The sequence below is a fragment of the Psychrobacter sp. GP33 genome (genome assembly GCF_014119005.1).
In the GTDB taxonomy this organism is placed as follows: Bacteria; Pseudomonadota; Gammaproteobacteria; order Pseudomonadales; family Moraxellaceae; genus Psychrobacter.
In genome coordinates, this window is record NZ_JACGYX010000007.1 from 57672 (window position 1) to 106082 (window position 48411).

Genomic DNA, 48411 nt, shown 5'->3' on the forward strand with positions numbered 1-48411 from the left:
AAGTATGAACCGCCCCGGGATTGTCGGAGACTTAACATTCTGAGAGAATATGACAATGAAAAGACAAACCTACACTCCCGAAATTAAAGAACGCGCCGTTCGCATGCTGATAGTAGCGTCGAGCGACTATCCCTCCACATGGTCAGCTATCCAAGCCATTGCACCTAAGATTGGCTGCACGCCTGAAACCCTGCGATCATGGCATAAGAAGCACATACAACAAACCATTCCTGCCTCAGTACAAGCTCAAAGCCAAGAGCAACGTATTAAAGAGCTTGAACGCGAAAACAGAGAGCTCAAGCAAGCCAACGAGATAATACGCAAGGCTGCTGCTTTTTTCGCCTAGACGGAGCTCGACCGTCCACTCAGATAATGGTTCAGTCTATTGATGACTATAGAGGTAGTTATGGGGTCGAGCTGATTTGTAGAGTCCTCCGGATTGCCGCATCAACCTATCATCGTGAAAAATATTTAGCTAATAATCCTGAAAAGAGCTCACAGCGGCAGCAACATGACGACTTTTACATCGGTGAGATTAAACGTATTTGGCAGGTCAGTAAGTGCCGTTAAGGTGTTCGTAAAGTCTGGCAACAGATGAAAGCTGATGGGTTAAAGGCTTCTCGTTGCACCATAGAGTGTTTAATGAAGCAGTATGGTCTACAAGGCGTCTGGCGTGGCAAAAGCAAGATTACCACCAACAGCCGTGATGATCAAAAACGCGCTGATGACCTAGTCGAACGCAACTTTAATGCCCATCGTCCTAATCAGCTTTGGGTGGCGGATTTCACCTATATCAAGACGACAAGCGGCTGGGTCTATACCTCCTTTATCATTGATGTGTTTGCTCGCGCTATTGTGGGCTGGAAAGTATCGAATCGGATGAATACCGATATGGTGATGGCTGCGCTAAATCAGGCGATAGTAGATAGAAACCATCCCAAAGATGTCATTCATCACAGTGATCGAGGGGTTCAGTACTTATCCATTAGCTACACGGATAAGATGGCTGACTGTGGTGTGATTGCGTCTGTTGGCACTACGGGTGACTCTTATGACAATGCACTGGCTGAAACGGTCAATGGGCTTTACAAGTCTGAGGTGATTCATTATTTAAAAGAGAGCTGGACTGGCGTTAAGTATATTGAATTAGCCACGCTTGAGTGGGTGGACTGGTTTAATAAAACCCGTTTGCACAGCACGATTGGATATGTGTCACCCTTTGAGTTTGAAAAGCGGTATTATGATAATTTAATCCTGTCAGGCATCGCTGCCTGACTCAAGTAAAATACTCTCCGATATAGTCGGGGCGGTTCAGTATATTTCCAAAATTTTTTATAAATAATAAATATTTATATCGTATTTAATGTTTATAAGTTTAGCCATAGGTTAATTGATTGTGTGCTGATATATACAGATTAAAAGCCAGAAATTACGCTACTGTAAAGATTGAAGGGTTTAATAGCCATCTATTTTGTGTTACTTAGTTACATCAATAATAAAATATATCAACAGCAAAATAATGTTGTTGTTGAGATTAGAAAGACATTAAAGTGCAAAGAAAATAGCGAGAGTTCTGGAATGAAAGTTCAAATAGTAAATCCTAATATTGCAAACTTTGTAGCTTCTATACGTGATGTAGGCTATACATTTGAAATTGCTGTTGCTGACGTTATTGATAACAGTCTGAGCGCGGGTGCCATACATATAGAAATTTATTCAGTACCTACAGATGACGGCTTAATACTGACTTTATATGATGATGGATACGGTATGGATGATGCTGAGCTTAAAGAAGCAATGCGATTAGCTACCAAAAATCCAAACGAAGAACGCATTAAAAATGATTTGGGACGATTCGGGCTAGGGTTAAAAACAGCCTCATTCTCTCAGTGTAAAAAGCTAACTGTTGCTTCAAAAAAAAATGATTCTATTTCCGTAAGATGCTGGGACTTAGATTTTATTGCTAAACGCAATAGTTGGGATTTACAAGTTTTAGAAGTTAAAGATATTAAAGACATTCCTTTATTCAATAAATTATCAGAAAATGAGTCTGGCACGCTTGTTATTTGGGAAAATATAGATAGATATCAAGCTGAAGAAATCTCAACAAAGATAAATGACTTGTCAAACCACCTATCTTTGGTTTTTCACCGATTTTTAGAAGGTGAACTCAGAAACCAAAAAGTAAGAATTATCTTAAATAATCAAAAAATAGAACCTCACAATCCTTTTAATATTAATCACCCAGCAACATTAAAGATGCCGTCAGATAAATTAAGTATATACGGTAAGGCCTATTTAGTTACACCATTTATCCTTCCACATCATACTAAGGTTTCAAGTGAAGAATGGCAAAAATATGAGACTAAAGAAGGTTACATTAAGTCCCAAGGTTTTTATTTATATAGAGAGAAACGATTATTAACATATGGAACATGGTGGGGACTTCATAAAGCAAAAGATGCTCATAAACTTGCTAGAATAAAAATAGATATAACAAACGATCAGGATCAATACTGGGGAATAGATGTAAAAAAATCTAGAGCAGACCCAGTACCTGCTATTAAAAGAGAGTTAAGACGCATTGTATCCAATGTAACAAAAACTTCATTTAAACCGTTCAAGGAACGTGGAAGAAGAATTAATAAAAGAGGTGTCGAGCCTTTTTGGGAACTTTATATGGATGGAGAACAGGCTAGCTTTAGGACAAATCAGACGCATCCGGTCATGAAGCAGCTACTTAATATTCTTAACGAAGAACAGTTGCAGTTATTTAATTTATTTTATAAGGGATTAGAAACCTATTTACCACTTCAATCAATTCAAGCTCAAATGCAGTCTAAACCACATTTAATAAACCAGAATACATTAAATTCAGATGAAGTTAAAAATATTATTGAGTTGTTAAGAAAGAAAGGGTTTGATGAAGAGTGGATTGAACGTCTTGAACGTACTGAGCTTTTGAAATAAGGATAATAAAATGAAAGAGTACGAAGTTATTAAAAACTATATCTTAGCAATGCTTATAAGTAAGAAAAAAAATAATGAACAAGGTTTAGTATCTAGTGATATTGAAAACGAGATTTCTAATGTTAAAGATCTTTGGGAAAAGTTAGATCATGAGCTTTTTTATAGGATAGTAGGCAGCTCTGAAAAAGACTTTGTTGATTTTCCTCTTGATGATTACTTTGAAAAAATGAAAAGAGAGTTTGAAGAGCAGTTTAACGTTAGACTTGAAAAAGGTGTATTGATACAAGGCGAAAACTCTCAAAAAAGAGATACTTCTTGGTGGACAAATAGAGTTAAGCAAGAAGGAGATAATTACTATTCTGGACGTAACTTAAAATATTTGAAAGAACAAGGAAGTTTGTCTATACCAGTAATTCAAACTATAAATATAGATACAGATAATATTTTAGATAATATTGAAAATCCTAAAACTGAATCTTTCGACATTCATGGAATGGTTGTTGGTCATGTACAATCAGGTAAAACAGGCAACTACTCAAACTTAATTTGTAAAGCGGCAGATGCTGGTTATAAATTTATTGTTGTAGTTGCCGGTGGCACTAATATTCTAAGAAGTCAAACACAAGAACGTATAAATAATGACTTCATTGGATTTTCTGGAGGTTCAAAAGTTGGGGTTGGACTATTAGCAGGTTATGAGAATACTCGAAAACCAGTAAGCCTAACTACCCTTGATGCTGATTTTAATAAAGCAGATGCAATAAAAGCATCTCAAGGCTTAAGTTTTGATACTATCTCAACCCCAGTAGTTCTAGTTATTAAAAAAAATACAACAACACTAACTAATGTAATTAATTGGCTTGCAAGTCAATATAGAGGTGAGATTACGGAGCATGCAATACTGATGATAGACGATGAATCAGACTATGCCTCTATAGATACATCTAAAGAAGAGGACGACCCAAGCACAATTAATCGAAAACTAAGAAAACTCTTAAGTATATTCACGCGCAAGAGTTACATTGCATACACAGCTACACCTTATGCCAATGTTTTTATTGATGACGAAGCTAAACATGAAGAAGAAAAGGATCTTTTTCCTGAAGATTTTATTTACGCATTAGATGTTCCAAGTAATTATTTTGGTGCAGAAAAAATTTTCTTAGGAGAAGATCGATATTTAATTAGCGTTAATGACTATAAGGACTTATTACCATCTAAACACAACAAGCATTCTATAGTAATCGGTCTTTCTAAAAGTCTAAAAGAGGCAATCCATACATATTTAATAAACATTGCTATAAGGCATTTAAGAGGACAGGTTTCCAATCATAATAGTATGCTCATACATATTTCAAGGTTTACAAACATTCATAAACAGATATCAATTTTGGTAGATGAGTATTTAGAGCTAATACAAAATGACTTGTATTCGTACGGTAGAGTTGAAAATGCTTTAGAAAAAAGCAGTTTAATTGCAGATATATTTTTGACATATAGTAGTCACAATGTAAACGATAAACCATCATGGATAAGTTTACTTAATGAATTATCAGGCTTTATAAAAAGAGTTGTTGTTCGTGAAGTTCATGGAGAAGTTAAAGAAAACAAGCTAGAGTACATCAAATCTAAACCTACATATGCGATTGTAGTTGGAGGTCAAAGTTTATCTCGTGGTTTCACATTGGAAGGTTTGACAGTAAGCTACTTTTTGAGAAATACAAAATTCTACGACACTCTAATGCAAATGGGGCGCTGGTTTGGTTATCGAGTAGGATATGAGGACTTATGTAGAATTTACACGACTCCAAAAATTATTAATAATTTTTCAGAGATTATCTCTGCAACTAATGAATTATTCATAGACTTTGGGCGCATGTCAAATTTAAATAAGACTCCTAAAGAGTTTGGGTTATGTGTAAAAGAGTCGCCAGGCAGCGCTCTTCAAATAACAGCTAAAAATAAACAGAAGAATGCCGATTCCGTTATCCTTGACCTAAATTTAGATGGCAGAATAGTTGAGACGAGCTGGATTAAAAACAGTATAGATTCTAACAACAATAATATTATTACATTTCAAGAACTAATAAAAAGTATTGGTATTCCTGAAAACGTAGGAAAACAGTATCTATGGAGAGATGTAAGCAGATCAAAAATACAGAAATTTTTAAACAAATTTGAGATTTTTAATGCAGGAAGCTCTGAAGATGATAATCCTCTAAGCATAATTTCAAAAATGCCAACTTGGTTTGTTAAAAAATATGCTGAAGAAAAAGATACTCTTTGGGATATAGCACTCTACAGTGGTAACGGTGAAGAGTTTATTTTAAATGATTATAAAATAAAGCTTCAGGAACGTAAGTTTGACCTTTATGAGAATTATTTTGAAGTAAGAAGTAGGCAAGTATCAAGTGGTAACGCCGAATCACTTCCTTTGTATAACTTAAGCTTACAAAAAAGTATTTATAAAAGGAAAGAAGCCAGACTTTTAAGGAAAAAGCCCTTATTAATGTTGCATTTAATAGAACCAAATTTTGAAAGTAGAGAAAAATCAGTAGTCTCTCTAAAATTTACACCGCTAGCAGCTTTTGGAATTAGTTTTCATGGAGAGCCTTCTAGCGGAACAGGGACTATGTCTATTAAAGTTAATACAGTATGGTTAAGGAATTACTATCAAGGTCTTAATGATGACTACGAGGATCTAGAGCAATGAGCATTAAGTATATTGATCATCCATGGAAAGAAATGAGTAGTTTGCAGCAAAGAAGAGTGGATTCAAAACTCAACTATAATATTTTCTGGATAACAGATATTAATTGTAATTTTGGTATTTCGATTGAGTCTTCACATTTAGGCCAAAGTCAAACTCAAAATATTCAACTTAAAGGTTTTGATATCTATCTTGAAAGTATAGCAGGTACATCTAAGTTATATTTAGTTTTAACAGATAAATCTGAATGGCAAATTTTTCATAGCTTATGCTTAGATCTAATTAATACAGCCAAATCTATTTCAGATGATTATGATAAGGAACGTAAGCTCATTCCCTTACTCAGCAATAGGTTATTGCGTTGGCAGCAAATCTTACAAAAAGATAATATAAAAAAAATGTCTATAGAGCAGCAAATGGGACTATTTGGTGAACTGAGTTGCTTATATGATTTTTCTAAGAAAAGGAATTTAAGGGATTCAGTTATCGCTTGGGTAGGTTGCCAGTCAGGTAAACAAGATTTTCTGTTTGATAACCTTGCTGTTGAAGTTAAATCTAAAAAAAGCTCGTCTGGTAATAAGGTATATATATCTTCTTTAGACCAACTTCACTGCGATAAAGACCCCCTCTATCTATTAGTTTATAGCTTAACTAGTACTGAAAATGGTGAGTCGATTCAGGATATGGTGGAAAAAATAAAACTATCTATTGAAGAAGTTAATGTACAATCAAGTACAAATTTCGAGAAGAAGCTTATGGATTATGGCTATATTCATGAAATCGAAGGTGAAAACTTACTTAAATTTATAATAGATAAAAAGCAAGTATATATTGTTGATAATACCTTTCCTAAAATTAATCCTCATTCTTTAGATTCTCAAATAAGAGATGTTCGTTATTCAATTGATTTATCTCAATGCGAGAAATATAAGCGTTCATTTGAAAAACTTTTTAACTAAGGAATACGTGATGATCCAGCAGCATAGTCTAGAAAGTTTTCATAGCGAGTTTTTACAAGAAATATATTCAGAAGCTGAAAGCCGTGACATGATGCGATCAGCTGTATTTCTTGAAAAGGTATGTGAGATTCTTGAGGCTACAGGAGATGTAGGTAGTAATTATGCTGTTGCAGAGTATCAAAAAGTTGGTATGGAAGTTCATGGTTATGATTATGATAGCGAACGGAAATGTCTTTACTTAATTGTTAACCAGTTTTTTCAAAACGAAGAAATTAGAACTCTCACAAAAGATGATATTCAAACCAAGTTTAAAAGGCTAAAAAGTTTTTTAGAGAAATCTGTTAACGGTATATATAAGGATATGGAGCCAGCTTACGAAAGCTATGCGATGGCATATGAGATTTATAATTGGTATGAAAATAGAGCAATTGACAAAATAATTATGTTGGTTCTTTCTGATGGTAAAGCTACAAGAAGCTTAATAAATCTTGAATCTGAAGATGTAGACGGTATTAATATAGAATATAGGGTAATTGATATTGAATATCTCTATAAGGTATATCTTTCAGAAGATGAGTCAAGTGGATTTAATATTGAAACGTCATTACCATTTCTTAAAATTAAAGGTGCAACTGAATCATATGAATCATATTTAACTGCTTTAAATGGTGAACAAATAGTCGATATATACGAAAAACACGGAAAAAAGCTGTTTGAAAAAAATGTTAGAACTTTTCTACAGTTCAGAGGAAATGTCAACAAAGGATTAAGAAATACTATTAAGCAAAGCCCAGAAATGTTTTTTGCTTATAATAATGGTTTAACAGCAACAGCTAGCAACGTAGTTATCTCAAATGACAAGATAGTTGAGATAGAAAATCTACAAATTGTCAATGGTGCACAAACGACCTCTGCTATATATGCAGCTTATAAAAATGCAAATAAAAATGAACATATAGAACTATCCAATATCAGTGTGCAAATGAAACTATCTGTAGTTAGAGATACTGAGTTTCAAAATGAATTTGTTAAAAACGTTTCTGAATATGCCAATACCCAAAATAAGGTTAATAAGTCTGATTTCTTTTCGAATAGTCATTTTCACCAAGAGTTTAAGAAACGCTCTTTAAGAATTTATGCTCCAGCAATAGATGGTGCTCAAAAAAGGACTCTTTGGTTTTATGAACGTGTAAGAGGTGAATATTTAAATGAGCAGGCTTATAAGAGCATTTCTGAAAAAAAGCAGTTTAAAATTGATAATCCTCCAAAACAATCTATAGACAAAACTTTCTTATCAAAATCTGAAAATAGTTGGTTTATGAAGCCTTATATTGTAGCTAAAGGTGCTCAGTATAGCTTTGTTGAATTTGCTGAACACATGACTAAAAAAATGGAAGAAAATGAAGGTGTTGTTTCGGATGAATATTTTAAGCGAGCTATTGCTAGAATCATACTTTTCAAGGCGATAGAAAAAATGATATCAAGCTCTGATTGGTACGGTGGTGGCTATAGAGCTCAAACGGTTACTTATACTATCGCTTACTTAGCTTTTTATGTTGAGAATGTTAAAGATAAGTACTTAGATTTCAATCTTATTTGGAAACAACAGAAGCTACCAGAAACCCTTGAAAAAGCTATTAGTATAATATCTGAAGTAGTATATAGTCGTATCACATCACCGCCTCATGGGTCTGCAAACATAGCCCAGTGGTGTAAAAAAGAAGCATGTTGGCATGATGTGCAAAAATTAAACTTAAGTTTGGATTTAAAAGGTGTTCTGATAAGTAAAGCTGAGAATAAAATTAGATCTATCGATGAAGAAAAGGATCGGGTTTTAACTCAGGGTATAGAAATACAATCATTTGTAATTAAAACTCCTATAGCTTCATGGAAAAATATATATAACTACTTATCTGAAGATGAATTTGATGGGTTAAGACTTACAGAGATTTCTATTTTAGAAAAACAAGCAAATAGCGAGTTAGGCTTGCCATCTGAAAAACAAAGTAAAATATTATATAAAATATATAATAAAGCAATGGATGAGGGATTTATTATATAGGTATTCCTTAGGGTTTAAGTTATTGCACAAGATTTCTAACTTTCAATTTAATAACTTATTTTTTAAGACTATCGTAGAAAACTAGTCCAACTCTTACTTACCGCATTATTATATTTGATTTAAATGGCGTTTTTAATCGCTTTTATTAAAATGCTATTCATATTATTTTAAAAATAGATGGAAATGCTCTTAATGTAATTTCTGTCTTCTATAAACTCTTCTAAATGGTTGATACGGTAATAAATAAACTGTCTCACATCAAGCCTGTTATAAAATCTGACTGAGTCAGTCTAAATAATATTATAAGGCTTTAATTTCTCTATTATGATAGAAATTAAATTACGGTCTCTGATGTCGGGCATAATACAAGCATATGTTTTACCACTATGCTTGAGTCGTTCAGAAACACGAAATTTATTATCAGCAAACCAAACACGTTTACCTTTGCATCTGCCTCCAAAATAGCTCTCATCCACTTCTATTCTTCATTCAAACAGTCCAAGATCATAAGTCAGAAGTATAAGCCAGTGACGGTAATAGCTAACTGTCATTTTATTAACACCCATTAATTTTGCTACTGTTCTTGCTGTAAAACTGACAACAAATAATTAAATAATCTTTTTTACCAACGTAATTTAATCTTTTTCATAAACCTATGCTAGATTATTTTACTTAATTATGAGAGCCGATAAAAAATATTAAAGCGTCAGTTAGTGTCGCCCAAAAAGGGATAGACAGTGCAATGTAGCTGGTGTTAATAGTATAATGACAGCTTTTATCATGTACGTTTACAAGTGGTGTCTAAATGAATAAGCTCGATAACAGTCCTAAAATTATTTCTTTGTTTTCTGGTTGCGGTGGACTCGATTTAGGCTTTCATCAAGAAGGGTATGAAACTGTCTGGGCTAATGACTTCGATCATTGGGCTTGTGAGACATTTAAGAAAAACATAGGGGATGTAATCGTTGAGGGCGATATAGAGCAGATAGATCCTTATGATAATAACTCTATTCCAGATTGTGACATTGTACTTGGAGGCTTCCCTTGTCAAGATTTTTCCATGATATGGAAACGACCAGGATTAGATGGTGAGAGAGGGAACTTATATAAGAGCTTTCTGCGCGTAGTAGATGCAAAGAAACCAAAGGTGTTTGTGGCTGAAAATGTTAAAGGTCTCTTAACAGCTAACAATAAAAAAGCTATTCAACAAATTGTTAGTGATTTTGAGAATATAGCTCCAGGCTATAAGGTTAAAGTCAAATTATATAACTTTGCAGATTATGGGGTTCCGCAGCTAAGAGAGCGTATTTTAATAGTTGGCATACGCTCTGATATTGACTTTGATTTTGAACATCCTGCTCCTACTCACTCCGCAAAAGATAGTGAGTTATTACCTCATGTCACTGCCGGTGAGGCATTAGCGAACATTCCTAACGATGCTAAAAATATAGAACAGCAAAACTTAAGTCCCAAAACAGTCGAGAAACTAAAGCTGATATCAGCTGGTGGTAATTTTACTGATATACCAAAAGATCATCCTTTATATGTAAAAGGTATGATTAGCCATGTGTATAGAAGAATACATCCGGATCAGCCTTCAAAAACAATTATAGCGGCTGGTGGTGGTGGAACTTGGGGTTACCATTACCCTGAGCCTAGGTCACTTAACAATAGGGAACGTGCAAGACTTCAGTCTTTCCCAGATGACTTTGAATTTGTTGGTACTATGACTCAGGTACGAAAGCAGATTGGAAATGCCGTTCCCCCACAAGGTGTACGTGAGCTGGCTAAAACACTAAAGAAAATTTTTGAATGAGAGTTTTATAAACTAGAGGTCTCTATGAGTAGTTTAGTTTTCTCCAATTTCTATCCAGCTAAGATTACTGAAAGTAATATCAATAAGGTATTACTAGATCTCATAGAGTACTCATCGAGAATTATCATAGCGTCTGGATATATATCTAATGATGCTATGGTTGAGATCAATAGGATCGTAGAGACTGATATTGATAGAATTAAAGAGCTATCGATATTTATTGGTATGCACTATATAGAAGGATTCACTAAGCAGCAGTATTATTCTTGCGTTAAGCTCAATGAATTGCTTGTAAGCAAGGAGATTGGTGGGATATACGTTTCACCAACTATGAAGTTTCATGGGAAAATATACAGCTTTGTTTCTAAAGAAGGAATTCATACAAGCCTAATAGGCTCGGCCAATCTAAGTTCTTTCATTAAAAACTTAGAGCGTACTTATGAAACGATGCTTATAGCAAAAGATGACGAGATAGCAAAGGATATATACGACAAAAATCTAAAAATATTCGAAAAATTGGGCATTAGAATTGATATAGCTAAAACTATCCAAGAAGAAGACTTTATAAAATCGAGGATAGACCTGTCAAGCTTCGATAATGTAAGTAAGATCGACCAAATAGAGATGTCGGAAATCTTAAGCCAAGATTCAGATTACTGTTTTGAAGTTGAGGTAAAGACAGAAGAAAAAAGCAATTTGAATGCTTTTTTTGGGAAAGGTAGAGTGAATACAAGAGGTTTTGAGGTTCCAAGACCATGGTATGAGGTAGAAGTTGTAGTTTCAAATAGAGTGACTACTCTTGCAGGTTATCCAAAAGATAAGACTTTTAAAGTAGTTACTATGGACGGATGGGTTTTTGAGTGTAAAACACAGGGAGACTACTCTAAAAATCTAAGGTCAACTGTAAGCCTTTCTATATTGGGTAAATGGCTCAAGGGGCATCTAGAAATGAGTGGGTGTCTTAAGACTGGCGAAATGGTTACAGATCAGGTTTTGAGCGATTACGGTAGGAATCACTTGACGCTAAGATCAACCAGTCAGCCTGATCTATGGATAATGGAATTTTAATGAATTACTTTAATAAATATATGCTTCAGTTTGAACAAGATAAAGATTTTCAAGATTCAATCTTAAAAACTAGGGATGACTTCCTAGAAAAATCTAATAACATTCACAAAGATTACATTAATTATTTGCTTTTAGGTAACGTCCAAAGCGGAAAAACGGCGCATGTTTTAGGGATTATATCTGAGCTTGCAGACCAAGATATCAAGCTATTCTTCTATCTAACAACAGATAGTGTGGATCTACAGACTCAGACAAAATCTAGGATAGAAGAAAACCTATTAAGCTTTATGGTTTTAGACGAGAACGATCACCATTTGTTTGATACTTCTATGAGAGGGAATAAGCCTCTAATAATCGTTTTAAAGAAAAATAGTAGGGTCTTAAAAAAATGGCGAGATAGCTTACTTAATAAAGATTACCTGAAAAGCTATCAAAGCTATATCATCGACGATGAAGCCGATGCAGCTAGTTTAGACACAAATCAATCAAAGAAAACCGCTAAAAAAAGTAAGATTAATGAGCTTTTAAGTGACATAAAAAGCTCGACTATTCAGTGTTTCTTTATACAGCTAACAGCCACACCACAGTCAATTTTATTGCAGTATAATTCTTCAAGCTGGAAGCCAGATGAAGTACAGTATTTTAAGCCAGGAGAAAAATATATAGGTGGAAACTTTATCTATACAGACCCTCCTAGCAATGTTGTAAAATTTATAGACTTCGATATTTCCGAAATTTATGATGAAACTGCTGCAGTAGATAATGATTTAACTAATGCACTTCTAACATTCCTTATTACTTGTGCGGAATTTGAGATGAATGGGAAGGGCAACTGTAATTTTATGATTCACCCCAGTCATAAAACAGAGATTCACTCTCTTTTCGAAAGCAAAATCAGAGAAGCCTTGAACCAAATTATACATAGCATCAATTACCCTGAAGATCAGTCTTTGAAAGACCTAGTCAAAGAAGTGTGGCTAGATTTAAAAGCGACAAAACCAGATATAAACCATATAGACGACTTGTACTCAAAGTTTATAGAGATAGTACAAAGAGAAGAAGTTAAAGTATTAACCATTAACTCAAAGTCGGATGATGAGCTGAAATTAGATTCGGGCTTCAATATCTTAGTAGGTGGCAACGTCATAAGTAGAGGGTTAACTATCCCTAAATTACAGACGGTCTACTACTGTAGAAGCTCTAAAAAACCTAATGCGGATAATTTTTGGCAACATTCACGTATTTTTGGTTATGATCGAGACAAATCCTTAATCCGACTTTTCATGCCTCAATATGTATACAAGTTTTTTACTCATTTGAATGATGCAAATAATGCTCTGATCGAGCAAGCGTTAGATAGAGATAATAATAACTATCAGTTTTTCTATCCAGACAATATATCTCCAACTAGAAAAAATGTTTTAAATAAAGATTTTTATGTCGTTAAGGGTGGGAAAAATTACTTTCCTTTATACCCAAATGAAAATAACTTAGTAACCACTAACGATGTTCTGTCGCAGATTAATGAGCTTTACAATACAACAAATGAAGGGATTTTAGAGCTGTCCACAGACGATTTGATAAATGTATTGGAGTCATTAGGAAGTTTTGATGTTATCGATTGGGACTTAAGCACCTTTATCCAAAGTATAAGAGTGCTGTCCACTAAAAGACCTACAATGAATAATATTCTAATATTAAGGCATGATCGAAATCTATCAAAGGGCACAGGTACAATGCTTTCACCAGATGACAGGAAGCTAGGTAAAAGATATAGCAATGATATAGTAGTGACTTTATATCTTATTAAAGGAAATAGGGACAAAGGTTGGAGCGGCACAGACTTTTGGATGCCTAATATTAAGCTACCTGAAAACTTAGATTTTTGGAATGCAAGGTAATATATGAAATGGTTTCTTTTAAAGAAGTGTTTTATTGTCTGCATAGTTAAGAGCTATGCTGTCAAATCCTTACAACTAAACTTGGGAGATTTTAGTTACGCAGCTTGACGATAAAAGTCAAACCACACCTGTCTTGGCGATTTATAGCCCAAGCTCTTTTGAATCTTATTCTGATTATAATGCAACTCAATATATCCAATGATATCGCTTATGGCTGTAAATCTTGTTTTATAGTCTTGATGATACACTAGCTCGTTCTTTAATATGCCTCAGAAGCTTTCTATGGGTGCGTTGTCAAAGCAGCTACCTTTACCTTTAGCATTCATTGAGCCTTTAAACTGATGCTGCTTGATGATTTTGTGATATGCGTCTCTACAGTAGTGACTGCTTCTATCAGAATGCACAATTAGCCCTTGGCTTGGCCCTTTATTTTTGATTGCCATATTGAGTGCACGGCATACTAAATCTGCTGTCATGCGCTTATTAATAGCATAGCCGACCAGCGGTAATCATCCCATAAGACACTTATTAAATAGAATTAAGCTACCTAACTCAAGTAAATATGTTTCCGATATACTTGGGATGGTTACCGTTCAATTTAATTTTGAGTAAGATGAATAGCTTTACAAGATTCTATAAAGTGCCAGTCACCATGCCTATAAAGGCTTTAAAGAATTAGATTATGCTGATATATTTTAAAGGATTCTCATAGTGCCAACAGCAGATTTTCAGCTTAACTTTCTAAAACGCATTCAATGGCTTCTTGAGTCTAGCTCTTACACCTCTACCTATAAATTTGCCTTATTAATGGCAACGGCCAACCTGGCTATAGAGTCTGGAGTTAATGACGACAGAGAATGCAGTATTTCTTATCAGCAGTTAGCAGAGCAGTTTATACAGCTTTATTGGATACAAGCGTTACCATTCTCGGATCAAAGTAGTGACTCTGTACTCAGACAAAGCAGTACAACAGGTCAGGCTAGTGTTATTAATAGCATTCTAAATTTGCAGCATAAAGCTAAGACCAACAATCTAAGCATAGCTCGTACACAAAATGCTAAACTCTGGCAATCAACTATCAAAGATATTGCTTCAACCATCAAAAGGTATCCTGCAAGATATCTACAAAGTGCAGAAGACAAAGTTTGCCGTGAGTTCTTATATACTTATAACGCCAAAGAGAAAGTGATAACTTTAAAGCCTGGCATTGCATACTGTTTTACACGTTTTAGTAAGATAATTAACAAGCTCTGCCAACAATATTGGACAGAGTTCGTGCGTAAAAACCGTCATAACCAAATATACTTTAGTGATGATGTTGACCTGCAACAATTTTTATTTCATCAATCAAGACAAAGTTTAAAGGTCTTGGAGTCCATATTAATTGACGCTCAACAAGGGCAGTGCTTCTATTGTCATAAAGTTTTAAAAAATAATATTGAAGTGGACCATTTTATTCCTTGGTCAAAATATCCCGTTGATACTACTCATAACTTTATACTCACTGACCATAAGTGTAATAACAGCAAGCGTGACTATCTTGCTGAAGAATTGTTTTATGAAAAATGGTTAAAACGTAACCAACAATACGGACATACTATTGAGCAAGAAGCAAAAACCATAGGCTTTATAACCAACCAGCAACGCTCAGAGACGATTAGCCAGTGGGCTTATCAAATAGCGGTGGAACATGAGGATTTGGTCTGGTCGCCAAAACTAAGTATAAAGTTGCGGCCAATTAATCCTGGTTTACTCCCAAAGCTTCGAGCCTGATAAATAGATATGTTACCTTATGACCAATCAAATCTCCAAAAGCACCTTTCATTATTATGATAAAAATGCCGTTGAATTTGCTTGTCAAACGGTAAGCATAGATATGCATGATTTATACGAGCTATTTCTTAATCAATTACCTCAAAGAAACACGCAGTCTATTTTAGATGTGGGCTGTGGCTCAGGCAGAGATGCAAATTACTTTTCTAAACGAGGTTATGACGTAACAGCGATGGATGCCAGCGCCGAGTTAATTCAGTGGGCTCAGCAACATCATATGTCGAGCAGAATTAATTGGTACCACTTAGATTTTAGCAGTATTGACAAGCAGGGTTGGGATATTAAGTTTACTGGTGTTTGGGCTTGCGCCTCATTGCTACACGTACCTTTTCTCGAGCTACCTTGCATTATAGTATCATTATTAATAACCTTGACTGATGAAGGCGTAATGTACTTATCATTTAAATATGGTGAAGGGGAGCGAGTAGATAATGAGCGCTTCTTTTGTGATATGGATGAAGCACGCTGGAAAACCATTGTTACTAAAATAACGCAAGTGATTGAATACGATGTCTGGTTGTCGGCCGATAAAAGAGCCAACTGTAAAGATGCGTGGTTTAATGTGATAATCAAACGAAAGAATAATCATATTATAAGTTCTACAAGACGATGAGTAACAACTGACAATAACTGATATAAAACTTGGTAGGTAGATATGAGTGAGTCAATGGAGCTTTTAAGGTTGTTTGAATTAGATAGCCGAATGAGTAAATTCCAAAACTTATTTAAACAGCTCATTTATGTTTTGTCAGAAGAAAACATTGAGTATGTCATTGTTGGCACAGTTGCATACTCAGAGTATGCAACTCCTCGTGCGACCACCAATATTAATTTCATGATCTCTGAAAGTGACTGCTATAAACTTGAAAGCGTTCTTAAAGAACATGGGGTTGACTTTATATGGAATGCCTACCAACAGCTCATCATTGCTGTCAAAGATGATAGTGATGAGACTAAAAAATATCCTCTCGCACTTTCATTCCAAAGCGCCCCTAAAGGTCTTGCATTTAACCACTCGATATCTAAAGAGATATTTGGTGTGGCTGATGTACCTGTCGCTAGCCCTGAAATATTAGTGGCGTTATGGTGTCTGGCGGTGAGTAATGGTAATTCTAAATCTTATTACGATGCCCAAATGATGATTAAGCTACAGTTGGCAGACGTTGATAAGTGTGTAGCTGTGATTGAAAGTCTTCATGAAAGTAATGCCAATAAAGTATTGCGCTCAATTCTCACAGGGAATGCTATATATGTCGATACGATCAATATGGATGAAGCGCTTATTATGCCATCTGATCTGTTCCAAACTCATGAAGATATTGAGCTGGCTAAAGCTCATCGCTACCAAGCGGCGCAAGAGCGTCGGCGTAAATTGTATGAGGGGATACAACAGGTAAAATAATACAATGGTTTTCGCTTTTATTATACTGAGCTTATAAGCCGGTGAAATGGGCGAATAATAAAAGCGCTAGCTTGATGGTACGCATATTTAAGCGGAATGCTCTAAAGCATTCTTACAAGCTTCAGCCAAATAAGGATCTACCGTATCTTGTTTTAGTAGCCACTTAAGATATCCAGCCCCATCAGAATTGGTCGCTAAATCTGCAATATTCTCTCCTTTATGTTTGCCAAAACTTAAGTGCGTAGGTATACGCGCCATTTCGCTAAACTCATATAAGCTCTTCACATCACTGATTTCATGACCTTGACTATTCGCCAAATCAATCAGACTACCAAGCACCAGCTCAGTGAAGTAAATATCAGCAATAGCAGCATGTGCATCTCTTGCTTGAGCACGTGCCACATCTCGGTGGAAATGATAGAGGAGGGACACTAGTTTATGGCTTTCCAGTGTAGGAAGAAGGAAGTTTGCCATGGCATTGGTACATATTAAATTAGGCGTATAGGTCACGCCAGCATTTTTAAGAACTGATATATCAAAATCAATATTGTGACCAATCAAGTACTCAACACTGCTAGGCAGTCTAAAATCTGTGTGAGGCGGCTCATCTGCCACATCTTCATCACAGATATGTGATATCGCCATTGACCCTAAACTGATTTCTTTAAGCGGGTTAAAACGCTTAGCTCTCGGCGCCTGCAACACAGTCACCTTGCCGTTAATGATATCAACAATAGAGTAGGCGGCCTCAGTCATGTGCGGTTCAATAAGCCCTGTGGTTTCGGTATCGAGTATGTATGTGGTCATAATAAGCCTTGATAAATATGAGGAGCTTAGTAGTCTGCTATAGGTGTTTCTATTATATCGGTCTATCCATTGATTAAAAGCTCCATGAAAAATGAGCCCGACTCGCAAATAGTAGGTAGTAATCTCGTAAATTTTCGGTATATTTCAAGAGAAGGTAAATAACTTTACTGTTACCATGGCTATACGCATCTGTTTACTTCCATATTATTTTGCCAAACCGTTTTTATCTTCGATGTATAGAATAACAGCTAAGCCACCTTCATACCCTCCATTACCAGCTTTATCAGGGAAAGGTACATGACCCTTGGTTTCAATGTATTTATCAAGACTACCTGATAATTTTCTCGACTGTTCGTTGTAGAGAGTAAAATTTTCCAATCCTATACTACGACCTTGTTCATCATAACTAACTCCGTTTTTAGCATAAGTTTTAATATCATACTCACCTTTATAACGATAAGAATTAGGAATATCTTTCCATTTTTTAGATAAGGATATAAAACCATGGCAATAGATATCACCATTACAAGCTGCAACTTTAGGAGCTAGTTTAGGATTCTTATATATCTTAGTCATTTCGGGTAAACCAGCAAAGCTAGAAACACTGACAATTGTTAATGCCAACGCAATAATTATTTTGTTCATTATTAATTCTCATAAAGTGGTCAGATATTGATATTAGCAGTAACTTGTTTCAATTACGACGACTTCATATAACAATCAGTATTTTCTGAGTGGACTATTCTAAAAAGAGAGTAGCAAGCCAAGGCCGTTCACATTCACAGGTAATAGCCTCGAAATACCTAATCCGAGAAAAATCACTATGAATTAGCCAATGCCTTTTTAGCAAAACCTTAAGAACATTTTACCTAGAAAATACGTTTATAGGTTGCCAGCTATACTGGTTTTTATAATAAACGTATGTGCGTATCATTATCACTGTCTTACTGAATAAGCATCCTTTAGGAGATGATATTTTTAAAGCACAAGCCTTTATCATTGCCTTTCAATGTAATGTCAAGAATAACGTGCAAAAAATAGTCGTATTTATTGGCTGCCCAAAGGCGCGTCACAATGGCAGTGCCTGACTCGCGACCATAATCTATTAAATAAGCTTATTGATCAGCAAGCACAACAGCAAGGCCGCCAAGCAGAGTTTGCAGACTATAACCGAGAGGGAGTGGCAGGGAGTCTATATAGCATTACCGAATGCTTTGTATTGACGGCTAATGACAGTTACTTAAGCGATGAAGCGCCAGAGAGCAACTCTTGCACTATCGCAGTTAATAGCGGCGACTGTATTATGGTTTGTACGGATGGTATTCATGACTTATTGCCAAGTCATAATTGGCAATCTGTCAGTGCGGAGGCAGATTTAAAGGAATGGCTAATCACTCTTAAAAATCAGGTCTATGATTAAGATGGCAGTGCATATGATAATGGCAAAACCATTTTGCTTAGTTTTGATTGAACCATTGTTTTAGTAATGAAGCTATAAACTTAACATTGAACGATTTAAGTGAGAAAACCATATGCCCACGCACCCAATCGCAAGCTATACAAAGTCGACACGTCTATTCATTTTATATCAATGTTTGCCTCGGAGTGAAGCTGATGCTATGTCATTAACAGAGCTTATGGTTGGTTATGGTGATGATTCAAATAATTTCGCTAATGAACGTAAAAACTTAGAGAACGATCTGATTGGCTTAAATCAAATATTTAACGATATTTTTTTATAGTGACGCCTTGGTTAGAATACCAGCGTGGGGGCAAAACATCAGTGGACAAACAGCACGATTTTTTATTGAGCCGAGCTTCAATATCGATATCATCAATGAGCAAACGGTGTTCTTTTGGGAGATGCTTGATAAATACACTACAAACTATTTGCCAGTATCTTTTAAGCAAAGTATTACAGATAAGCTCACCCAATTAGGTCGGCACAATAAGGATAGTTTCCATCAAACTAAGCTAGGGCAATGGCAAGATCATCTCATTACCTTACCGAGCATAGTACAAGCACCGACGCTTAATAATGATGTTATGGCAAGTATTCACCAAGCTTTGCTAAATAGACTGCAACTTAAAATTAGTTATCAAAATAAATGGCATGGCAGTTCTGCTGAGAGAGTCATCTATCCCAAAGGACTTATCTTTATTGACAATATGATCTATCTCACAGGGTTTAATCCTACTGATGATCATATCGATGATGAGGTACTGTTAAAAGCGCATCGTAATTTTGCCGTCAATCGTATCACTGAGGCAGTAGTCATAGATAAGCAAGTACCTGACTGGGTAGGGCGAGATATTTTTTCATTAGATAATTTGAATAAATTAGGTAAGTTAGAACCTACTGATAATGTTCAGATCAAACTGATTTTAAGGGTGCAAAAATATGCTTGTCAGCATCTTTATGAGCGTCCATTATCACAAGATCAGCAGATTGAGGTTGTCGATGATACTTGGAATCAAGTCAGCGCTACTGTGGCTAATACTAAGCGTCTGCAAGATTGGCTGGTGAGTATGTCGCAGCTGGCCGTGGTAGTAGAGCCACTAGCACTGAAAGCAGTTATTCTGGAGCGTTTGCATAGTGCATTAGAGTTGTATGGAGATTAAGATTTAGTTGTTAATGATGTGATCTTAAATTATTTAACGAAAAGGTTGCTTTTTAGCTTTAAAAGGAAGTTTAAAATGATAACAAAAAATACGATTACTATAGAGCCATGGATTACAGAGCTGTGGGCTTGGGCTGATAAGTTTGAGATATCTGAAGAGGATTTACCACGCAATAGAGAAGGTTTGTTGAACATAATAGATTTAGATATTCGTTCCAATCAACTTACTGAACTGCCTGAAAGTATCGGTAAATTAACTAGACTAAGACGATTAATCGTTAGTAAGAATCAACTAGATAGATTGCCAGACAGCATCGGTCAACTTATTAATTTAGAGTGTCTAGATATTAGTGACAATCCGCTCACTACGCTACCAGAGAGTATTGTTCAGCTTAAGGAGCTGGAGTTTATTACTATTGCTGAAGATGGTGCTACTAATAAGCTAGTTGATTTGTCTGCAGAGGTTACTGGTTTTTTACGGGGGTTAGGTCACGGTTGCAAAGGATGGAGCGATACTATTAAGCCCATTCGTAGCACTAGTATTCAGGAGTATCTACTAAGAAAGCAGCGTCTTAATCGGAATACTGTAGTAGATGAAGATACTGACCACATACCCCTTGAAAGTATCGATCGAGAAGCCCTACAGGAAGTAATCAAATGGGCAGAATTGTGCGATCTACCTAGCCATACTATTTCAAGAGATACTGATGAGCTGGTTAAACAGACTTCTTTATCAATTGATTCGTATACGCAGCCTATACCAAAAGCTATTGGTTGTTTGACTCAATTAAGAATCTTAATCTTTAATAGTTGCATGTCATCGGGTAGTGATGCCTGTCAAGCTGATGATATTCTACCAAATACTATTGCCAATCTAATCAATCTTGAAACGCTAAGATTAGTATGTAATGGCTTATCCTTTCTTCCGACTAATTTGCATGAACTAAAAAATCTAAAGACTTTAGAAATTACTTTTCATGATGTGACTACCATTCCTAAAGTACTGGCAGATATGAGCTGTAATATCAAGTTGCACCTGCATGGTAATCAAGACAAATTACCAGTTAACTTGTTAGATGATTTAGCAGATATCCGCTGCTTAACCGAACTGTCAACTAACGATGAACATTTAACGATATTACCCGATAATATTAGCCAACTTACAAACCTAAGAGTATTGAATATTACCAGTGGTTCCTTAAAACAAATCCCGCAAACCATTGGTGCTCTAACCTATTTAACTCACCTGACGCTACACTGCGAAGTGCTTGAGCATTTACCAGAGTCAGTAGGGCAGTTCAGCCAGTTAGAGGAGCTCATTGTCATTAGTGAAAAAATAGGACAGCTTCCTGATAGCTTAGCTAATCTAACTCGGCTACGCGGGTTAGATATCCCTGCTCATTTAGTTGATCAGTTACCGATAGGCATTATTGAAAGGTATCGCAATAATGAGTTGTGGATTAAAAATATTGCTTTTACAAAGTTGTACACGCCACAAATGAGCGAATATGACTTATCCCGTTATGGGTTTTTTCTTATTAGTGATAATTGGGATGAAAAATCACTAATTGATCTGAGGTTCAAAACAGCGCCAGAGTTCTTACTCGGTTTGCAGACGACTAAAAAAACTATTAAGCAATTTGATGTGGTGGATGGCATTATTATTTGCCAGCCTGATGAAGTGCAAAAAGTTATGAATATGTTTGAAACTACTTTCAATGAATTTAAGGGTAACGACCCTACAGATATTGAAAAGGCGCTAAGTTTTGCGAAACCTGCTAAGTTTATACAAGCTAGTGCATTAGAAATGTCTAAATCAGACCAAGTGCTCAGTCAGATTATTGATCAGATTCCTAAAGATATTACTATAAAAGATATGATGTTTAAAACTGAAAGTAACCGCCATTTTACGTTTGATGAGTTCGAAGTTATATCAGATACTATTGATAATATGGGTGTAGAGGATGAACATATTTTCTATAGTACAGAAGTTGTCGATAAGCCTAAGTACTGTTGGATGGGTATGATATATATGGTTTCGTAGTTATATTAAGTATAAATATAGCTGAAATAAAATTGTAGGCATCGTTGGCAAACGATTATCGCTTAAGAAGCAAAGAATATAGAAGGTGAGAGATATGAGTACAGCTTTGTTGAATGATTTTATCCAAGCTCAAAATACTGTTTATCCATCGGTTATTAACGAGTTAACTGAAGGGCAGAAGCGTACGCATTGGATGTGGTTTATTTTTCCACAGGTGAAAGGGTTGGGACACAGCACAATGGCTCGGCGCTTTGCAATAGGAAGTCTAGAGCAAGCAAAAGAGTATTTGCAGCACGACGTACTTGGAGCACGGTTGAGAGAGTGTGCTGAATTACTATTGTTGCATCCTGATAAAAGTGCTTTAGAAATTTTCGGATCAATCGATACGCTGAAACTACACTCTTCGCTTACACTGTTTACTTTAGCATCCTCTAATAAAAAATGTGTTTTTAACGAGCTTTTAGATCAGTATTTTGAAGGCAGTTACGATATAAACTCTATCAGAATGTTAAAGCAAATCAATGATCAGCAATCTAAGTGAATAAAACCGAACGAGAGTCTAAAAGGGGATGTAATCCTTAGTGAAGATTAAACTTCAATAAACGAATTTATGCCAGATGATAAATGTCTTAGAGACTGTGCAAGCGCTCTACGGTCGTAAAATGTCGTCAAAGTTTGATACTTTTGACTACATTAAAACCCCTTAATGATCAGTGAGCATGACCATGAAATATCAGATTGATGACTCGTATATAGATGATATACCTAGTGCTGTTCTATATCGACAAACCATGGATCATTACCCTAAGTCTGCTATTGGTTGTTTTATCATCAGTGATGATTGGAGTGAGCAGGCGCTACTAGATCTAAAAAAGAAGTCGGAGTCTTGGTTCTTAGTAGGCTTGCAAACAGATGGTAGTGAATTTGAACGCTTAGATATTATAGACGGCATTGTTAGATGTCAGCCAAATGAAGTAAATAATGTCATTAGAATGCTTGATGTAAAATCTGCAAGTACTCTTATCGGTATAGATGTGGTAGATATCAAAAGTCTGTTCGAGTGTGGCAGTTTATTTCAATTCATCCAAGAAAGCACCGTAGACGAATTTGAATCAGATTTAATAAAAGTGACGACACATAAGCTTGTTAGTCTACTTGCAAAATCCCGTGATACTAGACGGTTGTTGATTGGAATGGAGAGCTTTCAAAGTTTACCACTAGAAGTATTTGCTTATATATCAGATGCTGTTGAAGTATTATTGTCTAATGATGATGCTTCTATTTATTACTATTCAAGTATGACTGATGAGATCAATACTTTTCATTTATAAGCGATATATGTTGAGGGGTAGGTATAAGTTTAAAACAGCCGCATTAAATTTTGAGATTTTTCAACAAACGATAAGAGCTTTAGTTATATTTCATTTAATGGCTAATAACAACTAAAATCACATAGGTATAAATTCATGGCAGAAGAAAACAGTATTAATGAAGGTTACAATGTTATAAAGATTTCAAGTTTTCTATCTACAAAAGAGTATTCAAATAAAAAACTCGTTATACCTAACTATCAGCGACCTTACCGGTGAACAGAAAAAAATATTATCGACTTGCTAACAGACTTGTACTATCAGTGCAAAAGGCTTGGTCATAACTTAGGTGATGTTTATAACCCAGATAATGCGTATCGCTTAGGTACTGTGGTTTTACATCAACATACTAAAAAAGGTGAGACGCAGGTTGATTTAGTTGATGGCCAGCAGCGTACTTTGACACTGTTGCTGCTTATGAAGGCTGCTGCAGATTCTAAAAGATTTAAAGAGCAATTTAATGGTTTTACTCCAGTAGAAATAAACCTCCCTGATTGTAGTGAAACTCAAAAAAACCTAAGTAAGAACCTTGCATTTATAGAACGTCATGTCAGTAGCCCAGAATTTACGCCAGATGTATTAAATTTTTTACTGCATCATTGCGAAGTGGTTCAAGTAACCTTGCATGAGCTATCTGAAGCTTTCCAGTTTTTTGATTCACAAAATTCACGTGGTCTTGATTTAAGTCCTCATGATTTGCTAAAAGCATTTCATTTACGCGAGTTTGCTACTTCAGAGGATAGTTCAAAAGAATCTATTGTGAATAAGTGGGAGCAGAAAAATACAAAGGATCTGAAATTGCTGTTCTCCAATTATTTATACCCTATTCGTCAGTGGAGTCTTGGTAGGCCTAGTCTATACTCTAAGGAACTATGCTTTAGTTATAAAGAGTTTGAGCTGCCTTTTTACTTTTTAGAACTTACACATCTTTTCCATTCCTTCATGGGGATATAGTATTCATCAAGCTCAGTCTGATCTAAGTCGCTAACTGACCTCATATATAAACTAGGCCAACTATCTTCTTCAGAAATATAAGCGAAATCAATTTTAAAATTACCATCTTCTGTTAAGGTTATTAACAAATGCGTCCATGGGTTTTCGGAAAATATTGAGCATTTTTGTAAATCTACTGCTAGATTAAGTATTTCTTGCTCAATTTCTTGTACAGGATTACTGAACCCTTCATAGAAACTATGTGTAGTATCTAACTTATCAACCCAACTTGAGCCAGCTTGACTACTGTTCTGATAAAACATACCAACATATTTTATCTCTTTAGCTTCATCTGGCATTACTGACCATAACAACTCCCCTAGTTTTTGATAGATAATCTGATCATCTGTTTTCATGCCATTTTCCTATATCAGTATTTTTTTAATGCCTTAGCAATTGATAAATCATTTATTATTAAGACTGGCGCTGATTATTTCATAATTATTAAAATTGCATCTAATACTAGAAACTCAATGCCTGTATAGCGCACCGAACAGGTATTAGAACACAATAATAAATACTTTTTTCAAAGCATCATTCCATTTTTTTCCATTAATATTATATTATTTGTGCTAATTGATCTTGCTAAGCTTGAACACCGCAATCTACCGTAGGATAGGAGGTATATTATAAATATTTATAGAGATAATGGAAAAGTAGATATTGATATAATATTCAAAGCAGAAGAAATTATTAGTCATGTTTTCCCAAGTAATTATACTGACCTAGTAACTAAATATGATGCTCTGAGATTGGAAAACAATATTTTTGATTTTACGAATGTTTATGGAGAAAAGGATGAAAGAGATGTTAATTTTTTAAGCTTTAAAACTGATCATATCGATGGTGATATTATCAGTAATCAAGAAAATGTATCAGATATCAGTAATTTCGGTTATAAAAATATAGTTTTATTTGCAATTTGTGCGAACGGGGACTACATCTGTTTTGATTATCGACATGATGCTATGACTAAGAAGCCTAAAATCGTTTTAGTCTGTCATGATGAATTTGTAGATCATGATGACGGTACAAGCTCTATGGTTATTAATCATGTAGCTGACTCATTCGAAGATTTTATTGATATGTTGCATACCTAAGATATCTCGTAAATTTGATCAAGATAGCGTTATTAGCTCGAAAAACTAACGTTCTGTACACCATGAAGTACACTGTAACTATTTCAGCTAGTTAAAACGTTGATACCATTAGCCCACAGCCTAAGTTTCGAGTCCTCACTAGGGTACTGAACCATTGAAAGAACCTGATTATTCCGCCATATGTATACTAGCAATAATCTAACAAACAGCTTCTCCTATAACAGATTCTATTGGTGCGCTGGTAATGGTACGCTCGATACGGAAAACAGGAAATTATGCTTATGGAAATAAATGAATGCGAAGAAAAGTTTTGGAATAGTGACTCTTTTCATTATTATTTAGAGAATGAAGACACATGGGATGTTGATAAATATTGGGATCTTGAATATTCACTAATAAAGTTAAGTAAGCACCTTAATGACAAGAATATGGTAGAAAAAAATCTTGCAAGAAATATCTATTACTTAGGAAATAGTATAAATAAGCTAGTCTGTGCTCATAGGAGCTCTACACGTGCATGGACATTTGATACATATAGATATAGCGAAGATGACATTGATTATTGTATTGATAGGTTTAATCACCTCATGCGAGTTTTATGGCAAGCTGGTAGCTACAATCATGAAGAATCAATAAATTTTTTTAGAGAAAATCCGTTGTTTAAAGATATTTAACTATAATACTTTATTAAAAATCCTCACTAGGGTACCGAACTTGTTCCCATAACGGTGATTATGGTAAATAGTTTTAGAGCGATAAAAGTAGGATTCAGAAGTATTTGGGCTATAAATCGCTAAGATATATGAAGTTTTTTTATTACCGTCAAGCTGTGTAACTAAAAGCTCCTCAGTTAGTATCTACAGATTTGATAGCAGGGATCAGCGTGGGGCATGCTGTTAAATCCCTAAAACCAAACTTGGGAGATTTTAATCAAGCAGCGTTGCAATAAACCTTATCAGGTTGTTATTTTAATAAGTAATTTTAGAAAAACTTATTTAATATAATTGATGTAGAATTAAACAAATGTACTTACCGTATATAATTTCCGTTTTCTGTACTGACCCCTATTAAAAAAGGAATGCTTATGAAAAAGCTTGCGGCTTGTCTTGGTCTTGCCTTGGCTTGTATATCTACCTCTCATGCCCAAACCATCGCTGGTTACAGCTTTGAAAAATACCCTGCTAAGATTTATAACGGTAAACAAGCGCCCTTAAAATTAGGTGACTGGAGATCTTTTCGCACTCGTCTGATAGAAGCTCATAAAGATGGTGACATTAACTTCGCCGGTAACTATATCGTAACAACCTGGGGCTGTGGTACAAGCTGTGTTTCAGGGGCTATGATTGATAAACGTACTGGCAAAGTATACGATATTCCACTGGGTGAAACTGAGGATAGTATCACCCCTTATGAAAGTGGCGCAGAATGCTTCGCAGACGGAGCAGAACTCGATGATGACGAGCGTTTGGCTTTCTATTCCAATAGCCGCTTATTTATCAGCCGCAATTGTGAAGGCGAGAAAGTCAACGAAACCACTGGTAAACAACTTATCACTTATTATGTCAATATTTGGGATGAAAAGACCAAAACATTCAAGCTAAAAAAGGTTCAGCAATCTAAACTCGTTACAGTGGACTACAGTGAATTTTAAACCAAATTTTTTCTGTATTTACCTTTTAAAGCCAAGTTTTTAGCCTAAACTTGGCTCATACTACTCCCTATCTTTTTTAGATGCCTTAGCTTGGGCTATCTTGACGGAAAAAATCAACCACTTCAACATTGTAGTAGCACACTAAATTTGGACTGTATTTAAGAAAGTGTATGCTGCGCACGAAAAAAGCCAGACAACCTAAGCTGTCTGGCTTTGAAATCTTGAACGACTTATCTATGATTATGTTCCCGCCATACAGCATGCTCACATACCTCACAGCACCAACTCTCTTTTGCCCGCATATACGGAATGTCTGCTGGTATCTGCAGAGGACACACATAACCACAATACTCGCACCGCACATCATCTAAATAAGCAAAACACTCACCGATTGTCTCGAACAGAACTTGTGCGCTAATCTCATACTTCTCACAGAGGGTTTCTACATGTGCGATATAATCACTTTCATTATCATATGCCCAATAATCCTCACAGATTCTTAAATCTCGTGCGTTCTGCGTCATATTCGGCTGAAGTTTTACACTCATCATGTTCTCCTTAGTAGCCGACATAGTCAGAGTGCGGTAATAGCTCATAAAGCTCGCTCTGAAGCTGACAACGCATATCCTCTATCACATAGCCAAGACTGGCATCCAAACGCTTCTGTACCCATATACGCATCGCCATATCGTTATTAAAACAGCGCTTCACTCCCAAGAAGCGAGCGAGGTTATGACCCGATGAAATATACAACTCACGCATTAATGCATTAGCAATCTCATTCGCATCTGCACTGATTGCACCGTCAGGTTTAAGTTCAGCAAACAGCTCTTCATAATTGATAATTGTCATAGTGACGTCTCCTTGTCAGTTTGTGCATTAGAGCTATTCAATGCGCTGGTTAACTTCTCCTTGCTCGCGAGTAGCAAATTATCCATTGCAGAGCCATCCTGACGGGTGATATCAGGCACATAACGGCTATACACCCGAAACAGCATCTCCGTGCTACTGTGACCCATCTGCCGTGCTATCCACTCAGGATTTTCACCAGCAGCCAGCCAAAGCGTCGCTGCCGTGTGTCGAGTCTGATAAGCACGCCTATGTTTCAGACCGAGTAGGGCAAGCGTGGGTTTCCACACCCGTCTGTTCACATTGCGATACTCCATCGGATTGCCTTGTGAGTTGCAGAATACAAACTCTGACTTACCAAAGGTGCGCGTCTTCTGTTCTAATAAGGCGTCATACACTAACTGCGACATCGCAATATCACGCTGTGAGCCCAAGGTCTTCGTTGGACCCATCTCGCCATTGACTAATGCCCCTCTGATACTGATCTCACGCCGATCAAAGTTAATACAGTCCCATTTAAGCCCATCGATCTCACTGGTACGCATACCGGTAAAGAAGCGAATGGTGTAGTAGGGCCTATAATCAGCACGGACATGCTTTAAAATCAGCCATACCTCACTCAATGTAAACGGGTTTACATCCGGACGAGCTTGTTTGAGATTCTTAATATTTTTATAAGGCATCTCAAACTCATGGCGATCTGAGGCTTCTTCTAGTATCATACGAAGAAGTATCATGATCTGATTGATTCGTGCTACTGACAGACTTGACTGACCCTCTTTACCGTAACGAACTTTGGCGAGAGAGCTACGGAAGGTCAGCAAGTCTGGTTTTTTTATCGCATGTACTGCTTTACCACCAAACTCAGGTAACAAGTACTTATTTAAAATAATCTGCGTCTTTTGCCGATAGCTCGGCCGCCATTCAATCTTCTTCTCCTCATACCAAATATCGACAAACTGCCTAAAGGTTGGGTTACGACTGATACAAGCTTCCGCTCTATCAGCCAGTGCCGTCATCTCTTTTAAACGTGTACTCTTCGGAAAGTAAGCGCCATAGTCAAAGATGCCTAGGGTTATTTCTGCTTCCATTTTTTTCAAAACAGTCGCTAATTTTTTTCTGTTAGCTGGGTTATCTTCCAAGCTAGTCTTTTCTCGACAACGTATACCTAGGTAGTAGAAGTCGGCGATTAGTTTGCCAAACCGTCCTTGTATAGTAGCCATGATAAACCTCCTTCTATTATTGAAGTGCCATACCGTTAATAGCACTCATCGCCGGCTTACACATATCTTCTTCAATACGCTCCCAGACATATAAAATCTTGCGACCGCCGAAAGGACGGATGTAATGAATATTCTCAATCAAAACAGTGTCTTTCATTTGATTGCGGATAGTACGTGGATCGTATTTAATACGTTCGGCCAGTTCATCAGTCGTTAAATAAGTATTGCTCATAATATTTACCTCTTTTCAGTTATTAAGTCATCGTATTAAGTGATAGAATAAAAATTATTTTATCAACCTGTAAAAATGCATTTTGAAGAAACCAGTTAATATTTACCCGCTTAAAGGTAATTAATAACCGATTTGTGTACTATATTATCTTTTTACCTCAATGTAAAGCATTTTTACCCGAAAAGAGGTATTAATTATGATTGTGTCTAAACTTTCTGTGATTCTGGCAGAGAAAAAGTTGCGTGTAGCAGATGTCGTAAGAGCAACAGGCATGAGTAAATCAACACTTCATAAGCTATACAATGAAGAGTCATCAAGAATAGACTTCAATACTATCGATCAGTTATGTGAGTTTTTGGATGTGCAGGTAGGTGACTTATTTATTTATAAGCCAAACACTAAGGATGATGAAGAATCTTGAAAATCTATAAAACTGAAAAATATGCGCAGAGAAATAAGTGGCAGAGCCCTATAAACAAGGCGTTTCAAAGTATAAAATTAAGGTTGGGGTTATTATTAATAATTGATTTTTCATGGTTTGGTCACGTTTTAGTCACGCTATGAGCTTAATTTACAAAAGCAGTGGAAAAGTAAAAAGCATGCTAAGAAAATATCTCTTAGCATGCTTTTTTATAAAGATAAGAATAATAAGTTGGGGTCAATTATAGAATTAGTATTTATAGCGTGGGCACGAAATGGTCACGTTTTGGTCACGGTGCTGTTTTTTGGTCTTTTAATATATTAGATAAAGTTAATAGTTGGGTAGACTAGCTAGTACTGAAAATCGCTACAACCTTTGAAAATTGGACAAAAAAAATCCTCACTGTTAAGTGAGGATTTTTAAGTATTTGGAGCGGGAAAAGAGATTCGAACTCTCGACCCCAACCTTGGCAAGGTTATGCTCTACCACTGAGCTATTCCCGCTTAAATCATAAGAAGATAAATAATATATCGTCTAGTTGATGACGATGCATTATACGTTAATTTATTTCAATGTCAACTTTTTTTAATAAAAAGCAGAATATTTTGGCTATTTTATCTAATGTCGTAAACATCTTTAAAATGAGAAATATTTATGCTACTTGATTTGATATAAAGTAAAAACCCCCGTTTCTATCAAATAGGAGCGGGGGCTTATTATGCGCGTATAGATAATATTAAGGTTTAGAAGTGGTATTTAATGAGCGCGCTTGGAGCATGCTGGTCTACACCATCAACACCATACTTATTCTTCCAATAGCTATATTCCATACCTACTTCTAAACGAGTATCAAGACCGAGTACTTTTTGTAGATTATATTTAATTTGTGGATTGACATGAATGTTGTCTTTAACATTCTCATCTTCACTATTAAAAGCATAGTCAATATAACCATCAATAACGAAGTTATTCTTTTCCCAACCATAGGTTAAGGTAATTTGTTGATCATCCGCATTATCTTTATCATTGAAAGCATGGTACAAAGATGCAGATGCATATTTCATACCTGGAATCGGCAAGTTCAAATCTGCACCAAGACCGACCAAGTAATTGTCTTGGCTAAAGCCACTACTGTTTGAGCCGAATTCATACTGCCCAGCTAAGTTTACTTGTTTGATAATACTGTTATCAAAAGTTGCAAGTTTCAACTTAGGTGCAAGCTCACCATAAGTTTCTTTAAATTTCTTACCGCTATCATTTTCTCTACCTTGATGACGGTCAACGAAGAAGAATATGCCGCCCCAATCATGAGTAGAGGCGTGCTCTAGGGTCATAGTTTTGAGCTTGCCGTCAGGTACGAGTTCATAGTCGCTACCATATAGACCGGTAATACTGGTATCAGTAAATAGCATTTTAGCGTTAGCGCCAGTTGTAGCTCCTAACGCGATAATAGCAATAGCGGCTGCAGCCAAAGGCTTGATAAAAGTTGATTGCGATAATTTGGTAGTTGAATCAAAACGCACAGTATTACTCCCTAATGTACAGTCGAGATGTCCTCATAGGCAGGGGTAGGTTGTTGATACCGAAACTGGTCTTAACATCCTGTTAAAGCGCACCAGCACTACCTGAGGAGAGATAAAAATGATTAAGATAGAATGAATATTAAATAACAATTATATTTATGTACAACACCTAACGAAATATAACAGTAGTAATATTACTTACAATAAACAATCTAAAGCAATGTTTTAGAACGTTTGTTTAATATTTCGAACAGTTAATCATATTTTGTAACATCTGACAACACTAATTTTTCTTCTAATAATGCAATTTTCATAGATTCAAGCCAGAAAGTGAAGCTAAGTATATGATATTGCTTATTATCCTGACTAAATGGTCAGGTTATACTATTTTTGTTACAAAAAGGAATGATTCTGAATTGATAAGGATAGAAATAGTAATCATTTGTAATACATATAAACATAAAGAAAAACGACTTCAAATATAGGATTTATAGTTTATAGAGACTGAATAGTGAGATACGGTACGATTAAAAAGGGTATCTGAATAGCAGGAAAATTATTCGATAAAAAAGTGTAATGTGATTTGCTATATTTTGTATGAAGTAAGTGTTGTTCTTTGCATTAAACAAAGAGTTTGAGTAAAACAATCTACTAATAGCTTTAATGAATTCTGTTATTGGTTATAAGCAATCTTATCGGGTCTTCAACGGAATGAATTATTGTAATAAATAGATGTGCCAAGAACAAAGAAAACAATTCGGCTTGTCAGAAGATAAAATTTATAAGTGGCATTAGCATCGAAAAACCCTGTAGTAGTAAGTGTGTTTTAGTGTGTTTTAGTGTGTTTTAGTGTGTTGTCATGCTTGATTGGGATGCTTGATGTACATAATAGCAATGGCTTGGAGGAAATATTCTAGAATTATCCATCCGTTTTCTATGTCGATTTATTAGTACTATAGCTTCTTTGAGAAAGATATCGAAACTAGTGTATGCTGTGGATAGTGGAAAAAATTAGGAAAAAGCTACGATATTAATATTCCACCAGCAGATAGTGAAGGTAATATTATCTACAAATCTATTCTCAACAAAGCGATGCTTCTAGCACTTGAGGCATTAACAGACGTTACTTTAAATTTAGAAAATATATTTTAAGCGTTTGGCGCTTCTCTTGATTATATGAAAGAAGTCTACTGCATAAAGTAGCAACGATTTTAAAAGTTAACGAACAAGTTAAAAATATTCGTGTTTAACATAATTTACTGAGTAGATTAATCATATCTTGCTTATCGCCCATAAAAAAGACTACCTATTGGCAGTCCTTTTTATGGTTATTTACTATAAGTATTAAGATTAGAGTTATATTTATTTATAAAGATGTCACTACAGTTTTATTATGATCAGGTAGGGTAAAGACATTATCGAAAATTAGTGTAAAGACGAAGGTATATATTAAAAAGAACAGTAATAAAGTAGCCTCCATTGTAAAGGCTTTGGTTAAGCTTACACCGTACCACAACATATATAGTGGCAGACAGATAAGAAGTAATCCGCCCTCAAAACCAACTGCATGTACAATACGTATTACAAAAGTACGCTGCGCCACATGGCGACGACGCTCCCACGCTTCAAACCCAGTATTATAAATAAAGTTCCAGATAACCGCAGCAACAGATACCATAATAGCGACTGGTAAGGATTCCGCCGCATTGCCCCCACTAAGTAGCATAAGGATGAAGGTGGAAGATATGATAGCAATAATTTCAAAAATAGTGACGTATACTAAACGACGTTTAAGCGGAGATAAAGTAATCAACCAAAACTCCAAAGCACAGTAACGCGCAATAGTTATGAAGTATCGGCCCGTCCCGAGATGAAAAAACGCAGATTAAGAACAGAGCCACGGTTTCCGCCTGTTCATACATTACATATAAAATGGTCTGACTTAATATTGTACAAGAAGGTTTACCAAATAAGCTGTTGTTTTATACGGTGCTATGATTGATATGAATTGATTAGCTTAGCTAGTAGGGGAGAAGAAGGTCTAAGTTGAGAGGTCGTTTAGAATAAGCTGAGAAATACTTTATTATAAACGACCTCTCAGCTTATGAATTATCATAACCATTATTTAAATGGTTTTAGCTTTAACTGCATCGCCGCCGCCACTGCCTAATGCTGTCTTTATGATATAAGAAAAGTAATTTTTCAGGCTCATAGTGTCAATCATTTCTTTATCAGTTCGAGCCAGTAGCTTAGGTGTAGACATATCTATATTATTGATTTGAGCCAATCCGGTTATCCCAGGTAAGACGTCGTATACGCCTAAAGACTCTCTCTCATTAATAAGTTCTTGCTGGTTAGGCAAATTAGGTCTAGGACCCGTAATGCTCATTTCACCTTTTAATACATTCAATAGTTGTGGTAATTCATCAATTTTAGTTTTACGTAAAAATGCACCCAGTTTAGTTATCGAGGTACTGTCAACCAAGTGACTCGCTACTGAAACTGTATTCACTTTCATTGTACGGAATTTTACAAGCTTAAAGGGCTTTTGATTTTTGCCTATTCGCTCTTGAATCAGCAACGGAGAGCCGGTATCAAAATAACCCATACCTGAAATAATAACTAACAGCGGAAAAGTAAGCACCAACCCTATAAACGAGAATACGATATCCAAAAGTCTCTGCATACCTCTTAAGCTCATATTAGAATGCTCTAGGTTTTGGATATAGCTCTGGGCTGTCTTTTGAATAGAGTCACTTGTAGAAAATTTAGGTTGCCAATCCAATAAGGTCTTTGCCTTACTAATATCTACTTGCAGCGAGCCACAAAGCCTTTGAGCAATGCCAGGTTTACCTAATAAAGCCGTTACTGCTTTAATCGAAATAGGCGGTATATGGACAGCTTTATTATTAACTCCTAAACCATTGGCGATCTCTTGCAACATGCTTGCGCTCGAGATATCGTTATCATCAGACACTAAGAATATCTGATTTTTAGCATTTTTATGGTCGATACAAGTAATAATGAAGTCCGTTAAATTATCTATAGACACTAAGCTGCGCAAGTTTTGTTTGATACCGCCTAGAGGTAAAGGAATACCTTTATAAGTCCACTTCATTAAAGAATGGAAATTACCTTTAACGTTTTCACCATACACGAGAGTAGGGCGGATAATCACTACTTCTAGTGGTGTCGTTTTAGCAAGCTCTAATAGTTCTTGTTCTGCTTCGTATTTAGAGATGCCATAAGGATCAGTGGGATTTGGCTGATCGTCAGCCGTAAAAGGTCTACCAGGCTCTGTGCTCTCGCCATTCACCTTAATCGAGCTAATAAATATAAAACGTTTTGCACCTGCTGCTACTGCCTGACGGGCTAAATTTAGCGTGCCCTCTACATTAACTTTTCGATACTCGGTTAAAGGATCAGTAGATTTATCTTTCATTACATGTACACGGGCAGCACAATGAATAACGACATCAACGTTCTGTAGCGCATCAGTCCAATCGGTTGTAGCTGTCAAGTCTTCGACTTGTACAACCCTTGCTGTACTAGGCGTATCAACAATACTTCGCGTTGCAATAGTCAAATCATAGTTGCCATCTGCAAGTATGCGTTGCTGTAAAGCACTACCAATAAAGCCAGTAGCGCCAGTGAGCAAAATGTTTTCTTTTTTCATAATCATATATAAAACTCTAGCCTTTTAAATACGTTACTTCAAAAACAATAAGTCGATATTAATGAGAAAACATAATTTAACCTATTGTAATGAACCCTTACTGGATAAAGCCAATATTAGATAATAAAGATCAGTTAATGATATCTTTGTATAGATCCACATTTCTTCCCAAGACTATCTCTCTGTCAAAGTTAGTTAACACCCATTGCCTACCTTGATATGAGATCCTATCTAATAGTTCTTTATCATTTGATAGGTCAAACATAGCATTAGACAATGATTTATAATCCAGACTATCTAATAAAATACCAGAAACTCCATGTTTGACAGACTCCCTACATCCGATAACATTAAAAGCAATTACCGGCAATTCCATAGATGAGGCTTCAATTGCTACGTTACCAAAACCTTCCCTATAACTAGGAAAAACAAAGACATTTGATATTGCCATATAACTTGGTATAGAGTCGCTCCACTCTATATACTTTATTGCTGGATTGTTGAAAATTTCCTTCAAAACTTCGTTTTCTATAGGGTCCCAATCTTCATAAGGACCAACTAGAATTAATTTATGTTTCGTATTTTTTTCACGCAGTTCTAGGAAAGCTTTGACAAGTTCGTTAATTCCTTTATCCTTCCGGACTCTTCCGCAATATAACCAAACGAAATCATCTGGTTCTATCTCTAATAAATTTTTTAAATCATTATTTTCTTTTTGTGAAAAATTAGATTTTGAAAAAAAACTGGTATCTACACCCTTACTGCTACCGCTACCTAAAACAATCGCTTTATCATTAATGCATACTTTTTCAGAAATATAACTTTCCATCATTTCATTTGAAATGAATTGAACATTAGATGCAATAGAACATATTACTTTATCCAGAAATTTATAAGCAGTATACTTTTTTCCTGTGAAGTTCTCGTATGCTCTACCACGAACAACGAATAAAACATTTTTATGTAATGAAAAGTATGCAGCTAAACCTCCAATTAAAGATGCCTTGGGGGTTGAGATAATAATTAAATCATATCTATTAGATAAAAAATGCAACCAAACTTTAATTAAAGAAAAAAAGTCTTTTACTACATCAGGGTTACGTTCTATAGGTATAGGTACGGAACGTCCTCCTTCCTGAAGAATAATTTCGTGCTCATTTCCAGGGCTAGCTATTACCGACACATCGAAACCATGACTAACTAAATAATCAACTTGCCCGACATATAATGTTTTTATGGAAAGAGATGTTGAAAAAATAACACAGATTTTATCTTTTTTCATTAAAATCTTATAACCTCAAAGTAAGAATTTATTAAAATACTATTGGTTTTCTGTGCGAAAATCAGATAGTTATTTTATAATATTTAATGGATCAAATTTACTGTAAATATAAGATTTTTATAGATCAATATAACAACATTTCATATGGATGTTGGTATTACTGTCTAAATAAAAAGAATATAACTTAATAAAGTATCTCAATTCAATTCTATAATAAACTCATTCATTTTTTTGTAAAAGGTAGTACGCCTTTCAGTAAGAACAGAAATATGATAATTTTCTGCCTTAAATAAACTATTGGTTGCCTCTTTATGTAAAAAGTCCCTGTCTCTTAATAAGTATAAAATATCTTTTCTCAACTTTTTAAAATCACCTTTTTCGTGTAATAAGTCTGAATTAACTATATCTGGTATACCGCCTGCTTTACTACCGATAACAGGACAGCCCATAGACATAGCTTCTATTGTAGCGCGTGGCATACCTTCAGTCAGGGAAGGCTGAACATAAAGCGACATATTTGAAAGAAAATTATTAATTTCATCACCAGCTTTAACGGGCCCTATGAATTTAATATTATCTCTAATTCCGAGTTTCTTTGCTTTATTCAGAACCCAATTAAAATCGCCTTTACCTATAAAGTTTAGCTCAATTTTACTTGTAATATCTTTTGGTAAACCTGCTATGGCTTTTAATAAAACATCTTGTCCTTTATAACGAACATCAAAACCACCAATCAAACAAATACTAATTATGTCGCCATAAAAGCGTTTATTATCTAATTCATTATCAGTTAAAATATTATTTATTATTACGTTAGATAAAGAAACAGAAATTACATTTTTTTCTATCGGATAGTCTTGCTGTAGTTTATTATCAGTTACATAACTGACAAAACTAGCTTTTCTTATCAAATATTTATTAATAGACTCAAATAACTCAGCACTTATCCTACCTGACAATGAACCATGAGTATTAAATGTTTCTTTTGAATTGCCTACTTGCTCTACCCATATAGGCTTATTAAGTTTGGTAGCTTCAGATATTGCAATGAAACCTAAAATACTAGGCAATCTAGCTAATACAATATCTGAATCATTGATTAATGCTTTCAATTCAGCTCTTAACTTAACATTATTTCTAAATAAACTAATAATGGAATCGTAGTTTTTAGTTAAGGAAAAAGAAACATTAGAAAGACCAGATGTCATACTATTTTTAGATTTTTCAGAAGTAGATTTTCTACCAAAAACAGTTACATTTGTAAAGTTTAAAAGATAGTTATTCCATATATTTTGTGGGAAGCTGCCCCCTGTATAGACATTACCATCTGAATCCTGATAAAAAGGATGATCATGCACAAAAAGTAATTTCATTCAGATAACCTTGTATAAAAATGATTAAAACACTTATTAAAATCAAATTTCTCAATAGCTTTTCTTTGGATCTCTAATTGCTTCTGAGGTTTTTTATGATACATAGCTTTCAAAGATTCATAAAAGGAATCTATATCGTTTGGATCGTGCAGATTTTCTAAGTCGAACACTGTTTCTTTAATAGGATCGATATTTGAGGCAACATAGGGCAGTCCTACAATCATTGCTTCTATCAGAGCGTTAGGCTGTCCTTCTGTTAATGAGGGAAAAAAGTAACAGTCCATAGTATTTAAAAACTCCGAGATATCTGTACGGTTTTCAAATAGCAGAATCTTGTCAGTTAAACCTTTAATGTCTAATTCATACGATAAATTATCTTTTACTCCATTACCGCATAAAATGAAATAAATATCATCATAATCACTGACTAGTTTTTCTGCGACAGAAATAATAACTGTATGGTTTTTAGCTTCATTATAACGTCCAGTATGACCTACGACAAACGCTGAGTCAGGAATACCAAACTCTTTTCTTAAGTTCTTATTTTCCGATAGAAATGTCGCTGCATTAATTCCATTGCTAACAACATCAAATTTAATGTTATCTTCCCAGTATTTAGGAAAAAAATAATTTAAAGCAGCTTTGGAGTTGGATAAGATATCTGTCGAATATCTTTTTACTAAGTATTTCGATAAATTATTATAAGAATTACGTAAAATTCCTTTTTTAAAACGATCAGTTGATCCTCTGTAGAACGCAACTCTCTTATTTACTTTAGCTTTATAAGCAGTTCTTAAAGAAAGACCAGAAAAGTTACCCATGAAGTCACAAATGACTGATATATTATTTAATATAAGGAATTCTTTTAATTCTCTATAACCGTTAAAATCAAAATAGCCAAGCTTTTTCTTTATTATAGTTATATTACTAAACTTCAGATATTCCTCTTCAAGCTGCCCACCTTTTCCACTTTTGCAATATATATATATACTCCCAAAGAATTTGTGTTTTTCTTTAAGGAAACGTAATAAATAGTTCTCAATACCACCGCTATCTAAGTTATTTACAAAAAAAACTATATTTAAAGGATTCATCGCTTTCTCATACTAAAAATAAAATGAAATAGTAGTATATAAAACATGTTTTTATATAAAACAAATAAACTCGCTCGATTCAATCCTAACGCTGATATTAGTAATATCGAGTATAATAATACATATTTGGTATCTAAAATTTTAGCTCTTGAATAAAATTTACTTGAAACCATACCGAAGCCAAACATAATAATAAATACACCGTATATACTAAAGTTAATATAAATATCACCTAGGATTTCTGAACCTTCACCATAGCTAGGATTAATACCTTGTCCTAAATAAGTGAAGTAATTCGATGACCCTATATATTGTTTATCTACATCAAAAGTTTTTGAGACCAAACCACTAGCGAAAGGAATCACTGCGAACAATCCTATCACGTAAGTCTTTCCGTACAAATAGTCTTGCTTCTCTGGCATAGTATCAAGCGCACGATATTGAATTCGTACAGAACTAGCAAGCTCATTAGTAAAGTTAGCTTGTTCTTCATCATCTTTTTCAACTAAAGCTGAATAACCTCTTGTGAAAATCCCTTCATTATCTTGCTTACTAATGTCGTTTACTCTTCCCATTCCTATTAATGTAAAGACTAACGATCCAATTAAAATGCCTAAGACAATATATTTAAGAGATAATTTTTTGATATAAAGTGAATAACAGAAAGTAGTTAGCAAAATAATACGTAATATTTCTCCTCTTGATCCTGAAAGAAAAAATAAAATAAAGTATAAGATAAGGACAGTAGCGAAAATTTTATTATTTATTAGTTTCTTAACTATTCTCTTAACAGTAACGCTTTGAGGCATATCTTCAAAAAAATATACTATTCTTATATAAATTAAGGTTTCTAATAATAATAAGAAATAAACTGCACTTTGTCCCCAAGACTCTACATCATATACTCCCCTTAAAAATACAGCTCCTACAGTAGCTAGAAACCCTAAAAACATTATCAATAGCAATGTATCAATTAAAGGTATATTTTTCTTAGATTTTTTTATAACAGTTGTTTTTTTTAAACTGTTATTCAATGCTAGAGAATAACCAAGCATCCATAAATCTATTGCTACAACACTCATCCATGTAGCATAATTTACTACATCTTTATTAATCCAGATAAAATAAGGCCTGAATGGCTCAGTACCAATAGATGCCAAAAATGGTATTTGCAAATGAACTATTGAATATCCTACTAGAAATATTACGTCAAACCGCATCCAGTTTTTATCTATTTTTCGATGATGTAGTAGAAATACGATTAAAAGAATTAAATATATTATAGAGTAGGTAAAGTTTAAAGATTGGCTAAAATCTTCTAATCTGTTAGGCTTTAAAGCTACTAGAATAATAAAAAATAATATATATAAGAATTTATCTATCATAACTTTCTACTCTAGAATAGTTTTAGCTGTTTTTTAATTTGTAATTTCTATAATTATATCTTCAATTATCCATTCTTGAGGATTGAATTTACATTTATACCATTTTAATTTATTATCCCAATAACCTGAAACATTACTAATACCTTGTGTCCCAAAACCGTAGCTCAATTCGATAATCAAAGGCTTATTATTCTTATCTATAACGAAATCAAAAGCCACTGATTGAAGATCAAGTTGATTTGCTATTTTAAAACTTTCTTTTATTACTTCGGTATCAATATTTTCATAACTGAATTTGCCGCTACCAGAGGCACGGAAATCGTTTTCTCTTATAAATCTTTTCTCGGCTGCTGCTTTTTTTCCATTAATTACTACGACACGGATATCGAACCCATCATTTGGTATAAAATCTTGAAAATAGATGTATCCTTTTTCTGGGGGTTGTTGCTTAGCAAAATTTGTTGGTATTGCTAAACGTCCAGCACCTTTGGCTACACCTAACAAGGTATCTTGACCTATCTTATATTTGTTATAGCGTTCTTTCAAATGATTCAAGCGGTCGAACTGTGCAAAACCTTTGTTGAAAGCCTTGTCAATCAACTTTAATGCTTCTTTCTGAGTTTTTATAAGCTTAACATTTGTAGCTCCAGCACCTCCTTTAAGTTTGAAAACTTTGGGGTATGTAGTTTTCTTAGCCCATCTTATAGCGTCTTTTTTGTCGTAGAACACATAGCTTGGAACAAGAGATGCATCAATAGCTTCAAGTAGGTATTTTTGTGCAACTTTATCATCAAAATGCCAAGCGGTATTAAAGTTAGGAAAAACTTTAATACCAGCATGCTCTAGTGCAAAGAGAACTTTTTTAGCAACTAAGACATCTTTGAAATGTCCGTGATGATGATGCCAGATAAATGCATCACAATCTTTTAATTGAGTAATGATATCGCTATCAAAAGCATTTACAACTTTATAATCAATATTATTTTTCTCACAATAATCAATCCAGTGGTCAGAAAAACTATTTATTCGATGATGGATAGCTATTTTCATACTGTGTTTTTAACCTTATTTATCATTTCATCAGTGTATTTTCCAAAAAAACTTTTTCCTGCATATTGTGCGAAACGTATTGTTTGTCCTGTTATGTTAATTTCAATACAGCGCCATTCATTGTTACTATCTAAGCACATATCTAAACTTACTAGATTGCACAGTGGTATTTCGTTAGCGATAGACTCTGCTACTTCAGCTAACTCCTTATAAAAAGGAATAAATATTTCAGAAAAGACTATTTTACTATTTGGGTGCTCTATATGTTTTTCACAGTACTTCGTTACGGCGTAGTCATTTAATTTTCCATCTTTATTAATATTACATACAATACCACCTGCCGTCTCATTATCTAAACTTCCGTTTACACCGAAACGAATACTACTATTTAATACTTTAAATTTACCGCTTTTGTCCCTATATAAGCATGTTCTAATAGAACTCATACCAGGGTTTATTATCTCAATCAAACCATTTTGTATAATTTTTTCCTGATATACTAGATTCTCATAACTATTCAAGCTTTTTTTCAATTCTTCAAAACTTATTATTGTTCTTACACCTACTCCGCCAGAAGTCCCCATACTAGGTTTGCAAATCATAGGATAAGAAAAATATTGATCTTTTATGAACGAGTATATATCTTGTATTATATTAAATTCATTGTCATAATAAATACCGTCTATTTTATGAAAATAACTTTTGGGAAATATACTACCCTTATTAAACCATTTCTCATAAATATTTTTGACAGAAAAAAACGAAAGTTCTTTGTTTTTATTAAGACGTGGCTCTATAATAGCAGCAAAAATATTTTCAGGAACGATATTGTAATCAATTTTCCCAGAAAGATTATAACAAAGTATAAAAGTGTCAGTCTCAACATCCACATTGAATACCTCCCATTTAGCCTTATATTTATAAACAACTTCTTTATTTAAGCGGTTTATAAATAGTCTTTGATCTATGTTTTTGTAGCGATTTTTAAAAGCAATAGTTCTTGAACGGAGTTTATATTTATTAAATAATTTAACTTTTACTTTTTTTAAAAATGAACTGTTAACTATAAGCATTTTTGATTTCCTAACTATGTAATAATTTATCTTTTCTTTCTACGGATAAAGCTTTAAACATAGTAGTAAAGCCTAAAATAGCCTGAGTGGCTACTAACGTTAAAGCTGCACCTATATAGCTATAATAATATACTAATGGTATAGATATAATAAAACCTAATATTGAGCATGCAAAGGTTATATTACGTAGCTCTTTTTCAAAACCTTTAATAATTAAATAGTTAGTTCCATATACTCTATTCAAGGAAACAAAGAAAATTGAAAAAGAAAGAATTTTTAATACTGTTTCTGCGTCATAAAACTCTTTGGTAAAAAATAGCTTTATTATTATCGGTGATATGAAGAATAAAACTACTGTTCCAATAACAGATAATAATAGGTAAATTTTGGTAAATAGTTTATGTTTATCTAAACTTCTCGATAAAAAAGGAAACACTACTCTAATTATTATTGCCATAAATGAATGAGCTAATGTTATGAATTTACGACCTGCATCGTAAATACCATTTGCTACACTTCCTCCCCAAAATCCTAGTAATACAATTGCAAGGCTATTATAAAGATTTGGTGTGATGTTAGTTATAAATACATTTGAACTATTTTTTATAGTCTTATAGATACTCTGCCAATGTGGTTTAAAGATTTTTACTTTCCATTTTACTACTATTAAATATATTGAAAAAATACCACTTAGGATATAGCCTAAGCTTATAAATAGAGGTTGTAAAATGAAGTCAGATTTCTCTTTAATAAAAACAAATACTAATATCGTAAATATTGCTTTGGATATTAAGCTAAAAAGAGTAATAAACTTCATTCTTTCCATAGCCTGGAAAAACCATTCTGGGAATAGTATATGTCCTGGAACTAAAAGAAAGGTAACTAATAGTATGGTCTGGTTTTCTTTAAAATAAGGTATGGTATTTACTGCTACCATAAGTATCACAAATGATAGCAACATTAGTAATATCCTAGCCCAAAGTACATTTGAAAATATCTCTGATACCTTCTCAGGATTATCTCTGTTTCGGGCTATATCACGCGTAGCAGTATAATTAAATCCCCAATCAGACACTGTCTGAAACCATACTACTACGGCAGCAGCAAATGCTATTTTCCCAAAACCTTCAACCCCAATAACACGAGCAAGATAGGGGATAGTAATTAGGGGGAAAACATAGCCTGCAATTTGTAAAAGCATTAGATAGCCAAAATTACTCGCTAATACTTTCCCGTCTTTACTTTTATTAACACGGCTGATAAGTGCTTTGACTTTATTTATCATTTTATGCTAAAAACTGTACATACCAAGGCATTGCTTTCTCAATACCTTGAATAATATTAAACTGTGGCTCATAGCCTAATCGTGTCTGAATCTTACTGATATCTGCTTGACTATGACGCACATCTCCAACACGGAAATCTCGGTATACAGGATCTTGACTATAACTTACACCGTTTTTACTTAAACTTTCTTGTAATGCCGTAAATAAAGTATTTAACGTAGTACGACCACCGACTGCCACGTTGTATACTTGATTCTTAGCGTCACTATTTGCAGTCGCCGCTAAAATGTTAGCCTGTACCGCATTTTCAATGAAATTGAAGTCACGACTGGTATCACCATCACCATTGATAAGTACGTCATCGCCTTGAATCATAGCAGCCGTCCATTTAGGAATCACTGCCGCATACGCACCATCTGGAGTCTGGCGTTTGCCAAAGATGTTAAAATAGCGTAGACCAATCGTATTAAATCCATAGGTACGCGAAAAGACATCTGCATATAGCTCATTGACGTACTTGGTGACGGCATATGGCGATAATGGGTTGCCAATAGTATCTTCTACTTTAGGTAGAGCAGGATGGTCACCATAAGTTGAACTACTAGCTGCATAAGTGAAGCTTGCTACTTGTGCATCACGTGCTGCCACTAACATGTTTAAGAAACCTGAAATATTGGTATCATTAGTAGCGATAGGATCTGCAATAGAGCGTGGTACTGAACCTAGTGCTGCTTGATGCAATACATAATCCACATTAGCACATGCCGTTTGACAATCTTCTAGGTTGCGGATATCACCTTCTATAAAGGTAAAGCCTTTCCATTGTTCAGTGCTCACTAGACTTTGTACTTCGTCTAAATTATGCTGAAACCCAGTTGCAAAGTTATCTAAACCTATTACTTTTTGATTAAGTAATAACAAGGTCTCAAGTAAATTAGACCCGATAAATCCTGCTACACCAGTGACAAGCCAAGTCTTTGGTTCGCTTACGATCATTTGCTTAACTTTTTCATATTGCATCATTGCTGTATCTCTTATTGTTTTATATGTTCCAAGTTATATATTATAAGCGAATATCTGAGTCATCTTTTGCGAACACGTATTTGAGATCATAGAGGACATGATCGTCTTTGCCGAGAGCGCGAATACTATCTATACCCATTTCGATGAACTGATGATGGGCAACTGCTAGAATGATGCCATCATATTGACCAGCAACTGGTACATCAATAGGAGTAACATCATATTCACGCTGAGCAGCAGCAGACTCGACCCAAGGATCATAGATATCAACGTCAATATTGTACTCTTGGAGCTCATGGACGATATCGATGATTTTAGTATTACGTACATCTGGGCAATTTTCTTTAAAGCTGAGACCTAGAATGAGTACCTTTGCACCTTCGACTTGAATGCGTTTTTTAATCATGGTTTTAATTAACTGTGTGACTACATACTTACCCATGCTATCGTTTAGGCGACGGCCTGCTAAGATAATTTCAGGATTGTAGCCAATGGCTTGGGCTTTATGGGTCAAGTAGTAAGGGTCAACACCGATGCAGTGACCACCGACTAAACCCGGACGGAACGGTAAAAAGTTCCACTTCGTACCAGCAGCAGTTAATACTGCCTCGGTATCGATACCCATTTTATTAAAAATGACTGCTAGCTCGTTGATGAGCGCAATATTGACATCTCGCTGAGTATTTTCGATGACCTTTGCAGCCTCTGCGACTTTAATACTTGAAGCTTTGTGTGTGCCAGCAGTAATGATTAAGTTATATACATCATCGACCAAGTCTGCCACTTCAGGAGTAGAGCCAGCAGTTACTTTTAGGATATTAGTAACACGATGTTCCTTGTCACCTGGGTTAATACGCTCAGGGCTATAACCAGCATAAAAATCTTGATTAAATACTAATCCTGATATTTTCTCTAATACTGGAATACAAACTTCTTCAGTCGCACCGGGATATACAGTAGACTCATAGACTACAATGTCATCTTTCTTAAGCAAACTACCAATAGCCGTAGATGCTTTTATTAATGGGGTGAGGTCGGGCTGCTTATATTCATCAATAGGCGTCGGTACGGTCACAATAAAGAAATTACAGTCTTTAAGTTCTGCCATATCTGAGCTATAGCGCAGATGAGTAGCTTGTAACAGCTCCTCATTACTCACCTCTAAGGTATGATCAGTACCTGATATCAGTTCAGCCACACGGTTTGTATTAATATCAAAGCCCATGACTGGAACCTTTTTGCCGAACTCAACGGCGAGCGGCAGACCAACGTAACCTAGACCAATTACCGCTATTTTAATATCATTAATATTTATCATAGTATTCCTTTGATGAGTCCTTTTAATTTTTTCTGTTTTAAATGGTGGTTTATTTAATAATAGTGTTTATTGAATTAGTAGCTATTTATTATTACCGTAAGCATAACTATAGTGATAACTGTATTTATTCATAATGCCCTTTTGCATGTCATTAAGGATAATACCATCCACTTGTACACCATCTTTAGCCAATTGATTGATAGCGTAGACTAACTGTCCTTCTATCGAACTATCATATCTGGTTACCATTAGGAGTTTATCTGCATATTCTGACAGTATTAATGCATCTGAGGCGGCTAAGATAGGTGGAGAGTCAATGATGATGTAATCATAATAGGCACTTAGCTCAGACATGAGCTCGCCAAATTTATCGCTAGCTAACAGTGTTGTCGGATTATGAGGCTGCTGACCTCTGGGCATAAAATCAATATGATCCATAGTAGTCGGATGCACAAAGTCAGATATCATACTAGTTGCTTGCGAGTCATCATTATCTGATAGGTCATTCTGTGAAAGATAATCTGCAAGACCAGATTTTTGCTCTACATTAAATATCTTATGTAGCTCACCTAAACGCATATCCGCATCTATGATTAGAACCTTTTTGTTAAGCTGGGCAAATACTTCTGATAGGTTAGATGAGATAAATGATTTACCAACGCCTGGACTTTCTCCTGAAATGAGGATAACTCTAGCACGCTGACCCGCCTTACCTTGCTTTGGCATGCCAAACATAAGATGCGTTCTTAAGCTTTTTATGGCTTCATAGCTCACACTATTAGAATCAATATAAGCGAGTAGGCGATTTGGTGATTTTTTATTCTTACCGAGTCGTGTCATTGCTGTTGAACGTGGAATAGTTGCAATCACAGGTATGCCAGTTCTAGACTCTAAGCGCTCAGGATCTTTAACAACATTCCTAATCATATTTTTAAGTAGGACTAATGCAGTTCCTAAAATTGCACCTAATAGCAAGCCAAGTATCATGATTTGTAGCTTTTTCGGTGCAATCGCTCTAAAAGTATTGACTGGTAGATCGATAATTCGTGCGTAGCCAATTTGTCCCGCTTTGACAATTTTTAATTGCTCATAGTTTTTGAGCATCGTGAGATAAATCTCTCTATTAATCTCGGTATCTGCAGATAATTTTAAAAATTCTCTTTGTACACCAGGAAGCTTACCAATATTGCTGTTAATTTCTTGTTTTCTATCATTAAGTACTTTTAGTTGTTCGTTGATCTTAATGACTAAAGGGTGTTCTTCTGTATAATAAGTTAACAAATCTGCTTTCTTTAGCTCTAATTCATTGAGCTGAGCATCAATCTGTCCATTTTCTGTTACTAGAAGACCTGCTTCTTGGCTAATATCAATCGTGCCAAACTTCTCACGGAAATCATTAAATATGGTTTCAGAATCCTCAAGCTTTTGCTGAAGTATGGGTATTTGCGTTTCCATAAAACTTATAGTTTTAGTAGTTTCTTCAGAGCCTCTTGACTCGTTTTGAGCAATATAAGATAAAATAATCTCTTTTAGTATTAAGCTGACTTGTTGCTGATTACCGCCCGTTAGCGAGAGCTGAATGATACCCGTTTGCTTACCTTTTTCTACGATTGATAAGGCACCGTTTATCGCATCTGTAGTATTTGGAAGCGATTGCTTGATGATAGTGATGGGGTGGTTCGGATTAGGTAAGTCATTTACAGTAATTTGGATGGCACCATCTGTCCCTTGAAAGCGGTGGGATTGATTTAATTGACCTTTAAAATCATCAAAACCATTGCTGAGTACAAAGCCGGTTTTAGATTTTACTAAGGTAAAAGGTTGATTTAAGTAGGCCTGAGAAACATTAAATTGGCTAACCTGGACTTGACCATTATCTGTCTTGAGCGATACGCCTTCTGGAACATTAACCTGAGTATGTGTGCGATCACTTTTTATTCTATCTAATGCACTGACTTCAGGATCGCTCAGTCGAATACTTAAATGTAGTAAATCAACGACAGGCTTTAATATCATATTTGATTTTATCAGCTCTCTTTCTGCATCCGCTTTACTGACTTCTGAGCCACCAACCAGATCGGAGATATTAGCACCGAGTGCTGAGATACCTTGTGATTTCTCATCAATTTGTATGAGAGCAGCAGACTTAAAAGTAGGATTCACATATCGGCTATATAGCACCCCAATTGCCAAACCTAATAGCGCAAAGAAAATGACTATTTTCCAGCCGCGTAGGAGCACAAGCGCTAAAGCCAGTAGATCAATATCTTCACTATCTTTCTCGGCCGACTGCTTT

Annotated in this window: 41 protein-coding genes, 1 tRNA gene, 2 pseudogenes and 1 other annotated feature; of the genes and pseudogenes, 23 read left to right on the forward strand and 21 right to left on the reverse strand. The window is 35.1% G+C overall.

Annotation, left to right across the window (positions count from 1 at the left end):
* The first annotated feature begins 55 nt into the window (after nucleotides 1-55).
* The 8 genes and pseudogenes from H2245_RS10245 (at nucleotide 56) to H2245_RS10280 (ending at nucleotide 13486) form a co-directional block, all read left to right on the forward strand.
* Nucleotides 56-1275 (forward strand): annotated as a pseudogene (locus tag H2245_RS10245) (IS3 family transposase).
* Nucleotides 331-447: a sequence feature (AL1L pseudoknot), on the forward strand. It overlaps the preceding pseudogene by 117 nt.
* Nucleotides 1276-1578: 303 nt before the next feature.
* Complete coding sequence (locus H2245_RS10250) at nucleotides 1579-2970, forward strand: ATP-binding protein (RefSeq protein WP_182407296.1); 1392 nt, start codon at nucleotides 1579-1581, stop codon at nucleotides 2968-2970.
* A gap of 10 nt (nucleotides 2971-2980) precedes the next feature.
* Entirely contained in the window at nucleotides 2981-5683 is a 2703-nt protein-coding gene (locus H2245_RS10255; RefSeq protein WP_182407297.1) for a Z1 domain-containing protein, read from the forward strand.
* Nucleotides 5680-6639, forward strand: coding sequence for a PD-(D/E)XK motif protein (locus tag H2245_RS10260; protein ID WP_182407298.1), 960 nt, complete (start codon nucleotides 5680-5682; stop codon nucleotides 6637-6639). The genes H2245_RS10255 and H2245_RS10260 overlap by 4 nt, the downstream gene beginning before the upstream one ends.
* Nucleotides 6640-6649: 10 nt before the next feature.
* Nucleotides 6650-8701: an AIPR family protein gene (locus H2245_RS10265; RefSeq protein ID WP_182407299.1), complete on the forward strand. Its 2052-nt coding sequence runs from the start codon at nucleotides 6650-6652 to the stop codon at nucleotides 8699-8701.
* 805 nt (nucleotides 8702-9506) lie between these two features.
* Nucleotides 9507-10517, forward strand: coding sequence for a DNA cytosine methyltransferase (locus H2245_RS10270; RefSeq protein ID WP_182407300.1), 1011 nt, complete (start codon nucleotides 9507-9509; stop codon nucleotides 10515-10517).
* A gap of 24 nt (nucleotides 10518-10541) precedes the next feature.
* On the forward strand, nucleotides 10542-11585 hold the full coding sequence (locus H2245_RS10275; protein ID WP_182407301.1) for a restriction endonuclease PLD domain-containing protein: 1044 nt from the start codon (nucleotides 10542-10544) through the stop codon (nucleotides 11583-11585).
* Nucleotides 11567-13486: a Z1 domain-containing protein gene (locus H2245_RS10280; RefSeq protein WP_259365176.1), complete on the forward strand. Its 1920-nt coding sequence runs from the start codon at nucleotides 11567-11569 to the stop codon at nucleotides 13484-13486. The genes H2245_RS10275 and H2245_RS10280 overlap by 19 nt, the downstream gene beginning before the upstream one ends.
* A gap of 95 nt (nucleotides 13487-13581) precedes the next feature.
* Here the strand turns inward: H2245_RS10280 and H2245_RS10285 are convergent.
* A pseudogene (locus H2245_RS10285) lies at nucleotides 13582-13989 on the reverse strand (DDE-type integrase/transposase/recombinase); the annotation flags it as partial.
* A gap of 208 nt (nucleotides 13990-14197) precedes the next feature.
* Between H2245_RS10285 and H2245_RS10290 the strand changes: the two are divergent.
* Genes H2245_RS10290 through H2245_RS10300 form a run of 3 tightly spaced genes read left to right on the forward strand, consistent with a single transcriptional unit; the run spans nucleotide 14198 to nucleotide 16721 of the window.
* Nucleotides 14198-15259, forward strand: a complete 1062-nt coding sequence (locus H2245_RS10290; RefSeq protein ID WP_182407302.1) for an HNH endonuclease — start codon at nucleotides 14198-14200, stop codon at nucleotides 15257-15259.
* Nucleotides 15260-15278: 19 nt separating this feature from the next.
* Nucleotides 15279-15932 (forward strand): bifunctional 2-polyprenyl-6-hydroxyphenol methylase/3-demethylubiquinol 3-O-methyltransferase UbiG, encoded by a 654-nt coding sequence (locus H2245_RS10295; protein ID WP_182407303.1) that lies wholly within the window; start codon nucleotides 15279-15281, stop codon nucleotides 15930-15932.
* Between the two features lie 42 nt (nucleotides 15933-15974).
* Nucleotides 15975-16721 carry a hypothetical protein gene (locus H2245_RS10300; RefSeq protein WP_182407304.1) on the forward strand — a complete coding sequence of 249 codons (747 nt, stop codon included), beginning with the start codon at nucleotides 15975-15977 and terminating at the stop codon, nucleotides 16719-16721.
* Nucleotides 16722-16808: 87 nt separating this feature from the next.
* Here the strand turns inward: H2245_RS10300 and H2245_RS10305 are convergent, their stop codons facing one another.
* Nucleotides 16809-17528 (reverse strand): 3'-5' exonuclease, encoded by a 720-nt coding sequence (locus H2245_RS10305; RefSeq protein ID WP_182407305.1) that lies wholly within the window; start codon nucleotides 17526-17528, stop codon nucleotides 16809-16811.
* 204 nt (nucleotides 17529-17732) lie between these two features.
* Complete coding sequence (locus H2245_RS10310; protein ID WP_182407306.1) at nucleotides 17733-18173, reverse strand: hypothetical protein; 441 nt, start codon at nucleotides 18171-18173, stop codon at nucleotides 17733-17735.
* Nucleotides 18174-18451: 278 nt separating this feature from the next.
* Between H2245_RS10310 and H2245_RS10315 the strand changes: the two genes are divergently transcribed.
* The 8 genes from H2245_RS10315 to H2245_RS10345 all read left to right on the forward strand — a co-directional run bounded on the left by H2245_RS10315 (nucleotide 18452) and on the right by H2245_RS10345 (nucleotide 24517).
* Nucleotides 18452-18616: a hypothetical protein gene (locus H2245_RS10315; protein ID WP_182407307.1), complete on the forward strand. Its 165-nt coding sequence runs from the start codon at nucleotides 18452-18454 to the stop codon at nucleotides 18614-18616.
* A gap of 92 nt (nucleotides 18617-18708) precedes the next feature.
* A complete protein-coding gene (locus H2245_RS12140; RefSeq protein ID WP_259365177.1) occupies nucleotides 18709-18948 on the forward strand; it encodes a hypothetical protein in 240 nt (79 codons plus the stop codon).
* 112 nt (nucleotides 18949-19060) lie between these two features.
* Nucleotides 19061-19270 carry a hypothetical protein gene (locus H2245_RS12145; protein ID WP_259365178.1) on the forward strand — a complete coding sequence of 70 codons (210 nt, stop codon included), beginning with the start codon at nucleotides 19061-19063 and terminating at the stop codon, nucleotides 19268-19270.
* A 7-nt stretch (nucleotides 19271-19277) separates the two neighbouring features.
* Entirely contained in the window at nucleotides 19278-20150 is an 873-nt protein-coding gene (locus H2245_RS10325; RefSeq protein ID WP_259365179.1) for a YafY family protein, read from the forward strand.
* Nucleotides 20151-20225: 75 nt separating this feature from the next.
* Entirely contained in the window at nucleotides 20226-22193 is a 1968-nt protein-coding gene (locus H2245_RS10330; protein WP_182407308.1) for a leucine-rich repeat domain-containing protein, read from the forward strand.
* Between the two features lie 94 nt (nucleotides 22194-22287).
* Entirely contained in the window at nucleotides 22288-22734 is a 447-nt protein-coding gene (locus H2245_RS10335) for a DUF1810 domain-containing protein (RefSeq protein WP_182407309.1), read from the forward strand.
* 184 nt (nucleotides 22735-22918) lie between these two features.
* Nucleotides 22919-23524, forward strand: a complete 606-nt coding sequence (locus H2245_RS10340) for a hypothetical protein (protein ID WP_182407310.1) — start codon at nucleotides 22919-22921, stop codon at nucleotides 23522-23524.
* Nucleotides 23525-23794: 270 nt separating this feature from the next.
* Entirely contained in the window at nucleotides 23795-24517 is a 723-nt protein-coding gene (locus H2245_RS10345; RefSeq protein WP_310734135.1) for a DUF262 domain-containing protein, read from the forward strand.
* Here H2245_RS10345 and H2245_RS10350 read toward each other — a convergent pair.
* Nucleotides 24469-24912 (reverse strand): immunity protein YezG family protein, encoded by a 444-nt coding sequence (locus H2245_RS10350; RefSeq protein ID WP_182407312.1) that lies wholly within the window; start codon nucleotides 24910-24912, stop codon nucleotides 24469-24471. The two genes, H2245_RS10345 and H2245_RS10350, sit on opposite strands and share 49 nt — an antisense overlap.
* Before the next feature lie 315 nt (nucleotides 24913-25227).
* On the opposite strand from H2245_RS10350, the gene H2245_RS10355 reads away from it, so the two are divergent.
* From H2245_RS10355 to H2245_RS10365, 3 genes are all read left to right on the forward strand, one after another.
* The gene (locus H2245_RS10355; RefSeq protein ID WP_310734136.1) at nucleotides 25228-25656 is read left to right on the forward strand and encodes an SMI1/KNR4 family protein; all 429 of its coding nucleotides are present in this window, start codon (nucleotides 25228-25230) and stop codon (nucleotides 25654-25656) included.
* 281 nt (nucleotides 25657-25937) lie between these two features.
* Nucleotides 25938-26330, forward strand: coding sequence for a hypothetical protein (locus H2245_RS10360; RefSeq protein ID WP_182407313.1), 393 nt, complete (start codon nucleotides 25938-25940; stop codon nucleotides 26328-26330).
* A 410-nt stretch (nucleotides 26331-26740) separates the two neighbouring features.
* Nucleotides 26741-27307: a hypothetical protein gene (locus tag H2245_RS10365; RefSeq protein WP_182407314.1), complete on the forward strand. Its 567-nt coding sequence runs from the start codon at nucleotides 26741-26743 to the stop codon at nucleotides 27305-27307.
* Nucleotides 27308-27865: 558 nt separating this feature from the next.
* On the opposite strand, the gene H2245_RS10370 is transcribed toward H2245_RS10365, so the two are convergent.
* Genes H2245_RS10370 through H2245_RS10380 form a run of 3 tightly spaced genes read right to left on the reverse strand, consistent with a single transcriptional unit; the run spans nucleotide 27866 to nucleotide 29611 of the window.
* On the reverse strand, nucleotides 27866-28159 hold the full coding sequence (locus tag H2245_RS10370) for a hypothetical protein (protein ID WP_182407315.1): 294 nt from the start codon (nucleotides 28157-28159) through the stop codon (nucleotides 27866-27868).
* On the reverse strand, nucleotides 28156-29379 hold the full coding sequence (locus H2245_RS10375; RefSeq protein WP_182407316.1) for a site-specific integrase: 1224 nt from the start codon (nucleotides 29377-29379) through the stop codon (nucleotides 28156-28158). Before H2245_RS10375 ends, H2245_RS10370 begins: the two co-directional genes overlap by 4 nt.
* Before the next feature lie 16 nt (nucleotides 29380-29395).
* Entirely contained in the window at nucleotides 29396-29611 is a 216-nt protein-coding gene (locus H2245_RS10380) for a hypothetical protein (protein ID WP_133104084.1), read from the reverse strand.
* Nucleotides 29612-29807: 196 nt separating this feature from the next.
* On the opposite strand from H2245_RS10380, the gene H2245_RS10385 reads away from it, so the two are divergent.
* On the forward strand, nucleotides 29808-30032 hold the full coding sequence (locus tag H2245_RS10385; RefSeq protein ID WP_182407317.1) for a helix-turn-helix transcriptional regulator: 225 nt from the start codon (nucleotides 29808-29810) through the stop codon (nucleotides 30030-30032).
* A gap of 428 nt (nucleotides 30033-30460) precedes the next feature.
* On the opposite strand, the gene H2245_RS10390 is transcribed toward H2245_RS10385, so the two are convergent.
* From H2245_RS10390 to H2245_RS10455, 14 genes are all read right to left on the reverse strand, one after another.
* Nucleotides 30461-30535: transfer RNA gene (locus tag H2245_RS10390), tRNA-Gly, on the reverse strand.
* 240 nt (nucleotides 30536-30775) lie between these two features.
* Nucleotides 30776-31555 carry a DUF5020 family protein gene (locus H2245_RS10395; RefSeq protein WP_310734134.1) on the reverse strand — a complete coding sequence of 260 codons (780 nt, stop codon included), beginning with the start codon at nucleotides 31553-31555 and terminating at the stop codon, nucleotides 30776-30778.
* A gap of 1366 nt (nucleotides 31556-32921) precedes the next feature.
* Entirely contained in the window at nucleotides 32922-33368 is a 447-nt protein-coding gene (locus H2245_RS10400) for a PACE efflux transporter (protein ID WP_182407318.1), read from the reverse strand.
* A 312-nt stretch (nucleotides 33369-33680) separates the two neighbouring features.
* Nucleotides 33681-35237, reverse strand: coding sequence for a hybrid nucleoside-diphosphate sugar epimerase/sugar transferase (locus H2245_RS10405; protein WP_259365180.1), 1557 nt, complete (start codon nucleotides 35235-35237; stop codon nucleotides 33681-33683).
* A 124-nt stretch (nucleotides 35238-35361) separates the two neighbouring features.
* Nucleotides 35362-36513 carry a glycosyltransferase gene (locus H2245_RS10410; protein ID WP_182407319.1) on the reverse strand — a complete coding sequence of 384 codons (1152 nt, stop codon included), beginning with the start codon at nucleotides 36511-36513 and terminating at the stop codon, nucleotides 35362-35364.
* Nucleotides 36514-36710: 197 nt separating this feature from the next.
* Nucleotides 36711-37886 carry a glycosyltransferase gene (locus H2245_RS10415; RefSeq protein ID WP_182407320.1) on the reverse strand — a complete coding sequence of 392 codons (1176 nt, stop codon included), beginning with the start codon at nucleotides 37884-37886 and terminating at the stop codon, nucleotides 36711-36713.
* Nucleotides 37883-38980: a glycosyltransferase gene (locus tag H2245_RS10420; RefSeq protein ID WP_182407321.1), complete on the reverse strand. Its 1098-nt coding sequence runs from the start codon at nucleotides 38978-38980 to the stop codon at nucleotides 37883-37885. Before H2245_RS10420 ends, H2245_RS10415 begins: the two co-directional genes overlap by 4 nt.
* Nucleotides 38977-40365, reverse strand: coding sequence for an O-antigen polymerase (locus H2245_RS10425; RefSeq protein WP_182407322.1), 1389 nt, complete (start codon nucleotides 40363-40365; stop codon nucleotides 38977-38979). The genes H2245_RS10420 and H2245_RS10425 overlap by 4 nt, the downstream gene beginning before the upstream one ends.
* A gap of 33 nt (nucleotides 40366-40398) precedes the next feature.
* Nucleotides 40399-41415, reverse strand: a complete 1017-nt coding sequence (locus H2245_RS10430; protein ID WP_182407323.1) for a RimK family alpha-L-glutamate ligase — start codon at nucleotides 41413-41415, stop codon at nucleotides 40399-40401.
* Nucleotides 41412-42488 (reverse strand): sugar-transfer associated ATP-grasp domain-containing protein, encoded by a 1077-nt coding sequence (locus tag H2245_RS10435; protein ID WP_182407324.1) that lies wholly within the window; start codon nucleotides 42486-42488, stop codon nucleotides 41412-41414. The genes H2245_RS10430 and H2245_RS10435 overlap by 4 nt, the downstream gene beginning before the upstream one ends.
* A 10-nt stretch (nucleotides 42489-42498) precedes the next feature.
* Nucleotides 42499-43773, reverse strand: a complete 1275-nt coding sequence (locus tag H2245_RS10440) for a flippase (protein WP_182407325.1) — start codon at nucleotides 43771-43773, stop codon at nucleotides 42499-42501.
* 1 nt (nucleotide 43774) lies between these two features.
* A complete protein-coding gene (locus H2245_RS10445) occupies nucleotides 43775-44797 on the reverse strand; it encodes an NAD-dependent epimerase/dehydratase family protein (RefSeq protein ID WP_182407326.1) in 1023 nt (340 codons plus the stop codon).
* Between the two features lie 40 nt (nucleotides 44798-44837).
* Complete coding sequence (tviB, locus tag H2245_RS10450) at nucleotides 44838-46115, reverse strand: Vi polysaccharide biosynthesis UDP-N-acetylglucosamine C-6 dehydrogenase TviB (protein WP_182407327.1); 1278 nt, start codon at nucleotides 46113-46115, stop codon at nucleotides 44838-44840.
* Nucleotides 46116-46196: 81 nt separating this feature from the next.
* Nucleotides 46197-48411, reverse strand: a 2215-nt coding sequence (locus tag H2245_RS10455) for a polysaccharide biosynthesis tyrosine autokinase (protein WP_182407328.1), incomplete at its 5' end; no start/stop codon positions are given.

Bases quoted from the DNA above. Each gene is read 5' to 3' on its own strand.
- H2245_RS10350 (WP_182407312.1), bottom strand. From the start codon at position 24,912: ATGAAAACAGATGATCAGATTATCTATCAAAAACTAGGGGAGTTGTTA.
- tviB (WP_182407327.1), bottom strand. From the start codon at position 46,115: ATGATAAATATTAATGATATTAAAATAGCGGTAATTGGTCTAGGTTAC.
- H2245_RS10445 (WP_182407326.1), bottom strand. From the start codon at position 44,797: ATGATGCAATATGAAAAAGTTAAGCAAATGATCGTAAGCGAACCAAAG.
- H2245_RS10440 (WP_182407325.1), bottom strand. From the start codon at position 43,773: ATGATAAATAAAGTCAAAGCACTTATCAGCCGTGTTAATAAAAGTAAA.
- H2245_RS10300 (WP_182407304.1), top strand. From the start codon at position 15,975: ATGAGTGAGTCAATGGAGCTTTTAAGGTTGTTTGAATTAGATAGCCGA.
- H2245_RS10360 (WP_182407313.1), top strand. From the start codon at position 25,938: ATGGAAATAAATGAATGCGAAGAAAAGTTTTGGAATAGTGACTCTTTT.
- H2245_RS10275 (WP_182407301.1), top strand. From the start codon at position 10,542: ATGAGTAGTTTAGTTTTCTCCAATTTCTATCCAGCTAAGATTACTGAA.
- H2245_RS10410 (WP_182407319.1), bottom strand. From the start codon at position 36,513: ATGAAAAAAGATAAAATCTGTGTTATTTTTTCAACATCTCTTTCCATA.
- H2245_RS10380 (WP_133104084.1), bottom strand. From the start codon at position 29,611: ATGAGCAATACTTATTTAACGACTGATGAACTGGCCGAACGTATTAAA.
- H2245_RS12145 (WP_259365178.1), top strand. From the start codon at position 19,061: ATGCCCACGCACCCAATCGCAAGCTATACAAAGTCGACACGTCTATTC.
- H2245_RS10370 (WP_182407315.1), bottom strand. From the start codon at position 28,159: ATGACAATTATCAATTATGAAGAGCTGTTTGCTGAACTTAAACCTGAC.
- H2245_RS10430 (WP_182407323.1), bottom strand. From the start codon at position 41,415: ATGAAAATAGCTATCCATCATCGAATAAATAGTTTTTCTGACCACTGG.
- H2245_RS10260 (WP_182407298.1), top strand. From the start codon at position 5,680: ATGAGCATTAAGTATATTGATCATCCATGGAAAGAAATGAGTAGTTTG.
- H2245_RS10420 (WP_182407321.1), bottom strand. From the start codon at position 38,980: ATGAATCCTTTAAATATAGTTTTTTTTGTAAATAACTTAGATAGCGGT.
- H2245_RS10365 (WP_182407314.1), top strand. From the start codon at position 26,741: ATGAAAAAGCTTGCGGCTTGTCTTGGTCTTGCCTTGGCTTGTATATCT.
- H2245_RS10340 (WP_182407310.1), top strand. From the start codon at position 22,919: ATGAAATATCAGATTGATGACTCGTATATAGATGATATACCTAGTGCT.
- H2245_RS10265 (WP_182407299.1), top strand. From the start codon at position 6,650: ATGATCCAGCAGCATAGTCTAGAAAGTTTTCATAGCGAGTTTTTACAA.
- H2245_RS10330 (WP_182407308.1), top strand. From the start codon at position 20,226: ATGATAACAAAAAATACGATTACTATAGAGCCATGGATTACAGAGCTG.
- H2245_RS10405 (WP_259365180.1), bottom strand. From the start codon at position 35,237: ATGATTATGAAAAAAGAAAACATTTTGCTCACTGGCGCTACTGGCTTT.
- H2245_RS10415 (WP_182407320.1), bottom strand. From the start codon at position 37,886: ATGAAATTACTTTTTGTGCATGATCATCCTTTTTATCAGGATTCAGAT.
- H2245_RS10270 (WP_182407300.1), top strand. From the start codon at position 9,507: ATGAATAAGCTCGATAACAGTCCTAAAATTATTTCTTTGTTTTCTGGT.
- H2245_RS10250 (WP_182407296.1), top strand. From the start codon at position 1,579: ATGAAAGTTCAAATAGTAAATCCTAATATTGCAAACTTTGTAGCTTCT.
- H2245_RS10425 (WP_182407322.1), bottom strand. From the start codon at position 40,365: ATGATAGATAAATTCTTATATATATTATTTTTTATTATTCTAGTAGCT.
- H2245_RS10310 (WP_182407306.1), bottom strand. From the start codon at position 18,173: ATGAACAAAATAATTATTGCGTTGGCATTAACAATTGTCAGTGTTTCT.
- H2245_RS10295 (WP_182407303.1), top strand. From the start codon at position 15,279: ATGACCAATCAAATCTCCAAAAGCACCTTTCATTATTATGATAAAAAT.
- H2245_RS10255 (WP_182407297.1), top strand. From the start codon at position 2,981: ATGAAAGAGTACGAAGTTATTAAAAACTATATCTTAGCAATGCTTATA.
- H2245_RS10385 (WP_182407317.1), top strand. From the start codon at position 29,808: ATGATTGTGTCTAAACTTTCTGTGATTCTGGCAGAGAAAAAGTTGCGT.
- H2245_RS10435 (WP_182407324.1), bottom strand. From the start codon at position 42,488: ATGCTTATAGTTAACAGTTCATTTTTAAAAAAAGTAAAAGTTAAATTA.
- H2245_RS10280 (WP_259365176.1), top strand. From the start codon at position 11,567: ATGGATAATGGAATTTTAATGAATTACTTTAATAAATATATGCTTCAG.
- H2245_RS10305 (WP_182407305.1), bottom strand. From the start codon at position 17,528: ATGACCACATACATACTCGATACCGAAACCACAGGGCTTATTGAACCG.
- H2245_RS10335 (WP_182407309.1), top strand. From the start codon at position 22,288: ATGAGTACAGCTTTGTTGAATGATTTTATCCAAGCTCAAAATACTGTT.
- H2245_RS10375 (WP_182407316.1), bottom strand. From the start codon at position 29,379: ATGGCTACTATACAAGGACGGTTTGGCAAACTAATCGCCGACTTCTAC.